This window comes from Pseudoalteromonas sp. (assembly GCF_018402495.1).
Classification (GTDB): Bacteria; Pseudomonadota; Gammaproteobacteria; order Enterobacterales; family Alteromonadaceae; genus Pseudoalteromonas.
Map to the genome: position 1 here is coordinate 519,044 of NZ_JAGYIU010000001.1, position 57,671 is coordinate 576,714.

Consider the following 57,671-nt stretch of genomic DNA (forward strand, 5'->3'; position numbering starts at 1 on the left):
TTCACATTCGGTTTAGTGTGGGAAGTTGCTGACGGTTTATCAACTACATTAGATTACTGGAAGTTTGATATTACTAATGCAATTACGCGCTTAGATGTACAAAACGAAATGCGCAACTGTTTTGCTGGGAATACGCAATCATGTGCAGCAGTAAATATTACAGCGGATGGTGACTTATCTGAATTAAGTTCTGCATTAACTAATGTAGGTGCACAAGATACATCAGGTATTGACTGGAATATCTCTTATACAGCTGATAATTACCGCATTAACCTAGATACCACTTATTTAATTGAATTTGAGCAAGACGAAATTGATTACACTGGCACTATTGATGGTAACATTGGTGGTTACTCTGAAATTAAGTCAAACCTTTCAGTTAATTACGATATTAATGACGACATCAGCGTGCTTTACAACGCGCGTTACATCAAAGGTATGGACGGTGAGTACTATGGTGAATTCTTCAGTACAGGTGATACTGTTTATCATGATATTTCTATGAGCTATAACTTAAACGACGATGTTCGTTTAACCGGTGGTATGAATAATATCTTTGATAAAGAGCCTGAGTCAGTGCTAGGTGGTAACGACATGGGGACTGTTCCTGAGCTTTACGACGTAATTGGTTCTCGTATCTTTGCAAGCGTAAACGTTAAGTTCTAATTTTAACTAATTAGCAATGTTAAAAGGCCTAGTTTTTACTAGGCCTTTTTTGTTGAACAAAATTAAAGAGGCACGTAAACTCAGACAGATAACCAAAGGAGGCATCATTGTTAAAGCAAGACGAAAATTTATCGTTTGTTATTGAACCGCAACTATCACCACGTGCAGAGCAGCGGCTCGATCTTTATTTTTCTATCCCAAACGAAATGGGTATCAATGCACAAACACTCAGCGAAGAGTCTTACTTTAATAACCAATTTAAATCTTTTGTAGCCTATAACGCGAATAACATTCATCTTCCATTGGTACGAAGCCGTTTTGTTAGTAAAAACAAAGGTGAGCAGCAAGATTACCGACAAAATTTAAATTTATATTGCTATCAAGTGCGCCTGGCGATTGATGCTGATATGAAAGATGCATTAAAAATTCAAGAAAGCGATGAGTTTTATCAACGAGCCATGGAGCTTTGCGAGCAAAGCCAAAGCCTACTTAGAAAACTCAGACGTTACACCCCAGATAACGAAAAGTTAATCCCGTTTTATACCAATGCTGATAACTACCTAAGCTGGCAAATTGAACAAACGTTTTTAAAGCTACTTGATGAAGGCCCGCGTAGTAGCGATCACGCTAAAGAGCGAAATGACTTATTAAACTTTTGTAAGTCAGAAAGTGAATACCGAGCAGATAAGCAATATAACTCTGAGTCAACGCTCAAAGACGCCAACAGAATTACCAATAAAATGCGGCTATTACAGCGTTTAATAGAGCATGGAGTGATTTTACAACGTCAAACACGCTATCTTAATAGTTATTTAAAGCGGTTGGTTAAAGGCTCGGTCACGGCCGTTATAATGGCTTTTGTGATGGTGGTTATTTTAAATGCGCGTTCTACCTTTACTGAAGTAACCGCCACGCTTATTTTAATTTTAGGGGTTATTTACGGACTAAGAGAAATATTTAAAGAAGATATTACTCGTATTATTTGGCGTACTATTGTACGGGGGCGGCCAAAATGGCGCTTTATTTTTAAAAATAGTATTACTAAAGATAAAGTAGCGAGCCAGTTTATTTGGTTAGAATACACACGGTTTAAAAAAATCCCCAAAGAAGTAAGAGTAATTTTTTCTAAGCGTCGCCAGCAAAACAAACAAGCGGCACAATGGCTGCATTTTGCTAGTGAAACCCGGGTCAGTGCCAAAGAGTTTTTGCCAGGTTACGATAGTTTGCAGCAAACGCTGCAATTTAATCTTGCACCATTTGCACGTTATTTAAAAAAAGGGGAAGGCAAGCTTTATCATTTAGAAAATAATAAAATCTCTAAGCAGGGAGTAGAAAGGCGCTATCAATTAAACATGGTTTTGGTGCTCACCGAATCGGATAAAACGCTCTATCAGCGTTACAAAATCACCTTAAACCGCAGTAAAATAGTCAACATAGAGCTTATTTACACCAGCGATGCAAAAAAAGAGGAATAACATACGTTATTCCTTTGTTGTTCTTATTTATCCGTTAGCCCTTTTTTGCTGAACAGCGTTACTTTATTTGATACTAAGGTAATTTCGATGTTTTTAGTGTCATCACCCCAGATACAGTTAGTATGTAATGTTTTTTCAACACAATGATCAGCGCCGCCTAAAAGTGCTTCAACCTCGGTTTTGTCCATACCAATTTTAATTTTTTCGTAATTTTCTAGGTTGACTTTAGAGCAAGCTGCAAGACTCAGTACTGCTGCAGCAATTATTAGAAGCTTCTTCATGGTTTTTTCCTTAAATACTGTTAATGGTTAAATTTTCGAATTTGCACTATCATTCCCATACGTGGATGATCAAAATAATGAATATCTTCGCTGAAAACGCGTCTAAATTGTGAAAAGCGCGCAGATTCTAGCTCACCATTATCTTGTTTTTCAGTGATATCAAAGTTTGCATTAATATATAAATAATGACGTAAATGTATTTTCAATAAGCCATCTAACTCCCATTTCATGGTCGGAGACTGGGCTTCATTAAACAGTGGCTCAGGGGTATCAAGTAAGCTAATAAAGTCGGAGTTGGCGTAATTAAAAGCGGTGTTCATATTGTTTTTTAATTGGTTGCCTGCAAATAAGTGCATACTAGGTGAGCGTGATTTACTTGCTCCTTCAAACCGCCAGCCGGTATGTAATAAAGGGGTGAGTCCTTTGCGGTTTAAAGCTTGGCGTTGTTGTTCAAACTGCAGTTGCTCAGGAGCGAGCAGGTAAGTTTGCTCCATCGTCTCTTGTACTGGTGCTTGAGGGGTTACTGGCAGCACATCGTAACTTTTTACATAATCTATGCTGTCGTTACACGCTGCAGACTGCGGGTTTGAATTAACCAAAGTATCAGCAAAAGTGCGTGTTTGAAAGCGTGGATCGCCGTTTATACACGCGTCCATTGCTTGGTTTTTATAAGCAGATGCCAATAAATTTAAGGTGTTTTTATCTTCAATGGCGTCATGCTTTAAGCTAAAGTCTTCTTGTAAGTAAGGAGCAGGGCGCTGTTTAAATATTAACACCTCTACTTCAAACCAGCGCTCTGCAAATGCAGTGCTGCTAAATAAGCAGCATAAAATAACCAGCGATCTTTTCAGCAACATTAATGGCTAACCTTTTTTTCGAAATCTGCAATCATAGCAGTGATCATTTTTAAGCGTTCACGGGCATTCGCCTCGCTAATGGCAAAGCGTAATTTATTTGCGCCATCCATTTTATAAATGTGTGGCGCACTTTGTATCAAACCAATAATGAAGCTAGGGTTAACCTTGGTATTTTGACTAAACTCAAAGTAGCCTCCTTTAGGGTTTGCCTCTATTTTGGTTATGCCCAAATTGCTCGCCTGCATTTTTAGTTGTTGTAAACTAAATAGGTTTTTAGCTGCATCAGGTAATAAACCAAAGCGGTCTATCAACTCTACCTGCAGCTCATCAATATCAGCAAGGTTAGCACAACTTGCTACACGCTTGTACATACCTAAGCGCGCGTTAACATCATGAATATAATCATCAGGTAGCAACGCCGGTAGTTTTAAGTCCACCTCAGTTTGCTTTTGCAATAGGTTTTCAAGGGTTGGCTCTTGACCGTTTTTAAGTGCATTAACGGCTTGCTCAAGCATTTCCATGTATAAATTAAAGCCAATGGTTTGCATTTGCCCAGATTGATCGTCCCCTAAGAGCTCACCGGCACCACGAATTTCTAAATCGTGGGTTGCTAATGCAAAGCCTGCGCCTAAATCTTCTAATGAGGCAATGGCATCCAAACGCTTTTTCGCATCTTTAGAGAGTGCTTTAGGGTTACCTGTGAGTAAATAAGCATAGGCTTGGTGATGGCTTCTACCAACACGTCCGCGTAATTGATGCAGCTGAGCAAGACCGAGTTTATCAGCTCTGTCCATAATAATGGTATTTGCTGTGGGCACATCAATGCCGGTTTCAATAATCGTAGTACATACCAGTACATTGTATTTTTGATGATAAAAATCGGTCATGATCTGCTCAAGCTCTTGCTCTCGCATTTGTCCGTGGGCTGAGGTAACTGTTGCCTCAGGCACCCATTCGCTAATTTCTTGAGCAACACGTTCAATCGTCTCTACATTGTTATGTAAAAAGTACACTTGGCCGCCGCGTTTAATTTCACGTAAAACCGCTTCGCGAATAAGCTCTTCGTCGCGTTGGCGCACAAAAGTTTTAACGGCTAAGCGTTTAGCCGGTGGGGTAGCAATAATAGATAAATCGCGCATACCACTCATGGCCATATTTAAAGTACGGGGGATAGGCGTAGCGGTAAGGGTGAGTATGTCAACATCTGCTCTCAGGGCTTTAATTTTTTCTTTTTGGCGCACCCCAAATCGATGTTCTTCATCAACAATTAACAGGCCTAAGTCTTTAAAGTTGATGTCTTGTTGAATTAGTTTGTGGGTGCCAATAACTACATCAAGCTTGCCATTACTCATTTTTTCAAGGGTTTCTTTTTGTTCTTTAGTTGAGTTAAAACGAGACAATACGCCCACTTCAATCGGAAAATCAGCAAAGCGGTCTTTAAAGTTATCGTAGTGTTGTTGAGCAAGTAAAGTGGTGGGCACTAAAATAGCAACTTGCTTATTATCGTTAACCGCAACAAACGCAGCACGCATTGCTACTTCGGTTTTACCAAAACCTACATCGCCACACACTAAGCGATCCATGGCTTGTTTTGATTGCATATCACCAAGTACCGCTTCTATAGCGTTACGTTGATCATCCGTTTCTTCAAACGGGAAGCTATCACTAAATTGACGATAAGCTTGGCCATCAAGCGTAAATTTATTACCCGGCTTTGCTTGGCGCTGAGCGTAAATATCGAGCAATTCAGCAGCAACATCGCGTACTTTTTCAGCGGCACGTTTTTTTGCCTTATCCCACGCATCAGAGCCGAGCTTATGCAGTGGGGCACTGGCTTCTTCACCGCCAGAGTAACGGCTAAGCATATGCAGCGCAGACACTGGCACATAGAGCTTTGCTTCACCGGCATAAATAATGGTTACAAATTCAGTCACCACACCAGCGGCATCAATTGTTTGCAGCCCTTGATAACGGCCAACACCATGGTCAAGGTGCACAACCGGTTGGCCTTCTTTTAACTCGGCTAAGTTACGAATTAGCGCATCTTGGCTTGCTTCATACTTGTGCTTACGGCGTCTGCGTTGTGATACTTTAATTCCAAGCAATTCTTGCTCAGTAATAATGCTCAGGCTAGGTTTTGTGCTAAGCACAACACTTTGTTCAAGTGGGCTTACAATTAAACCAACGTCACTACTGCTGTTGGTAAATTGCTCAAAAGTATCAAATTCTTTAAATTTTAAGCCGCTGGGTTTTAATATACTCAGTAATGATTCACGTCGACCATCCGACTCAACGCTAATGATAACTCGGCCTTTTTTCTTTTTTTGTTCTGCCACATAGCTAATGAATGCGTTGTAGGGTTCATGTTGTTTATGATCAATGCGGACATTAGGTAATTCATTCACGGCAAGGTTTTTATTGCCCGCTTTAGTACCTAATTTTGCTTGTGATAAACGAATACGGCCATAATTGCCCAGGTTTGAAAATAGCTCATTGATTGGCTGATACAACTCATCCGGCGGTAAAAGTGGGCGTAAGGGATCCACACGGCGGTTTTCATAGCGTACATTAACATCGTGCCAAAAATTATCCGCCGCATGTTCTAAATCGCCTAATTGCATCACGGTCGTTGATTCAGGCAAATAGTCAAAAATAGTCGCCAAGCCATCAAAAAATAATGGCATGTAGTATTCAATACCTCCAGGCCAGTTACCTTTACTAACTTGCATGTAGACAGAGTCTTGCTCTGCGCTTGCGCCAAACTTTTCACGATAGTTTATTCTAAAGCGTTCAATATCCGTGTCGTTAGTGGGGAATTCATGGGCAGGAAGTAACTCAATTTTTTCAACTTTTTCGTCTGAGCGTTGTGTTTCCACATCAAATAAGCGAATGGTATCAAGCTCGTCATCAAAAAAATCGAGCCTAAATGGGTGTTTACTGCCCATCGGGTATAAATCAACAATAGAGCCACGTATTGCGTATTCGCCGTGCTCCATTACTTGTTGTACGTGCATGTAACCCGCTTGCTCTAAGTTTTCACGCAAAGCGTGGGTGTCTAATCTATCGCCCACTTTAAAATTAAGCGTTGAACCGTATATAAACGAAGCAGGGGCTGTGCGCAGCATCAGCGTTGATACAGGCATAATGAGCACGCTTTGTTGCTCGTTTTTCAGGGTATTAAGCGTTGCTAAGCGCGCGGAAATAATATCTTGATGGGGAGAGAAATGATCATAAGGCAATGTCTCCCAATCCGGAAATATCATTACCGGGTTATCCGGAAGCAAATACTCTAATTCGGTTTCAAGGCGCAAAGCACTTGGTGTATCTGGCGTAACTATTAACACTAGGTTATCTTGTTGTTTTACACCTTGTGCAATGGCAATGCTTAAGCCACTGCCTAAAAGCTCGCCCCATTGAATTTTATCTTTCTGAGATTTTACCCAAGGCAAGGCTGCCCATTGCTCAAACGCCATTAATTACTCCATTAAATTAGGCTCTTAGCAGCTAAGAGCCATACTATTATTTAGTCGCGATAGATTTTTGTTAAATCTTGATAATGATCAATTCTGCGGTCGCGTAAATACGGCCAGATACGTCTTACGTTCTCGCTGCGTTTTTGATCAAGTTCAACCATTAAAATTTGTTCATTTTGGTTATCGGCCTCAGCTAACATTTCGCCTTGAGGGCCTGCAATAAACGAGTTGCCCCAAAATTGAATGCCGTCACTTTGTCCACTCGGGTCATGCTCATGGCCCACCCGATTACAGCTAATCACAGGGACGCCATTGGCTACCGCATGGGCACGTTGGCTAATAACCCAAGCATCTTTTTGACGGGTTTGCTCGTCTTTATCATCGCGTGGATCCCAGCCTATGGCCGTTGGGTAAATTAATAGTTCGGCACCTGCCATTGCCATTAAACGCGCCGCTTCAGGAAACCACTGATCCCAACACACCAGTACGCCAAGTTTGCCCACTGAGGTTTGAATAGGCTTAAAGCCTAAGTCGCCAGGAGTAAAGTAAAACTTTTCATAAAAGCCTGGGTCATCCGGTATATGCATTTTACGGTATTTACCGGCAATACTGCCGTCTTTTTCGAGCACCACTGCGGTATTGTGGTAAAGGCCTGTAGCACGCTTTTCAAATAAAGACGCGACAATCACAATACCAAGCTCTTTAGCAAGTTCACCTAATGTGTTGCTACTCGGCCCAGGTATTGTTTCGGCTAAATCAAAGACATCGACATCTTCAGTTTGGCAAAAGTATAAACTACGGTGTAATTCTTGTAACACAACAAGTTGTGCACCTTGACTGGCTGCATCGCGGATGCCAGCAATTGATTTTTCAATATTGTGTTCAGCGTTGTCGCTGTTGCTTTGTTGCACTAAGGCAACTGATAAATGTGCAGGTCTTGTCATTGTGCTGCTCCAGCTAAAAATCCACGAGGTAATTGCATTGTAATGCAGTGAAGACTGCCAAATTGCTCAATAATAGGTAAACAATTTACCCCAATAATTGTGTGATCTGGGTATGCTTTTTGAACCTGTGCCAACGCGCGTTGGTCGTTTACATCGTTATAAGTAGGCACTAATACTGCATTATTAATAATTAAATAATTTGCATAGGTGGCGGGTAAGCGCGTGTTTTCATCATCGTACACGGCTTTTGGCCACGGTAATTCAATTAGCTTATATGGGGTGTGATCGGCAGTTTTAAAGCTTTTTAGTTGTTTTTGCATTGCATCAAGCGCGCTGAAGTGCTCATCATTTTTATCATCGCATTGCACATATACAAGGGTATTATTTGGAGCAAAGCGCACTAAGGTATCAATGTGGCTGTCGGTGTCATCACCCGCTAGATAGCCATGATCAACCCATAAAAAATCTGTTGCGCCCAAGTGCTCTTTTAAAAGCGCTTCTATGTCACTTGGGTTTAAATCTGGGTTACGGTTTTTATTAAGCAAACATTCGCTGGTTGTTAGCAACACACCATGCTCGTTTATTTCAATACCGCCACCTTCAAGTACCATATCGAGCGCTTGATAGTGGTTGTTTTTGCTACTTAACTCTTTTACCAAAGTACGATTAATTTGATTATCTAATGCGCTTTCAAATTTATTGCCCCAACCATTGAAAGTAAAATCATATACTTTTAGTTGCTCGGGTGAGTCAATAGCGCCGCAAGTAAGCGGGCCATGATCGCGCGCCCACGTATCGTTGGTAGGCGTTACTACAAAATGAACACGATTCAAAGAGATGTTAGCGCTATTTAGCAATGCTGTAATATGCCTTTTTAAGGCACTATTATGCGCCACAATAACAAGCTTTTGCTGCGTTGTTATATGCTTAGCAAGCTCAACATATACAGGTTCTACACGGGCTAAATTATCAGCCCAATCTGTGTCTTTGTGAGGCCATGTAAGCATAACAGCGTCTTGCTTGGCCCATTCAGGTAAAAGTCTAAAGTTCATGGATTTTTAATACAAATAAAGATGGGGCTAGTTTAGCAGTTCAATTACTGCTAAGTCACTTCTAAATGAGCGTTTGGCTCACAATTTTAGAGCGATTTGAGAAGTAAATAAACGCTAGCTTTTATCGTTTGTACTCTCTTTGGCTTTTTCAAGTTGTTGGCGCTTTTTAAGCTGGCGAGTTTGCGCATGTAAGCTGGCCCTTACAACTAGCTCTTGGTCGCTGTCTCTTATTGATACAAATAACAGGGTATATTGGTAGTGCTCATTATCTTGTTTTTCAATGGCAACCACTTCGCTATAACAATACACCGCAGAGGCCTCGTGTTGTAAAAAAAGTTTAGTACGAAACGTTTGCCCTAATGTATACAAATGTTCACTGGTAAACTTAATGCCGCCACCGCCGTAACTGTCGCAATAGATAGAGTTATCTTCTGGTTGTTCAGAGGCTAAAATATGACTCATGATCAAATCTATTTTGCGCGACTGAGCTTGTAAAAAAGTAGTTAGTTCTTGGGCAATATCACCTAAATTACGCAAAGGGCCTAAGGCGCTTTGCTCTAAACTGCTTACTTCGTTAGCAAGTTTAAATAAAGGTGGAATATCAGCCTCAAGTTCAGCTAAGCTTTTTGGCACAGCCGAATCATCTACGGCAAACAGATTGACGCGATTACTTTCATCAATTTGAAAATAAAGCTCAAAATCTGCTAATTTTTGATTATTCATATGTAACTCCTAACCACCATCCGTTAATAGTAGCCTTGCGAGTATTAAATTACTACACAACAAGCTAATAAAAGTAAGCTAAATACATGTTTGTTTTGATTATAAAAAGCTAAACCACATAATATTGCGCTCATTTGCAAAACAGGCATAGTGATCAAAAATTTTGAAAGGTATACCCTTTATATTACAGCATGTAGGTTGGCAACCAATAAATAACCAATAATTAACAAAATACCTTGTAATTAACCCTAAAACTCGTAATCTTACGGTAATAATAATAACAAGGGATTACCCACGTGGCTCAAGGACTTAAACTTGCCAGTACATTTTCAGAGATATCTACTCAGCTACGGCGCTTTGTGTCTAAAATCGTGTCCCAAGACGATGTTGATGATATTGTTCAAGAAACCTTTGTTAAAAGTTATGAAGCTGACCTAAAACAAGATATTCAATATACCCGCAGCTACATGTTAAAAACAGCTAAACACTTAGCACTTAATCATGTAGCTAAATGGGATAATAAATTCAGTACCCCTTTAAACCACGAAACCGAACTCCCCAAATTGCTTAAATCGATGCAATTAGAAGACGAATACACCTCTAAAGAGCGCTTCCTATTATTTTGCCGAGCTACTGAGCAATTAAGTCCTGTTGTAAGAAAGTGCTTTATTTTAAAAAAAGTCTATGGAATGAGCCAAAAAGAGATCGCACAGCAAATGCAGTTAAGTCAAAGTACGGTAGAAAAACATATCGCCAAAGGATTGCTAAATACCATGCTATATATGCGCGAACAGGTGCAAGATGAAAGTGAGCATTGCCAACAAAGTGCGCCTAAAGTGAGGGCAGCAAAATGAATAACATCCATCAATTTACCTCAAAAGAATTAATATTAGAAAAAGCATCGCAATGGATCAGTGCTATTGACCGTGGCTTAACAAAAGCAGAGCAAGAGCAATTTAAACTGTGGATGCTACAAAGCACAGCTCATCAAAATGCAGTGTATGAATTAGCTCAGCTTTGGGATGACCTGAGTGTGCTTAATGAACTCAGCGTATTATTTCCAAATAAACAACCGGCTCACAGCAAAACAAAGCCTGCGTATGTATTTGGTATGGCAGCAAGTATTGTTGCTGCATTAATGATGTGCAGCTATTTATTGCTAAATATAGATAGCAATTTCAACAAAAATTTAGCCAAGGTAAATTATACAAAAATTTATAAAACAAAAGTTGGCGAGCAAGCAACCTATGTTTTACCGGATGGCACAATTGTCCAACTTAATACCAATAGTTCATTGGAAGTCGCTTATAGCCAAGGCCGTAGGCAATTGTTACTAAGTCGTGGCGAGGGGCGTTTTAATGTAGCTAAAGATGCATCACGCCCATTCAGTGTGATGGCGGGTGATAAAAGCTTTACCGCTCTCGGTACCGTATTTAATGTGCAGCGCAATAGCTCGTCAGATCTCGAGCTGGTTGTTACTGAGGGTAAAGTGATGATCACCGATCCTAGCGTTGCTGTTAATGCTGACGATTTTAAAGCGTATCAACAAGCTGATAATAACAATCATGAAATTCGTCAAATTAATGCCAATATTGTGATTTCCGGTGAAAAAGCCATTATTGAACAAAGCGTTACCAAACCAATCACACAGTTATCGGTTGATGATGTGCAGCGTGACTTAGCTTGGCAAAATGGCATGTTGATATTTAATGGCGAGCAACTGGCTGATGCCTTAAACGAAGTTAGCCGTTATACCGCCACGCGGTTTGAACTATCATCTGATGAGTTAGCCCGTATAAAAGTGGCCGGTGTTTTTAAAGCGGGTGACGTGGCAGGGCTGTTAGAGAGCTTACAAAATAATTTTTCGATTGAACATGAACGTTTAGGCGAGCATGTTGTTAGCCTAAAATATCAAAAAAAATCATAGGTAATCGTAATGAAAATCACACCATTGTTAATCAATGTTGCTCATAAGGGTGTAAAAAGTAATTTAAAGATTAAAAAAATGATAAAAAACTATAGAGGATTTTTGTTTGCTAACTGTTTATATAAGTTGCGCAGTAACCATACGTGCCATTTAACTCAATTTGGCCTTGTTGCACCGCTGTTTTTAAGTATCAGTGTGTATGCAAGTCAAACCGAGGGGCAAATGATGCAATTTGATATAAAAGCGCAACGAGCAGACAAAGCCTTAATAGAATTTGCTAAGCAAACAGAACAAACTGTGGTTTTTTCGTATGAACTTGCCAAGCAATACGAAGCAAATTCGTTGTATGGATTTTATTCTCAACTTGATGCACTAAAAGCATTACTGGCTGAGACACAGCTCGATGCGGTTGTTGATCAAAATGGTTTACTGAGTATTAAACTCAAACAAATCAATAGGAAAGATAACAACATGATGAAGCTTTCAGGAGTTAGTGCAGCTGTATTACCTGCTTTACTTGCAGTTAGTTCACAAGGAATCAATGCCGCTGAACAAAGCGCAGAACAAAACATCGAAAAAATTGCTATTGTAGGTAGTCGTGTGGCAGGGCGCTCAGTTGAAGACTTACCTGTCCCCGTTGATATTTTAAGTGCAGAAGCACTCGAAAATACCGGCCAAACAGAAGTTGGCCGCATGCTTCAAGCTATCGCACCTTCTTTTAACTTTTCAAGTTCATCTATTAGTGATGGTACTGACGCATTAAGACCAGCAACGCTACGTGGCCTAGGGCCAGATCAAACGTTGGTATTGATCAATGGTAAGCGTCGTCACCAAGCCAGTATTATTCATATTAATACTTCGGTGGGGCGTGGTACGGCGGGTACCGATATGAACGCTATTCCAGCCTCAGCAATTAAACGTATTGAAGTACTGCGTGATGGCGCTGCGGCTCAATATGGTTCTGATGCAATTGCCGGTGTTATAAATATTGTACTCAAAGATGGCAGCGAAGGTGGTAAAGCCGCTATTAACTACGGTAAGTACTCAGAAGGTGATGGCGAAACTGTTAACATCGACTTTAATAAAGGCTTTGCTTTAGGTGACAATGGTTATTTAAATACGACTATAAACTACCGTGACCGCGCACCAACTAACCGTGCAGGGCTTCATGGTTCATGTCAATTTTATGGTTGTACTGAGCTCAGTGACGGCACGTTACTGGCAGGCGACCCGCGTGAACTAACCGCGCCACGCGATACATTTAGAATTGGCGATGCCGACTCTCAACAATTTGGTTTAACCGTTAACACCGGCTACGAATTAGGAGCGGGTGAACTATACGGTTTTATTACCTATTCAACGCGTGATAACGAATCAGCAGCATTTTTCCGTCATAATGCCAATGCAGGTGGTAACCCAGTATTACAAGATGGTGATGCGACAGTTCCGGCTGGCTTTTTACCAAAAATAAACACTACAATTGACGATATTTCATATAACTTTGGTTATAAAACGCAGTTTGATAACGACTCAAGCTTAGACTTATCGTACACCTATGGTGAAAACAGCATTGATTACACCACTAGCGATACGATTAATGCCTCTTATGCCAACTTCTTACGTTACGACCAAGGCTTAAGCGCTGCAGATATTCGCGCCACTATTCCACGTGAAGGTTACGCGTATGGTATGGAGTTATCACTGCAAACGATTAATCTTGATTTTACTCAAAATTTTGATGATTACTCATTAGCAATGGGCGCAGAAATACGCACCGATGAGTACCGTATTTTAGAGGGCAGCGAATACGCATACCGCGATTACGATACCAATAATGGTGTTAATATTTATGATGGACTGAGCGGTGGTATTGGTAGCGAAAATGCATCAGGTGGCACACAAGGCTTTGGTGGTTCATCGCCAGCATCGTCGGTTGATGAGTCGCGCGATGTGATCTCGTTTTATTTAGACGCTGAAGCTTACGTTATTGAGGATGTGATTATCTCAGGGGCGTTACGTTACGATAATTACAAAGGATTTGGCGATACAGTTAACTTTAAACTCGCGGGTAACTGGTCACTAACCGAAGATATTTCACTTCGTGGTGCATTAAGCTCAGGATTTAGAGCGCCTTCAATGCAGCAGTTGTACTTTAACAACATCAGCACGCAGTTTGTTGTTGGCCCTAATGGCAATTTAGTGGCTGAAGAAGTTGGCACGTTTAGAAACGATTCAACCCTGGCGCAAAGTTTAGGTATTCCTAAGTTAACAGAAGAGAAATCGCAAAACCGCAGTTTAGGTATTGTTTATAATGTAAGCGATAATATTAATGTAACGCTTGATTACTACTCAATCGATATTGATGACCGTATTGTAATTAGTAATCGCTTAGGCAAAGGTTTATCAAACAGTCTTGATGCCGCGTTACTAAGCTCGGGTGCCGGTGCAGGACAGTTTTTCTTAAATGGGGCTGACACAGAAACGCAAGGTATCGACTTTGTAGCTACATGGAATACAGAAGGCCTAGGCGGCACGCTTGATTTTACATTAGCAGCCAACTTTACCGAAACTGATGTCGTGTCGTTATTTACACCTGCAGGTTCTGGTCTTGAAACCGTGCCAGTCGATGATGTGTTTTCTGATCAAGAAATTTCTATCATTGAAGAATGGCAACCAGAAGATCGCATTAACTTAAGTGCGCTTTATCGCCGTGACGATTGGACTGTTAATTTATCACTTAATCGCTTTGGTGAGTATACAGTTGAAGATGGCGGCCGCCAGACTTACGGTGCTGAAATTTTAACTGACATTAAAGTTAATTACTTTGTAACTGATAATTTATCGGTAAATATTGGCGCAAATAACTTATTTGATGTTTATCCAGATGAAAACACCATAGGTAATTCACGTTCAGGTACTATTGTAGATGCTCAAGGTAATACCATTGTCAGCAGTGATGGGGTATTTAAGTACTCTCGTCGTTCAGCGCCATTTGGGTTTAACGGTGCTTACTATTACGTAGGTGCAGAATACCGCTTTTAATTAATAACTCTCCTATTGTTATTTAACAACCAAAGGGCCGTAAGGCCCTTTTATAGTTTTTAAACTTAATGTTTTTGCATTTTACTCATTTCAGCATGACAGCTTTGCATGGTAAGCAATACCTTTGACAGCGCCGCTTCACAATCATGTGATTGAGGCTTTTTTAACGCTGTTTTGATTTCTTCTAAGGTTTTATCTTCTACTTCTTCAAGCTCTTTAATGTAGGTTTGGTCGTTATCGCTAGTAAATGTACTAAGTAAAGCGGTAAATGCTCTGCGTGCTTCTACCGCGAACGAAGAGCCATCTTCACGTGCACCTTGTTGATTAATTGCATAGGGTTGTAAGCTTTCAACACTTACTTTGCGGGCGTCGATCATGCGCTGAAATAATGCACTTACGCTAGGATCTTGTACTTTATCTTGTGCTTTTTCGTAAAAGTCGATACCGCTATTCATTACTTGGATAATGTCGGTGATATGATTTATCTCTTGTCCTTGATGGGTGCTCATAATAATGACCTCTGTTAATTTAAAATACATAGATAACTAAGCAAACGGCATTCCAACGCGGTTTTATTTTTTAACTAATTGTTTTTCATGGCTTTATTATTGTGAGGGGTCTAGGCAAGCTTGCTAACATGCTGCTAGCAAGCAAAATTTACATAAAAGCATGTAAGAAGGTTATTTAAGCTCTTCAGCTACTTCGGCTACTTTTTGACGTAACCAAATATGGCTAGCATCTCTGTGTAACAAAGGGCTCCATATCATATCAAGTTCAAATGGTGGAATAGGAAAGGGTGGCTCAAGTATTTTAAGCCCCGGATCGTCTACATAAATATTGGCCGCTTTTGAGGGTAAAGTCGCCACGAGGTTTTTTTCTTTCGCTAAATGAATAGCAACATGGTAGTTACGAGTAAAGGTGGCAATATTTCGATGCTTCCCAAAATGTGCGAGCGCTTCGTCAACCCAACCCAGCTTTTGCACATCTTTTGGATCCATGCCAACCCCAACACCAAAGCCTGTTTTACTTACCCAAATATGACGGGCTTTTAAATAGCTATCTAGGCTAAAGTTTTCAATAATAGGGTTGTCGGATCTTACTAAACAGCAAAAGCTATCTTTCCAAATTCGCTTATGATGAAACGATTGCGGTAAGTTCTCAAAGCGGTTAATTGCCATGTCTACTTTACCGTTTTCTACATCATGAAAGGTTACATCGCTGGGAGTTAAAATATCTAAGGTGGTGTCAGGGGCTTCTTCATGCAACTTACCTAGTAAGCGTGGTGCCATAGTACTAGCTGCATAGTCACTGGCCATAATTCTAAACACCCGTTTACTTTGTTTTGCTTCAAATTCGCGGTTAGGCGCGAGTGTTTCTTCTAGCGTCATTAAAATACCGCGAATTACAGGCTGTAACTCTATAGCGCGCTCAGTTGGTACCATGCCATCGCTGGTGCGCACTAAAATAGGATCGTTAAAAAGGTTACGTAGGCGTTTAAGTCCATTACTCATTGCCGGTTGAGTAATACTAAGCTGGTTTGCGGCACGAGTAACGTTACATTCGCGTAATAACGTATCAAGATAAACCAGTAAATTTAAATCTATTTTACTTATATTCATTGTGTGTCCTTAACGTTTACCAGTAATGGATAAAACGCTGTGCTGTAGGATAAGGATAAATATGACTCACCTTTCCATTTTTTATATTTTGTTGCGCTTGTTTCCAAAAATTTACATCAAGCAACTCAGGATGTGTACTGGTTAAAAATTGTTTATATGTTGGATTAGGCATTACAAAGGTACATAATTGCTCTGGAAATACGTCTTGCGGGGCAACTGAGTAACTTTGTTCGTCCATTAAATAGTCATCATAACTTTTTGCTTTGGGTAGTGCTCTAAAGTTCATGTCGGTTAAATATTGCACTTCATCGTAATCATAAAAAATAATACGTTTGTGCTTACTTACTCCAAAGTTCTTTAACAGCATATCGCCAGGGAAAATATTCACGGCAATCATTTCTTTAAGCGCCTGACCATATTCTTCAATGGCATCAGCGGCACTTTTTTCGTCTGCATGTTCTAAAAACAAATTAAGCGGTGTCATTCGCCGTTCAATGTATAAATGTTTTATGATTAACCAGTCACCCTCAATCACCATTGATGAACCAATGGTTTTATGCAACTGTGCTAACAAGTTACTATCAAATCGTGCTAAAGGAAATACGACGTTTGAATACTCTATGGTATCGGCCATTCGGCCAACACGATCATGACTTTTAACCAGTTGGTAGCGTTTTAATACTGTATCGCGACCAAACGGCTTACTTTCGCCAAATTTGTCTTTGATAACTTTAAATACATAACCAAATGAGGGCAGAGTAAAGACCATCATCACCATACCCGGTGTACCCGGAGCAATGGTAAATTCGTCATTAGAATGGGTTAAATGATTTAAAAACTCGCGATAAAACTCGGTTTTCCCTTGTTTATGAAAGCCAATCGCGTTGTAAAGCTCCGCCAAGGTTTTATTAGGCATAAGTTGATTTAAAAAACGTACTAGTGCAGAGGGTGCATGGGTTTCTACCATAAAGTACGCACGCGCAAAGCCAAAAATAACGCGCATTTGCGACGACTTTGTCAGTAAAGCATCTAAATAGAGACCTTTATCTTCATGATGTAACACAGCGATTATAAAAGGCTGAACGCCACTTTGCGATACCACACGCCCGACAATATAAGCGGCTTTATTACGATAAAACGGGGTATGTAATATATCAAAACGCATTTGCCAATGCTGGTGGTGTGTATCGGGAGCTTGTTTGTAAAATGCTTTAACTAATAAACGAATATCGCGCTCAAGGTTGAAAAAATCGGCTTTAAAATCAAAGTGATTAATAATGCGTTTAATGGTGGGCTTTAAGCCATCTACAACGGGAAAGTAACTACGGTACTGCGCTTCAACAGGCACCGAAGGAGCGTCTTTTAAAGTCGCTTCTACAAAAATAAAGTCATTATGAAAATAGCGGCGATGGTATAGGCGGCAAAAAACTGAATTATAAAATGTCTCAGCAAGCTCAGCTTGTGGATGAAAACATAAAAAATGTTGGTATATTTTTTTAACTTCAAGCCATAAGTTTTCGTTTAGTTCGTCTGTTTGCTGGCGTTCTCGCAAGGTTTTTGTGGTTTCGTTTACGCGGTCATCGTAATAACTGATACGCAGGCGGCTAATATCATTAATTGCTTGCCAGTCTCTTTTAGCAAAAGCATAAGGCGCCTTGGCTGTTGTTCTTTGAAACAGCAAATAGTGCTTTTTAAAGCCCTTTAAAATTAATTCAGCAATTTGGCGTGGTTGCATCAGTACTCCTTAATAGACGCCTTTAGGTGTTTAGGATATTAGTATTAAATCCGAAAAAGGTGGACAAAGGAAATGATCACTAAACACCCAATAGAGCTTATACTCTACAATGTTGTTAAGGGTATGTTATTTTATATTTAAAACCAAGCTAATTAAGATGATATTTATTGAAGTTAGCCTGATTAAGGCTGGTAGGTTTCAATCTCTTTTTGTAATGTTTTAATTCGCTTTTCAATCAATGCTTTATCTTTTTTATATTGTTTATCTAGCTCTTTTTGTGTATTTTTAATGTCTTTATTAATACGCTTTTTATCATCCTCACTTAATATACGGTTTAAGCGTTGTTGTTGTTTAAAATCCGCTCGGTCTTTCTCCCGTGCAAGAATGGCTAACTTTTGCTGATTACTGCGCAGCTCTGCCTCTAAGTTAGAAATAATAGCCTCTCGCTCAAGTGCGTTTAACTGTTTACTGTAATTTATTTTTTTACCCGTTTGCTTAGGCTCAGTGGTTTTTATTATGTGTGCGGTGGCATTATCACTGCAGGGAAACTGAGAAAAAGTAGTACCTTTAGGAGTAACGCACTTGTAGTAGGTTGCTTGCGCTGCAGCATAAGGACTAAAGTTAAAAAGACAGACAGTAACGATCACATTAATAACTTTACACATAGCGATTATCCTTAATTTGCGCTGTTCGGGTTAAAATTTTTGATGATAAAAACTATAACCTAGGCAGGGAGGATAGCAAGTTGAATAAACAATAAGAAATTAATAAACACTGCGTTTTAAAGCGAGCTATTACCGATAGCCCGCTTTAAACTAGCTATTGGCTGAATGTTTTAAGCTTTTTGATTCCATGGACTAAAAATGGAATATCAAGCCCTTGTTCAATTGAAAACCCTTCAGCGGCAGAGATATTTCTAAAATTTCCATCACGATCAATAAGCGTGATTCTATCTTTTTTGTAAGCAATCACCACGCCTTGCGAGTAATTAACCCCAATATTATTACTTTTACTGTACAAGTTTTCGCCCAGCATAGTTTGCTGCGCAAGCGCATTACAGTTTAAGTATTGGCCAAGGCTTGTAGCGATAATATCGCTAGGCTGAATTAAACCGTTCACCTTAGAAATAAATTTATCAGAGCTGTACAATGTTGACGTGGTTACAATTTCATTGCTATTTTGCGAGATACTAAAAGCAAAAAATTCAGTAGCGTCATCACGTACAGTGGCGTTTTCAGCCCCTTTGACAATTCTTATTGCACTGTCTTTGTGTGCTTGCTCGTTAATAAAGCTCAGCTCATCAATACCGGCCACTTCCACACTACGGCGTTGGCTTTGCCAAACGGGTAAAGTTTGCTGATCAATAATGTTCGTTTTGTAAAATGCTGGCAAGCCGTACACAAGCCCAAATAACATATCACTATGATCGGTGGGTTGTAAAAATTGCGTGTTTTTATAAATACTTTGTTGGCTGGCAACAAATTTTGCTAGCTGCTCGTCATTATCAAACACCAATATATCAACTTTTGCTGCGCTGTAATCTTCACATTTTTCTAATGGAGCAGGTGCTTGATAATTAATACCTTGGTTATTAATTTTAACGTTGTGCGCTTGCTCGTAGCTTTCAATATCCAGCAAATCGTTTTTAGCGAGTAAGCTTTTTGCCGTAGTCGGGTACGAAAGTGGTAGTACATTATCTTGTTTAGTGATATCAAATTTTAAATTTGCATCAGCCCAAATATGAATGCTGTGGCTTAGCGCAAAACAAATCACTAAAAATGAACCAGCATAACGGGCAAATTTAAACTGTTTTAAACGCCCTAAATGATGCCAAGTAAAATTACTAACAGTCAATTGAAACGCTAATATTGCTAACACTATGCTGCCTGCTAGCAAGGTAGTAAGTGCGGGTGAGTTTGTTACACGATGCCACAACAGTGAAATAATTTCAGGCAGTGCAGAGGCATTTAAGTGATAACCTAAGTTAAAGTAGACGTAAGCGTCTAAAGTAAGGATAGAGGCCCCGACAGTTGCAATCACTGCTGCCATACCACGTATATGCCGTGGGTAGGGGAATACTAAACTCAAAGGGAAAACCGTCAGCACAAATGCTAAAAATGCAATAAAGCTAGTGTGGCTTAGCCAAGTAACCATCATATAGGTTATACCCATAAATGTGGTAGGTGGCGAATCGGCAAATAAATAGCTTAAGCTAATTAAAAGCGCTAAGCCAATATTGGCAAATGTAAACCAATGACCCCAACTTAATAATTGACTCGCTTTCGATGAAAACTGGTTGTGCTGCGATAAATTCATAGAGTTTACTTAACCGACTGCGCGAGTGCTTTTGCAAAGTTCTCGGTAACGGCTTGTCTTTTCCCTGTTGGTACATGCTCTTTTAAGATATGCGTGATAGAATTTCCTAAACACATAAGACTTAAATCAACCGGCGCATTGTGTTTTGATAAAACATCAATAAGCTGATCGACGATTTGTTCTACTTCTTCATTAGAGTATTTTGATAAGATTGGCATCAGTTGGTTCAATAAAAAGAGTTATATTCCCGTATTTTAACACCAGAGGCGTGAAAAACAAAGATGGCAATAGATGTTAAAAAATTAGTCGTACACTATGTAGACAAAAAAGACGACGACACTCAAATTCACCTTCGTAACGACGAAATGACTATCAACGATAAAGTGGCTGTATTCATTGAGCAATTACACCATGCCTACAATGGCAAGCCAGGTAAAGGGTTTTGTGCTTTTAGTGGCGAAAAAAACAGTATTGTTGCCTCTACCATGCAAAGCTATCGCAATAATGAGCTTGGCTTTTGGCATATGACCGAGCAGGCATCAACGGTGTTAAAAGAAGAGTTAGATAAATACGCCTTTAACGAAACCGGCTATTTAGTATTCTGTCACTATCAGTACGTGGCGACAGATTATATGTTGATTGCCATGATCAATATTAAAGAGCATTACTCAATGACTTCTGAGCTTGATTTAGCCGCATCGCGTCATTTAGATATTTCGCGTATGCAATTGGCTGCTCGTATTGATTTAACCGCATGGGATACCCAGGCAGACGACAATCGTTATATTTCATTTATTAAAGGTCGTGCAGGGCGTAAAGTCGCTGACTTTTTCTTAGACTTTTTAGGTTGTGAAGAGGGCATTGATCCTAAGCAGCAAAGTCAAGTGATGCTCAATGCGGTAGAAGACTACTTATCAGAGCAAGAGTTTGATAAATCTGAAAAAGACGAGTTACGTAAGCAAGTATTCGATTACTGTAACGACTGTGTTACCACGGGTGAAGAAGCTAATGTGAGTGAACTTTCAGCAACGCTTACTAAAGGCGACGACAACCCGTTTGAAAGTTTTTGTAAAGAGCAAAGCTATGACTTAGAAGAGTCATTCCCGGTTGATAAAAAAACGGTAACCAGCATGGTTAAATTTTCAGGCTTAGGCGGTGGAGTCAGTATCAGTTTTGAGCGTAAGCATTTAGGCGAGCGTGTAACTTATAATGAAGCCACCGATACGTTAGTGATCAAGGGCATTCCGCCAAACCTAAAAGATCAGCTACAGCGCTTTATGGAACAACAGCAAGATTAAACTCACAGCGGGCTGCGAGCTACGGGTTTCGGGATCAGGCTCGTAACCCGCACCTCTTAGCCCGCTAACTTTTTTGACTCTAATCTTTGGTTTTTTAATCACAGAGAACACCGAGGCGCTGCGCGCTGCACCGAGAATACAAAACAAAACCAATACCCTGTACTTTTTAATTTCATAACATTTGTATTTAATCATTTCCTCTTTTTTCTTCTATCCTCTGTGGTAAATAAATCACTAAAATCTTATTGTCATGCTTACGGCAATTTGCGGGCTACGGGTTTCGGGATCAGGCTCGTAACCCTAACCCCGCAGCCCGCTAACTTTTCTGCCTCTAGTCTTTGATTTTTTAACCACAGAGAACACCGAGGCGCTGCGCGCTGCACTGAGAATACAAAACAAAAACCAATAATCTGTTATTTTTAATTCTCATAACATTTGTATTTAATCATTTCCTCTGTTTTCTCCTATCCTCTGTGGTAAATAAATCACTAAAGTCTTATTGTCATGCTTACGGCAAATTGCGAGCTACGGGTTTGGGGAACAGGCTCGAAGCCCGATCCCCGCAGCCCGTAAATTTGTGAATGCATTTCTTAAAGATCTTATTGCACTGAGAGAAGAGAATGAGGAGTAAATGAGAAGATAAAACAGGTATTAGCAGATAACTTGTAGACTTAGAGCTTGATCTCGTGTGAAGCGAAGCTTCGAATGTTTTAACCTTTAACCTTTAACCTTTAACCTTTAACCTTTAACATCCAGTCTTTAATCCTTACCCGATCCTCGCAGCCCGAACCCCGTTGCCAGTTACATAAATGCCAGACAATAAAAAACCGCGTTAAAATTAATTAACGCGGCTTTTTTATGCTTTGAGCTAAACTTAGTGCTTAGTCAGCACTCAACGTTTTAGTCATTGCTGAGCTTGCACGACCGGCAGGTTTTACCGAGCCAGGGCGAAGGCCGCTGTCAGGGATTAACTCACGTTTGTCATGTGCCATTGCAACCGATATATGCTTGGTTTCGCTATCGGCTACAGCCGTAGGCTGTGCCATTGGCGCACTTGCATGTCCTGTTGTAATCACAGTTTTAGCGTTTACATTAGCTGAACTCGCTTGCGAAACTGTATTAGGTTGACTTTCAACCACAGGCGCTCCTTCAGCTTCTACAGGTGTTTCAGTAGCGCTAACTGGTGCTGTTTCAGCTTCAACAGGAGCTTCTTCAGCCGGTACTGATTCTTCAGCTTTTACTGGTTCTTTAGCTTTCACTGGTTCTTCAGCTTGCACTGGTTCTTCAGTTTGCACTGGTTCTTCAGTTTTCACTGGCTCTTCAGTTTGCACTGGTTCTTCAGCTTGCACTGGTTCTTCAGCTTTCACTGGTTCTTCAGTTTTTACTGGTTCTTCAGCTTTCACTGGTTCTTCAGCTTTCACTGGTTCTTCAGTTTTTACTGGCTCTTCAGCTTTCACTGGTTCTTCAGCTTTCACTGGTTCTTCAGTTTTTACTGGCTCTTCAGCTTTTACTGGTTCTTCAGCTTTTACTGGTTCTTCAGCTTTTACTGGTTCTTCAGCTTTTACTGGTTTTTCAGCTTTTACAGGCTCTTCAACTTTCGCTAATTCTTCTTCAACAATGTTTTGTTCAACTGCATCAGAGGCATCAACGGCCGTTTTATGTGCTTTTGCTTTTAGCTCTGCTTCGTATTCAGCAGCGGCTTGATCCGCAACTGGAATGAAAGCAGGCGCTTCATCAGACTTCTCTTGCGCGTTTTCACTTTCAGGGCGACGACGACGTTGGCCAGATGCACGAAGATGACGCGGTGAACGACGTGAGCGAGTACGTGTTTGCTCTTGCTCTTCATCTTGTGTTGCCACGTTATCGTTTGCATCAACAACAGCCTCAGCTTGTTCTTTAGCAGGTGCAGGTGCTTTTTCATCAGATACCGGCGCTTGCTTTTCAACAACAGGAGCTTGCTCTTTCACTTGTGGCTTGTCTTCTTTAACCACTGGTTGCTCAACAGTTTGCTCAGTTGTTTGAACTTGCTCTGTGCTTTCGTCTTGTACGCGAACTTTTTTACGTAAATTACGACGTTGACGACGTACCTTAGGCTTTTGCTCTTTTGGCTCAGCATTTGCACTCTTACCCGATTTAGCCGTAGTATCCGCGTTTTGAGTTTCCTCTACTTTTACTTGGGTTTTATCTTCAGTTTTATGCTCAGGACGTTTACGCGTATTTGAATTACGACGGCGCTTATTGCGATTCTCATTCTTGTCTTGCGTATCAGCTGCAGGCGCTGACTCATTTTTAGTTTCAGTGTCTGCAGTACGTTCGTTACGTGGTTTATTACGTGGGTTGTTATTACGACGACGTTGGTTGTTATTACGACGACGATTATCATTGCCACGGTTATTATTTGCGCGCTCTTGCGATTGCTTTTCAGTCTGTTTTTCTGATTCTTGCTCAGTGTCAGACCTAAATAACGATTTAATCCATTTACCTAATGCGGTAAATAAACTGATTTCAGCTTTAGCCTCTACTACCGGTGCAGCTTTTGCTGCTTGTGGCGCAGGCGTTGAAGGCATAACGACGCCTTTAAGCTTCGGCTCTTCACGAACAGGTGCCGCTGGCGATTTAGACATTTCAAATGCTTCAGGCTCAGGCGCAACAACTTGCTCGTAGCTTACAGTTTCAAGTGTTTCGTCTTTACGTAAACGCATTACTTCGTAGTGAGGTGTTTCCATGTGTTGATTAGGAATAATCACTACATCACATTTATGATGCTTTTCAATACGGTGAACGCTACGACGTTGCTCATTCAATAAATAAGCGGCAACAGCAACAGGCACTTGAGCATTAACTTGAGCGGTGTTGTCTTTAATCGCTTCTTCTTCAATTAAACGAAGAATAGACAATGCGATTGATTCGTTAGAACGAATAGTACCTTGACCACTACAACGTGGACAAACACCTTGGCTTGCTTCACCGAGTGAAGGGCGTAGGCGTTGGCGCGACATTTCAAGTAAACCAAAGCGAGAAATTTTACCAATTTGAACGCGCGCACGATCTGGGCGAGCAGCATCTTTTAAGCGGTTTTCTACTTCACGTTGATGACGTGGAGGTGTCATATCAATAAAGTCGATAACAATTAAGCCACCTAAATCACGTAAACGAAGTTGACGTGCAATTTCATCTGCCGCTTCTAGGTTGGTGTTAAGCGCTGTTTCTTCAATATCGCCGCCTTTTGTTGCTTTTGACGAGTTGATATCGATAGAAGTCAGTGCTTCAGTAGGGTCAATTACAATTGAACCACCTGAAGGTAAGCGTACTTCACGTTGGAACGCAGACTCAATTTGGCTTTCAATTTGGTAGTGTGTAAATAAAGGTGTATCACCTTGATAAAGCTTAACGCGGCTCATGAAATCAGGACGAAAACGCTCTATGTGCGCTTTAGCTTCTTCAAAAACACGAGGCTTATCAATTAAAATTTCGCCAATGTCACGACGTAAATAATCGCGAATTGCACGGAAAATCACGTTACTTTCTTGGTGAATTAAAAATGGTGCTTTTGCACTGTCTGCCGCTTGTTGAATGGCTTCCCAGTGGACTAATAATGCTTTTAAATCGTAGTTTAGTTCTTCAAACGACTTACCAACACCTGCGGTACGTACAATTAAGCCCATACCTTTAGGTAGTTCTAAGCGGCTTAGCGACTCTTTAAGTTCAGTACGCTCATCACCCTCAATACGGCGAGAAATACCGCCAGCGCGAGGGTTGTTAGGCATAAGCACTAAATAACTACCTGCCACGCTGATAAAGGTAGTCAGTGCAGCACCTTTTTGGCCGCGCTCTTCTTTATCAACTTGTACAATAACTTCTTGACCTTCTTTGATCACGTCGCGAATATTCGGACGACCATGGAAGGTGTAACCTTGTGGGAAGTAAGTACGAGCAATTTCTTTTAAAGGAAGGAAACCATGACGATCAGCACCGTAATCAACAAATGCTGCTTCTAAAGATGGTTCAATACGTGTGATTTTACCTTTATAAATATTGGCTTTTTTCTGTTCGTGACCTGGGCTTTCTATATCTAAATCATATAGGCGCTGGCCGTCAACCAGTGCTACGCGCATTTCTTCTTGCTGCGTTGCATTGATTAGCATACGTTTCATAATGTTACTCTACTAGTTTGTGTCGCTGACATGACGATGTTTTCTCGCCTGTTCAGGTGTTCCTATTTTTAGAATGTGCAGCCTCACGACTGGGTCTTTAACGGAACGGCTCTGTATTTAGTAAGCAGTATTTTAAATGCCGGCAAACAATAGGGTGTAATCACGCTATTAAATTCTAAGGGGATACAAACGTGTCGGCTGTTTAGCTCAATACTCGTTTTATCCAGAAGTTGGCCTGTCATAACAATCTTATTAAATGCATTCATATTAGGTGCTTAGGGCTCTTTAGCTTCAAACCATAGTTTCGTTTTTAAAACTACCGTTATCGTTTTTATGAGCAAAAATCGCTACCGATGTTAATGAACGCTTATTTATTAGATTTTTTTAGTTCTAAATAAGCTGCTGTACGGTACTACAATATTTGAGCGAATTCTGAACGGCGTTTTTTTACGCCGCCACTATCAGACAAATTATCTGTTCATTGCTTTTACTATCACTTTAAAAATCAATTCATGTTCAAACTTAAGCAGCAATATATTACGCGCATTGCCGTTAGTTGTGCGCACGTGTTAACTGGGTATGTATAAAAGCTTTGGAAAACTTAACTCGGATCTGTATGATCGGTTACCCAGAATGTGCATCACGAATGTTTTAATGTGTTAAAAAGCACCGTTGTTATTTGCAAATACTAAATATTTGCGCTGCTGATTATCCCACTATTATAACTGTGTTAGCAACTAAATTATTTTACTTAAATCAGTGATTAGGCAATGTCAGAAAAAACCGGCTTACAAGTAACTTTTGTCACTATCAACGAAGACCACCTAGGTCAGCGTATTGATAACTTTCTTATTACCCATTTAAAAGGGGTGCCTAAAAGCGCAGTTTACAAAATTCTTCGTAAAGGTGAGGTGCGTGTAAACAAAAAACGCATTAAGCCTGTGTATAAATTGCAGCTAGACGACGTTATTCGTATACCACCAATCAGAGTGTCAGAGCGTGAAGAGTTTGTCCCTTCAAAACTCGATAAAGTAACGCGCCTTGAAGACGATATTCTATTTGAAGACAAATACCTGATGGTTATTAACAAGCCATCGGGTATGGCTGTGCATGGCGGCAGTGGCCTAAGCTATGGCCTTATTGAAGCATTACGTGTTTTACGCCCAGAAGAGCGCAGCCTTGAGCTTGTGCATCGTTTAGACCGTGATACATCAGGTTGTTTACTCATTGCTAAGCGCCGCTCTGTGCTGACTGCCTTGCATGAGCAATTGCGTGAAAAAACCATGGAAAAAAATTATTGGGCACTTGTTGAGGGTCAATGGGACTCTAAAACAAAAAATGTGACTGAAGGCTTGCGCAAAAACACCCTAAAATCGGGTGAGCGCGTAGTACGTGTTGATAACACTGAGGGCAAACCGTCGCATACCCGCTTTAAAGTGCTTGAGCGTTTTAACGATTGCTCATTAGTACAAGCATCTCCTGTAACCGGTCGTACTCACCAAATTCGTGTGCATACTCAGTGTCAAGGTCATGCTATTGCCTGTGATGACAAATATGGCGATCAAGGGTTTGACGAGTCAATGCGTAAACGTGGTTTAAACCGCTTATTTTTACACGCCCATGATTTAAGTTTTTACCACCCTAAAAACGAAACCACTATGCGAGTAGAAGCACCGCTTGATAAAGCACTATCAAGTTGTTTAGTTAAACTTAGAGCAGCAAAAGCGTGATCTCACCCACCATGAAAAACTACAAGCTGGTGATTTTTGATTGGGACGGCACCATTATGGATTCAATTAGCAAAATAGTTAATTGTATCCGCAAAAGTGCGCAGTTACTCAATATTGAACCGCCGAGCGATACTGCCAGTAAAAATATTATTGGCTTGTCGCTTGAAAACGCAATAGCGAGCTTGTTTCCTGATTACAGTGAGCATCACGAAGCGCTTATTGCAGGTTATAAACAGCAGTATGCGCTTGATACCACCCCAACACCGGTGTTTGAGCACGTTGAACAGGTGCTCACTGAGTTAAAAAGTCAAGGCGTAATATTGGCGGTTGCCACAGGTAAAAGTCGGGTAGGGTTGGAGCGTTTACTAGATAAAAGCCAGCTGCGTCACTTTTTTAGTGCTACACGCACCAGTGATGATGCACAATCTAAACCTGCCCCCGATATGCTTTATCAATTGCTTGAAGAGCTAGGGATAAGTGTTGATGAAGCGCTAATGATAGGCGACACGCAAATAGATATGGCAATGGCAAAAACTGCAGGTATGGATAGGCTAGGGGTAACCATGGGCGTGCACAACGCTGCGCAATTAAACGAGTTTACGCCTATTGCAACCGCTGACAACTATCAGCAGTTGCAACAACTTTTACTTAGTTAGTTTGTGCGCTTAATACATCTAAGCCAAACTCAGCCAATAATTGGCTGAGTTTAATGAGTGGTAAACCAATTAAACTATTTGGGTCATCACCACTGAGCTTTTCAAATAAACAAATACCTAAGCCTTCACTTTTAAAACTTCCTGCACAGTTATAAGGTTGCTCTGCGTCGCAATAAGCACCTATTTGCGCTGTTGTTAACGTTTTAAAAGTGACATTAAAGGGCTCAACAATAGTTTTGCTTTGTCCAGTTTGAATATTGTGTACGCACAGCCCCGTTAAAAAAGTAACAGTTTGCCCGCTAAATAAGCTGAGTTGGTTTACAGCATTTTCTTTATTGTGCGGCTTGCCTAAAATTTGGCCATTAAATACAGCAACTTGATCGGAGCCAATTGCTAACCCTTGGTCAAAATGATCGGCGGCAGCTGCGGCTTTTAGTTCGCTTAAACGCTTAACAAGATCGTTAGGTGCTTCGTTGCTGTGAGGCGTTTCGTCAACATCGGGCGAAAAGGTTTCAAAAGGCAGATTAAATTTTTGTAATAAAGACTGCCTAAAAGGCGAGCTTGAGGCTAATATAAGAGAGTGCTTCATGGCATGTTTTCCTAACGTAAATCAGATTGAGTTAGGATAAATCAGATCCGTAAGTAAAACACGTGAAAAACAACGTAAAATTGGTTTTTTACTTTGACTAACCCACTAACTATCTATATGATGCAGCCCCTATGCAAAAGGTGAAAATTCCCATCACTCTTCATCCGGGCAAAGCAGCGCAACACCGTTTAAAGTATGACGGCATTGTACCGCTTGAGAAACTTACTCGTTTACGAGAAGTTATCCAGGAAGAAGTAGGTGAAATAGCGGTAAAAATTCATTGCAAAAACGATGAGCAAGGTTTAGTTGTGATCAGTGGCAATTTGTCCACACACGTAACTGTTACTTGTCAACGTTGTAATGGTGATTTAGGGTTGGATTTGGATCAAGACTTTGTGTATTCGCCAGTCGGTTTGGATGCAGAGTCAGATGATCTTCCACAAAGCTACGACGAAGTAGCACTTGATGAAAATGGTGAAATAGACGTGTTTGAGTTAATCGAAGACGAACTTATCTTAGCCGTGCCATTAGTGCCTACCCACAACGAAGCTTCATGCAGTTATACAGCAGAGCCTGCCAGCTTTGGTGTTTTAAAGGCGGAAGATGATAAACCAAATCCATTTGATATTTTGAAACAACTTAAGAAAGATTCTTAGGAGAAGACTATGGCTGTACAAAAAAGCAAAAAGTCTCGTGCAAGACGCGGCATGCGCCGTTCACACGATGCGATCAGTGGTCCAACTTTAACTGTAGACCAAACATCTGGTGAGACTCATCGTCGTCACCATGTGACTGCAGATGGTTACTACAAAGGCGTTCAAGTAATTTCTAACTAAGAGATTGCTATATGCTGACTAATCTAACCATAGCGTTAGATATGATGGGGGGCGATTATGGCCCCCGTTCATCTATCCCCGCAGCCGTTAACGCGGTAAATGCTAATGCCAACTTAAAACTTATTTTATGTGGCAACGAGCAAGTAATAGCTAAACAATTAGAATCACTCGATTCACTTTCTCACCCCAGATTAATTATTCGCCATTGCAATGACGTGGTCACCAATGCCTGCGAACCCGCTGTTGCTATACGCTCAAAAAAAGATTCCTCAATGCGTGTTGCCCTCGATTTAGTTAAATCGGGTGAAGCGCAAGCCTGTGTTAGCTCAGGCAATACAGGGGCGCTATTTTTTATGGCGCATTACGTATTAAAAATGCTGCCAGGGGTTAAACGTCCCGCACTTATATCAGCCGTTCCCACAGAGCAAAAAAATCCCGTTTACTTACTCGACTTAGGCGCTAATGTGCACTGTGATGCGCAAATGTTGTATCAGTTTGGCATTATGGGCTCTGTAGTGGCAGGCCAAGCACTCGGGTGTGATAACCCAAAAGTGAGTTTATTAAATATTGGCGCCGAAGACATAAAAGGCCATGAAGAAATTAAGCAAGCCGCGCAATTAATGCAACAAAGCGAACTGATTAATTATATTGGTTATAGCGAAGGGAGTGATATTTTTTCTGGCAAGGCCGATGTTATTGTTTGTGAAGGCTTTGTTGGCAATGTAGCACTTAAAACTTGCGAAGGCATTGCCAAACTTATCATGAAAAAGTTTAGCCGTGCGCTTGAAAAACACGTTGTTTATAAATGTATGGCATTTATATTAGCGCCAATTATAAAAAAACTCTACAAAAGGGTGAACCCCGACCAGTATAACGGCGCTTCTCTGGTAGGATTGCGCGGTATTGTTGTTAAAAGCCATGGAAATGCCTCAGCTAAAGCATTTCATGCCGCAATCGACGAAGCAGTGAAAGAAGTAGAGCGTCAACTTCCTGATAAAATTGCTGCTATCTTCGAAAAAACACATTCTAAAGACACGGCGGTTGAATAACGTAGTTAACGTGCCGTGTTATGTATTATTTTATTTTGTTTAATTAAAGAGCAAACTATGGCACAAAAAATTGCACTTCTTTTTCCAGGTCAAGGCTCGCAAACTGTGGGTATGTTAAACGAGCTACTTGAAAGCTCAGACATAGTAAAAGCCACATTTGCAGAAGCATCAACGGCACTTGGCTACGATCTGGTCGATCTTGTACTTAACGGCCCAGAAGAAAAACTAAACCAAACACACCGCACTCAACCTGCATTATTAACCGCAAGCGTAGCTATTTATCGCCATTGGTTAGCTGCAAACCCAGATACAGACGTGATCATGGCAGGCCACAGCCTAGGTGAATACTCAGCTTTAGTATGTAGCAATGTAATTAGCTTAAGTGAAGCCGTAAAACTGGTTGAAAACCGTGGTTTATACATGCAAGAAGCCGTACCTGCGGGTGTGGGCTCTATGGCCGCTATTATTGGTCTAGGTGATGACGAAATTAAAGCAGCATGTGAAGCGTCTGCACAAGGCGAAGTGGTTGCTCCGGTTAATTATAACTCGCCAGGCCAGGTGGTTATTGCGGGTCATAAAGACGCAGTAGATAGAGCATCTGTTGCGTGTAAAGAAGCCGGTGCAAAACGTGCACTTCCTTTATCGGTAAGCGTCCCCTCGCATTGTGAGCTAATGAAACCGGCTGCTGAAAAATTAGCAGCCGATTTAGCGGCTTTAACATTTAATACACCTAAGTGTGATGTAATTAATAATGTTGATGTAAAAGCTGAAGGTTCAGCGGATGCAATTAAAGATGCATTAGTGCGTCAGTTATACAGCCCAGTACGTTGGACCGAAACAGTACAGGCACTGGTTGCACAAGGCGTCACACAAAGTTATGAATTTGGCCCTGGTAAAGTATTAACCGGACTTGCAAAACGTATTGATAAAGCAATGGTATGTGGCTCAGTAAACGACCTTGCTACAATCGACACAGCTAAATAAGAGTATATAAAAATGAGTAATTTATTTTCTTTAGAAGGCAAAGTTGTCCTGATCACAGGCGCAAGCCGAGGCATTGGTAAAGCCATTGCAAACACCTTAGTAGCTCAAGGCGCAAAAGTAGCGGGTACAGCGACGAGCGAGTTGGGCGCTGCAAAAATTAGCGAATACTTAGGCGATAACGGTAAAGGTTATGCGCTTAACGTTACCGATCCTGCGTCAATTGAGGCGACATTAGCGGCAATAAAAGCTGATTTAGGTGATATTGATGTATTAGTAAATAATGCCGGTATTACGCGCGATAATTTATTAATGCGTATGAAAGAGAGCGAGTGGGACGACATTATCGACACTAACCTAAGCTCTATTTTCCGCTTATCTAAAGCGGTACTTCGCCCAATGATGAAGAAAAAGAACGGCCGTATTATCAATATTGGCTCAGTGGTAGGCACTATGGGTAACGCAGGCCAAGCAAACTACGCGGCGGCTAAAGCGGGCGTAATCGGTTTTTCTAAATCGTTAGCGCGTGAAGTAGCATCGCGTGGTATTACTGTAAACGTGGTTGCGCCAGGCTTTATTCAAACAGACATGACAGATGATTTGACAGATGAGCAAAAAGCAGCAACGCTTGCAAACGTTCCTGCGGGTCGTTTAGGTCAACCAGATGAGATCGCTGCAGCCGTGTGTTATTTAGCATCAGACGCCGCTGCGTATGTATCAGGTGAAACCTTGCATGTAAATGGTGCGATGTACATGGTTTAAGTTCGCAATGCGAATTAACGAATATGGCCAGTTTTATAAAAAATAATGAATTTTTAGCAAACTTGCTTTAAACATACTTGAAATCGCTGTGAAAATAAGCGATAAAAGGTAAAATAAACATTCAACAGGTTTGACCAGCAAATTATTTATGGTCAAAAGATTGAATCAGAGATTTATCGGACGTAAACTACGCCGCAATCTGAAAATAACGCATTGGCGTTTTTTAATAAAGGAAAGAAGAATGAGCGATATCCAAGAACGCGTAAAGAAAATTATCATCGAACAGCTAGGTGTTAAAGAAGAAGAAGTTAAAAACGAAGCTTCATTCGTTGATGACCTAGGTGCAGACTCTCTTGATACTGTTGAATTAGTAATGGCTCTTGAAGAAGAGTTTGACACTGAGATCCCAGATGAAGAAGCTGAAAAGATCACAACAGTACAATCTGCAATCGATTACGTTACTGCACACGCTGAGTAATTAATCGTAAATTAAGGGCAGCATTCGCTGCCTTTAATCTTTATATCCAAACCACCTCAAAGTACATGATTCAACACCACACCCATACTCACCATCAGCAACACAATTGCTATGCGTCGGTTTTTGGTTTGAGACTCGCACTTTGAGGTAGCTTGGGTATGATCACCTAACTATAAAAATAATACCTTATTGGAGGCAAACCGTGGCTAAACGTCGTGTCGTCGTAACTGGCTTAGGAATGTTGACGCCGCTGGGCAATGATGTGCAATCAACCTGGCAAGGCTTATTAGATGGTAAAAGTGGTATTCAAAATATCACCCACTTTGATACATCAAAATTTGGTACTCACTTCGCTGGTTTAATCAATGATTTTGATGTATCGGCTTATATGTCACCAAAAGATGCTAAAAAAATGGATTTGTTTATTCAGTACGGCACTGCAGCAGGTGTTCAAGCTTTTCAAGACTCAGGCCTTGAAGTTACTGAGCAAAACGCAACCCGAATTGGTGTAGCGGTAGGATCAGGGATTGGTGGTTTAACCCTAATTGAAGAAAACCACATTAAATTATTAAATAGCGGCCCACGTAAGTTATCGCCGTTTTATGTACCTTCTACCATTATTAATATGATCTCAGGCCATTTATCAATTATGCATGGTTTACGTGGTCCCAATATTTCAATTGTAACCGCATGTACAACCGGTTTGCATAATATTGGCCATGCCGCCCGTATGATTGCTTACGGCGACGCTGATGCTATGGTTGCCGGTGGTGCAGAAAAAGCCTGTACACCTATTGGTATGGGTGGCTTTAACGCCGCACGAGCGCTCTCAACGCGCAATGACGACCCACAAGCGGCGTCTCGTCCGTGGGACAAAGACCGTGACGGCTTTGTACTTTCTGATGGTGCGGGTGTCATCGTATTAGAAGAATACGAACACGCTAAAGCACGTGGCGCTAAAATATATGCTGAGCTTGTTGGTTTTGGTATGAGTGGCGATGCCTACCACATGACCTCACCACCAGAAGACGGTGCAGGTGCAGCACTGGCTATGGAAAACGCATTAAACGATGCGCAAGTAAACGCAGAGCAAGTTGGTTACATTAACGCACATGGCACGTCTACTCATGCGGGTGACAAAGCCGAAACGTCAGCGGTTAAAACTATTTTTGGCGATGCCGCTAAAAATGTTATGGTAAGCTCATCTAAATCTATGATGGGGCACCTACTAGGTGCTGCGGGCTCTGTTGAATCGATAGTATCTATTTTGTCGTTAACCGATCAAAAAGTAACACCCACAATTAACTTAGATAACCCAGATGAAGGCTGTGATTTAGATTACGTACCGCACACTGCGCGTGACGCAAAGTTTGATTACGCACTGTGTAACTCATTTGGTTTTGGTGGTACTAATGGCTCGTTACTATTTAAAAAGGTATAATCTTTTTTAAACAACAAACGACAATAAAAACCCAGTTGTTTAACTGGGTTTTTTTATGTGTAAAAAATTATGCAAACAATAATAACAGCAAGTGAAACCAGCCAAATAAGTACGCGTGATAGAGGCTTAAACTATGGCGATGGCTTTTTTACAACCGCCATTGTAACGCATGGACAGGTGGAGCATTGGGATTATCATAAAGCGCGTTTAATTGAATGTGCTCAGCGTTTAGGGTTTCCTGCGCTTGCGTTTACCCCACTTGAGACCCATATTAGCCAGCAAATAGCTTCTAAAGTTAAAGCGGTACTTAAAATAGTTATAACACGCGGTGAGGGCGGGCGAGGTTATGCGCCACCAAGCGAATGCAACCTAACTATTATAATGAGTGTTTTACCTTACCCAAAGGACTACCACACCTTAACAGACACTGGAGTAAGCTTAGCGATTAGCCCGATTAAATTAGCAATACAACCACATTTGGCAGGGCTTAAAACGCTAAATCGCTTAGAGCAAGTACTAATAAAAAATGCCTTACAAACCCAGCAAAGCGATGACGCTCTAGTACTTGACTACAACAATAATGTAATAGAAACCTCCGCTGCGAATATCTTTGCAATAAAAAATCAAAAAATATTTAGCCCTATGCTTGATGAGTGCGGGATCAAAGGTGTTTTTCTGCAATCTTTATGTGATAAATTAGCAATTGAATTTAAACGCGTTAGCTTAAGTGACCTCACCCAAGCAGACGCGGTATTTATATGTAATAGCTTAATGAAAATTGTGCCCGTAAACAGGATAGGCGAACACCGTTTTGATCATGCTCATAGTCAATTACTATTAAAAGAATTACTAGCCAAGGAGGCTTAGTGTTAAAAGTTATATTATCAGTATTATTTCTGGCTTTATTTAGCTCAGTAATTGGCTATCAGCAACTACAGGCCACAATTAAAACGCCATTAAAGGTAGCTAACAATACCCAGTTTGAAGTTAAAAAAGGCACCGGTTTTAACCAATTATGCCGCCAATGGCAGCAGCAACAGTGGGTAAAAGACTGCTGGCGATTTCAAATATTAGCTAAACTTGACCCAACCTTGACAGATTTAAAAACTGGTTTGTATGAGCTAAGTTCAGATAGCGTCATTAATAACATCAAAAAAATTAATCAAGGTCAGCAAGTTAGTTTTAGTTTTACCATTATAGAAGGCCAATCTCTTAGAGAGGTTTTAAACACACTCAGCACAGCGTCACATTTGCAAAACGATTTAAACCTTGAGCAACTTGGCGAGCAAATAATAGGTAAGCAAACCCATCTAGAAGGTTGGTTATTCCCCGATACCTATCATTATCACAGCAATGATACCGCCAGCAGTTTACTCAAACGAGCAGCGCAAAAAATGCAGCAAACATTGGCAGATACTTGGCAGCAACGAGCAAGCGATTTACCTTACAATACCGCTTATGAGGCACTGATTATGGCCTCTATTATCGAAAAAGAAACAGGCCTTGCCAGTGAGCGACCGTTAATTGCCTCTGTGTTTGCAAACAGATTAAACACCAATATGCGCTTACAAACCGATCCAACTGTTATATATGGGCTAGGCGAAGAGTTTGATGGTGATATTAAACGTAAAGACTTGAGAAATTACACCCCGTATAATACCTATCGAATTAACGGATTGCCGCCCACACCAATTGCCATGCCATCAAAAGAAGCAATTTTAGCGGCAATAAATCCGCCTCAAAGCGAGTATTTTTACTTTGTAGCAAAAGGCGATGGTAGCCATCAGTTTTCAACCACATTAAAGCAACACAATGCGGCGGTTAGAAAATACATTTTAAATAAAAAGAATTAGTGTTTATGAAATCAAAATTTATAGTTATAGAAGGCCTAGAAGGCGCAGGTAAATCAACTGCTATTGCCCTATGCCAAGACTTTTTAAACCATCACCATGTTGACTTTATTAATGTGCGCGAACCCGGCGGTACGCCACTGGCTGAGTCGTTACGTACCTTGGTAAAAGCAGAACATGAAGAAGAAATCGCCTTTGAAACCGAACTGCTCATTATGTATGCAGCGCGATCACAGCTAATGCATAATGTAATAAACCCAGCACTAGAACAAGGCTTGTGGGTATTAGCCGATCGCCACGATTTATCGTCACAGGCGTACCAAGGCGGCGGACGAGGCATTAGTGCAAACACCTTGGCGTCGTTATCATCTATGGTGTTAAAAGGGTTAAAGCCCGATTTAACCATTTACCTTGATATTGACCCTGTTATTGGCCTTGAACGAGCAAAAGGCCGTGGTGAGCTTGACCGAATAGAACAAGAAGCCATTGAGTTTTTTCAGCGCACTCGTATGCGTTACATTGAACTGGCAAACGACGACGACAGTATAAAAACCGTTGATGCTAACCAAAGTATTGATAAAGTACACCGTGATATTACCAATGTACTACGCACGTTTTTTTCAGGGTTAAAATAATATGGCATTGCCATGGCTTAACAATGTAGAGCAACGCTTAGCCCAAAGTTATAAAGCGCAGCGCTTTCATCATGCACAGTTATTTTGTGGCCCGATTGGGGTAGGCAAGTTTGAGCTTAGCGAAAAATTAGCTAACAGTTTGCTATGCCACAACACACAAACACAGTTAAGTGCCCCAAATAGTGTGTTAACACCTTGTGGGCAGTGTAAAAGCTGCTTGCTAAACCTAGCACAGACACACCCAGATAAACGCGTTACCCAAGTAGAAGGACAAAGCATAGGGGTAGACGACATACGTGGCATAAGCGATTTTATGCACCAGTCGGCAGCGCAAAATGGCAACAAAGTAGCGATTATTCAAAACTGCGAAAAAATGACCACCGCAGCCGCTAATGCTTTATTAAAAACGCTTGAAGAGCCAAGTAACAGCCGGTTTTTAATTCTTACAACCAGCCAAACAGCGCAATTACCGGCCACTATTTTAAGCCGCTGCGCCAAAACCGAAGTAAAAGTAACCAATAGCCAGTTAGCACAACAGTGGCTTGAATCATTAGCGATAGAAGCTTACCCATGGTTGCCACTGTTTTACAGCCAACCGCTGCAAGTAAAGCAATGGCAACAGCAAAATCAGCTACAGAGCATAGATACACTCTATAAATTTGCAACTGAGTTTAAACAAAGTCATAATTTTGATGCGCTAGTCGAAATAATAAATAAACAGCCTGAGCTTGTTCGTATTTTTACCTTATTCTTAAGCGAGCAACTAAAGCAGCAACTATTAAACGGTATGAGTTTTGACGCTTACCAAATTGCACAGCAAGCCCTAAATGATTTTTTACAAAACAATATACAAATTTTGGGGCTAAACTTACCGCTTGCGGTATCACGACTAGCGTATATATTACGAAACCAATAAAAAGGATTAGATATGCAAGAGCTATTAGTTGATATAGATGATCTTGACGAGTTATATCGCTGTTATATGCCTTTTTTAAAAAAGGGGGGGCTATTTGTACGCACCAATATGCGCTATGAGCCTGGGCATTCACTCGCTTTACGCGTAACACTACCTGACGCCCTAGAAGACGACGTGGTCACCGGTAAAGTTATTTGGATCACTCCGCAAGGCGCACAAAGCTCAAATCCACCAGGGATCGGTATTAGCTTTTTAGATGATAAAACAAACCTAAACGCGAAGATCGAAAAACTGCTGGGGACTATGTTAAACTCCGGCAATCCAACTTATACCATGTAGTAAAAACAGGCCTTATTTTGATTGTAGATTCTCATTGCCATTTAGACCGTCTTGATTTTGATAAACTCGATTTAAACCTAGACCAAGTACTTGATAACGCCCGCGCAAAAAAAGTAGAACACTTTTTATGTGTGAGCGTCACACTTGATCAGTTCCCCAATATGCTAGAGCAAATTAAGCATTACGACGACGTATCAGCGTCATGTGGTGTACATCCGCTTGATCAAAAAGACGCGCTCAACAAACAGCAATTAATTGATTTAGCCTCGCACCACAAAGTAGTGGCTATTGGCGAAACCGGGCTTGACTACTATTATGCAAAAGACACTCACGCAGTGCAGCAAGCAAGCTTTGTTGGCCATATTGAAGTAGCCAACGAATTACAAAAGCCACTTATTATTCATACCCGCGACGCACGTGCCGACACCATTGATTTAATGCGTGAACACAAAGCACAAAACTGCGGTGGGGTATTACATTGCTTTACCGAAGATTGGGATATGGCCAAAAAAGCCATTGATATGGGTTTTTATATTTCTATTTCAGGTATTGTAACCTTTAAAAATGCGGTAGAACTTAAAGAAGTCGTAAAACAAATCCCACTTGATAGACTGCTTATTGAAACCGACTCGCCGTATTTAGCCCCAGTACCGTACCGTGGTAAAACTAATCAGCCAGCGTATGTGGAAGATGTTGCTTATTACATTAGTGAACTAAAAGGCATTAGCTTTAACGAGTTGGCAAAGGCCACCACCGATAATTTTTATTCTTTATTTAAATTAGCAGCTAAAGGCTAACCTCATGACGACTCTCTCGGTGCATCACCCGCTGTTACTTATGGGACCTATGGTGCGCCGAGCAGAAAAAACCGCAGTTTGTATTCAGTTTGCCACTTCAAAACGGGTTAATTGCCGTATAGAACTCATGGATCATGAATGTTATAGCGAGCAGCACACAGTCGCCCTCGGTGAGCATTTATTTTTACAGTTTGTGGTTATTAAACCGATAAACAGCCAATTCCCACGGGACACCTTATTACATTATCAGCTATTTTTAGACGACAATGCAGCTGACTTATCAGCATTTAGTTTTAATAAGCAGACGACGCCAGCGTTTGTGATCCCCAAAAAGCTAACACAAATTTTGCACGGCTCGTGTCGTAACGCCCATCACCCTGCAAAAGACAGCCTAGTCAGTTCAAGCCAATGGCAAGGTTTTCAACGCAGCCATAATCAGCAAGGAGCGCAGTTATTACTGCTTTCGGGCGACCAGGTGTACGCCGATGACGTAGCAGGGCCCATGCTATTAGCGATTCACCAGTTAATAAAACAGTTAGGTATTTATAAAGAGCAACCACTTGAACTTGATTTACCTCAAGATATAACCGAGCAGCTTTATGGTCGTCATCATTTATTACCCACCACCTCATGGAAAAAGCGCTCTAAATTAGGTATAGGTTATTGGTTAAAAAAAGACGAGCCGCATTTTTCCAGCGTAAAAGCGTATAATCACCTGATTCACTTTGAAGAATTTGTTGCGCTTTATTTACTTAATTTTAGTAGCACCGCGTGGCAATATGTTGATTTAACAAACCTTACTTACTCAAGTAGTAACGAAAAAAACCAAACACTGTTTAATACCGAAAAAACCGTACTCATTGATTATGTGCAAGGTTTAGCTGAAGTAGAGCGATTATTTGCGAATGTGTCGACCTTGATGATGTTTGACGATCACGATGTAACCGATGATTGGAACCTCACCGCCGGATGGGAGCAAGCAATTAACCAAAACCCGAGCAGCAAACGCATTGTTAACAATGGTCTAGCAAGTTATTGGCTGTTTCAGGGAATGGGTAACGACGCACTACAAAAAACCGGCGCCTTATTAACCCCGTTTATAACCAGTTTAGCGGGCAACAAGCACTGGCAATTTAAAGCGTTTGATAAACACCTAAACGATTTTAACCATTGGCATTATGAGTTAACTACCATTCCCAAAGTGGTGGTGCTCGACACCCGAACACATCGCTGGCGTAACGAGCAAAACTTTAACGAACCCTCAGGCTTATTAGATTGGGAGCGCCTTACAGAGCTTGAAGAAAGCCTACTTAGCCATGACCAAGTCATTATTGTATCGCCCGCTCCTGTATTTGGGGTTAAATCAATAGAGGCCATTCAAGCCGTGTTTAACATGTGTGGGCAACCGCTGATGGTTGATGTAGAAAACTGGATGGCGCACGAAGGCTCAGCAAAAAAACTGCTCGACACATTTAGACGCACCGACACCCCAAACGAAACACTGATTTTATCGGGCGATGTACATTATTCGTTTTGTTTTTCAGTACAAAAGCGTTTTGGCGAACACCACAATAGAATTTGGCAACTAACCGCCAGCGGGATCAAAAATGAGTTTCCCCGTAAGCTAATAAATGTGCTTGATAAACTCGACTCTATTTTATATGGACCTAAAAGCCCACTAAACTTTTTTACCAAACGCTGGCACATGGAGGTAGACAAACACCAAACCAATGGCAAAGGGCAAAAGTACCTAGTAAGTGATTCAGCAATAAGTTTAGTTACCCTAAAAGCTGGGAATTTAGCTCGTTATCAACTTATACACGGCGACGGCCACACCACCGAATTTGATTTAAAAGAACAGTAATTTAAATACAAGAATTAGGTCGCTATTATTGCCGACATGTAGCAGCGACTTCATGTCGCGTCATTTTTTAATGTCGTGAGCGACGGGCGACGAGGTGCAGGTTCCACCGAAAAAACCTCGGGGTCAACCTTATCCGTAGGCGAGAGTTTACCTCGCGCTTATTTTAAGGTTAGGCTCGTAACCCGATACCCGTAACTCATTTTAAAGACAAAAAAAGACCCAGAGCTATAAAACTCTGGGTTATAGGGGGCTCATGTGGTGAGCCCTGCGCTAACTAAAAACACTTTCAGATTCTTAGGGAGAAGTTGAAAGTTATTTAAGTATAGTCAAAAGTGCTAAAAACACACATTTTTGTTCGTTTTTTATACTGTCGTAATTACAGCAAGTTACATTTGTTATGCACATCTTTATTAGAGTTTACACCCAGTTTATTAACTGCGTATTTTGTACTAAATCTCGTGGTAAAGAATTTTTAACTTTATTTTTTTGCCATTTTCCTAAGCCAATAGGGCAGCCACATAAAGTTAGGATCACTTCGCCGCTGGATTTGGTTATCTCTTCTAGGCGTATATCTTTACCATTAAAGTAATCGTTAGCCTGTTCATTGGTTAATGCCAGTACATTACTTTTACACTGCTTACCAAATACGGTGGCAAATTCGTGCGTTAGGCGTACCCCATTTTTATGAATAACGCCTACTTGTATGCCTAATCGCGCATATTTAATTTTGTTTTGAATAGCCTCAAACTCATCAGGAAACAGCCAAAGCTCTTTGTCGCGCTGTTTTAACGTACCTGGCAGACTTGTTAAACCAAATTGCTTTTTAAGGAAGCTCATAAACGCAGCACTTTGTTTACTATCAAAGTCACTAAAGGGGAACGCGCCTTTTTTAACTTTTAATGTTTGGTTTTCGCAGCTGCTGTGCTTTTTAAATTTGGCAATAAAAAAACCTTCGCTGTCGAACGTTTGCGGCCAAACATGTAAGTAGCCCTCTGCGGTGGTGGCTTTATCAGCCCCTGGGAATAAGTCGCTTAATGACTCAGAGCTTATATATTCGCCAAACTCATCTAATAATGCGCTACATACTTGCTGGTTTTCGAGTGGGGTTAACGTACAGGTTGAATACACTAATGTGCCACCGGGTTTAAGTGCATAAAACGCACTTTTAATCAGATCTTTTTGTACTTGGGCAATGGTAATATTTGACTCGATAGACCAATTTTTTAGTGCGTCGGGATCTTTACGTACCGTGCCTTCACCCGAGCAGGGGGCATCAAGCAAAATACTATCGAAGCATTCAAACATGTAATTACCAAACACCACGCCATCAAAATGCGATAACGCACAGTTACCAACACCCATGCGCTTTAAGGTGGCGCTAAGTACTTTTAAGCGTGACGACGACAGCTCATTGGCGACCAGCACGCCTTGATTGTTCATTAACGCTGCGAGCTGTGAGGTTTTTGACCCCGGTGCCGAGGCCATATCGAGCACGGTTTGACTGGTTTGTAAGCTTTGTTTAAGTGCCATAGGTGGCAACATTGAGCTTGCCTCTTGTACGTACATGGCGCCGCTTAGGTGTAAATCGGTGTTACCTAGGGCTAGGTTTTGTTCTTCATCACTGGGGCGCTCTAACCAAAAACCCTCGTCGCACCAAGGAATAGCGCTAAGCTGCCAGTTTTTTTTAGCCGCTTGCTGCTTAAATTCCTCAACACTCATTTTTAATGTATTAACGCGAACCGATTTACGCAAAGGGCGACGACATGCATTTATAAAGTCATCTAAGCTTAGGTGCTCAGGAAGATAGGTTTTTACATCGTCAATAAAGTGTTTAGGAATATAAGTGTTTGCGTCCACGTTTTGGCTCATACAATAAAATTAAAGCAGTATAATAGCATTTTTAATGCGATTTTTCAGTTTGAAAGAGCAAATTAGAAATATAACCAAGTGTCGACAGTTTGCTGTTTATGCAGCTATAAAAATGTGTTTTTATGCGACTAAAGTTTAATGATGTCGACAATTTGTTGGTTTTTTATTCGTTTAAAAGGGGTTTAGGGTTGACAGTGTTGAACAACTAGCACATAGTTAAGCCATAAATTGTCGACAATATAAAAATACTTTATGACACAGCCCCTTTTAAATGAAACATCTATAACAACCGCTTCAGATAAAGTGTTTGTAGATATGCGCCGTGAAATTGTAGAAGGCAGCATTGCACAAGGCAGTAAAATATCTGAGCCAGAGCTGGCAAAGCGTTATGGTGTAAGCCGTGCAACGCTTAGAGAAGCACTTAATCGTTTAGAAAGTTGCTATTTAGTTGAGCGTAAAGCCAATATAGGTTGCCGTGTTGTGGCTTTAACTGCCGAGCGATTAATTGAAGTATACCAAGTTCGCAGTGCACTTGAAGGGCTTGCATGTAGGTTAGCTGCCGACAATATGGAACCAGATGAAGTACAAGGCTTGAAACAATTACTTAATCAGCATTTGCAAACTCAGCGTGTTAAAGAAGGTGAATCGTACTATCAAGAAGCAGGCGACTTAGATTTTCATTACAGAATAATCAAAGGCAGTAAAAACGCTCACTTAATTCATTTGTTATGCCACGACCTGTACCAATTAATAAGAATGTACCGTGTACAAATGGGCATGGTAGGGCCACGGGTATCGAAAGCGTTTGACGAACATTTAGCCATTATTAACGCCATTGAAAACCATGATGGTGAGCTGGCCGAAATGCTAATGAAGCGCCATATCAGTGCATCACAAGCAAATATACAAACAAAATTTGATAGATATCAATCAGTACAAGCCGTGCAAAATCACGTGGCTAACTAGTACAGGTGTAACATTTTTAAAAAATACTAAGTTGCCAAAGAGCAGCCCCGTTCAAAGTTAGGAGAAGGTAATGTCAGCAGGATTAAAATTTAAACAGGCAATTGCAAATAACCACCCGTTACAAGTTGTGGGTACTATAAACGCGTATACCGCGATGATGGCTGAAAAAATGGGTCATCAGGCTATTTATTTGTCGGGTGCGGGTGTGGCTAATGCCTCATTTGGTATGCCAGATTTAGGGATGACCAGCCTTGATAACGTACTTGAAGATATTCGCCGTATTACCGGTGCTAGCGATTTACCTTTGTTAGTGGATGCCGATACAGGTTGGGGTGGGGCGTTTAATATTGCCCGTACCGTTAAAGAAATGACTAAAGCAGGTGCAGCCGGTTTTCATATTGAAGACCAAGTGGCGCAAAAGCGGTGTGGCCATCGCCCTAATAAAGAAATAGTTACCCAAGCTGAAATGGTAGATCGTATTAAAGCGGCGGTTGATGCTAAAACCGATAGCGATTTTTATATTATGGCGCGTACCGATGCGTTTCAAAAAGAAGGCTTAAATGCGGCGATAGACCGTGCAGCTGCGTGTGTTGAAGCGGGCGCTGATGCGATTTTTGCAGAAGCGGTTCATGACCTTGCTGATTACCAAGCATTTAGTAAAGCCATTAATGTGCCTATTTTGGCTAACATTACTGAGTTTGGCCAAACCCCAATTTACACCAAAGAGCAACTGAGTGATGTGGGCGTAGAAATGGTGCTTTACCCATTAAGTGCGTTTAGAGCAATGAATAAAGCAGCACTTAATGTGTATTCAGCTATTTTGAATGAAGGTTCTCAACAGAGCCAAATTGAAAATATGCAAACTCGTGCAGAGCTTTACGACTTTTTAGATTACCACTCGTACGAAAACACGCTAGATAACCTTTTTTCAGCAAAATCTGACAAATAATAAAAATTCAATAGGAGAGAATCATGGTAGATAAAGCATTAGGCGGCGCAGGCTTACGCGGACAAGTAGCAGGCCAAACAGCATTGTGTACAGTAGGGCAAACGGGTTCTGGTTTAACGTATTGTGGTTACGATATTAGCGAGCTTGCTGAAAAAGCACAGTTTGAAGAAGTGTCGTTTTTACTTTCTCGTGGTGAGTTACCAACATCAAGCGAACTGGCAGAGTATAAAGCTAAACTTAAAAGCTTGCGCGGCTTACCCGATGCATTAAAAACAGTGCTTGAGAACATTCCTAAAGACGCACACCCAATGGATGTAATGCGTACAGGTTGTTCTATGTTAGGTAACCTTGAAATGGAAAATGATTTTAGCCAAGCAAACGATGCAATTGACCGCATGGTGGCAATTTTCCCAAGTATTATTTGTTATTGGTATCGTTTTACCCATGACGGTGTGCGTATTGAAACGCAAACCGATGACGATTCAGTAGGCGCACACTTTTTAACGTTATTACACGATAAAGCGCCAAGCGAATTATTTGCACAAGTAATGAATGTATCGCTAATTTTGTACGCAGAGCATGAATTTAATGCCTCTACCTTTACCGGTCGTGTGTGTGCATCAACGCTTTCTGATATCCATTCTTGTGTAACTGGCGCAATTGGTACCTTACGTGGTCCACTGCATGGCGGTGCCAACGAAGCCGCCATGGATATGATTGAAGGCTTTACCAGCGCCGATCAAGCTGAAGATGCATTAATGGGTATGCTTGCGCGTAAAGATAAAATTATGGGCTTTGGCCACGCTATTTATCGTGAGTCGGATCCGCGTAATGTGATTATTAAAAAGTGGTCTGAAAAACTAGCGGCGGAAGTGGGTGATGAGGTGCTTTACCCGGTGTCTGTTCGTTGTGAAGAAGTTATGTGGCGTGAGAAGAAGTTATTCTGTAATGCTGATTTTTTCCATGCATCGGCGTACCACTTTATGGGTATTCCTACCAAGTTATTTACGCCTATCTTCGTAATGAGCCGTGTAACTGGTTGGACAGCGCACGTAAAAGAGCAGCGTGCTAACAACCGTATTATTCGCCCAAGTGCCGATTACACAGGGCCAGATGCACGTAGTTATACGCCAATCGAATCAAGATAATTATATAGTCCATACAAAGGTGAGTTACTAACTCACCTTTTACGGCTTTAGCAAATTATGCAAACAATACATCTTCTAATCTAAAGCCTGTCTTGATCAACCACGTCACCAAATTAGCGAATTTATTATGACCATTATTAATAACACCCAATACCGTAAGCCATTACCAGGCTCAAATGTTGATTACTACGATACCCAAGCCGCGGTTGATGCGATTAAGCCAGGCGCATACGCTACATTACCTTACAGCTCGCGTGTATTTGCCGAGAACTTAGTGCGCCGCTGTGAGCCCGATATGTTAACCGATGCGCTTAGCCAAATAATTGAGCGTAAACAAGACTTAGATTTTCCGTGGTACCCAGCACGCGTTGTATGTCATGACATTTTAGGCCAAACCGCACTGGTTGATTTAGCGGGCCTGCGTGATGCTATTGCTGCAAAAGGCGGCGATCCTGCAAAAGTAAATCCGGTTGTACCAACTCAACTAATTGTGGATCATTCATTAGCGGTTGAGCACGCAGGTTTTGATCCCGATGCATTTGAAAAAAACCGCGCCATTGAAGATAGACGCAACGATGACCGTTTTCATTTTATAAACTGGACCAAAACAGCGTTTAAAAATATTGATGTGATCCCACCGGGTAATGGCATCATGCACCAAATTAATCTTGAAAAAATGTCGCCGGTTATTCAAAACCGTGACGGTATTGCCTTCCCAGATACCTTAGTGGGAACAGACAGCCATACCCCGCATGTTGATGCTTTAGGTGTTATTGCTGTAGGCGTAGGTGGCCTTGAAGCCGAAAGCGTAATGCTAGGGCGCGCATCATACATTCGCTTGCCAGATATTGTGGGTGTGGAGCTTACCGGTAAACGCCAACCTGGCATTACTGCAACCGATATTGTACTGGCGATTACCGAATTTTTACGCGAGCAGCGTGTGGTATCGACTTACCTTGAATTTTATGGTGAAGGAGCTGATGCACTTACGCTTGGCGACAGAGCCACGATTTCAAACATGACCCCAGAATTTGGCGCAACGGCCGCTATGTTCTATATAGACGATAAAACCATTGATTATTTGCGTTTAACAGGTCGTGATGAAGAGCAAATTGCCTTGGTAGAAAACTACGCGAAAACAGCAGGTTTATGGAGCGATAGCTTAAAAACCGCTCAATACGATCGCGTACTTAAATTTGACCTATCAAGCGTAGGGCGCAACATTGCAGGGCCTTCAAATCCGCATCGTCGTGTATCTACTAGCGATTTAGCTGCGCAAGGTATTTCGGGTGTTGTTGAGAACGAAGAAGGCTTAATGCCAGATGGCGCCTGTATTATCGCCGCTATTACCAGTTGTACTAATACCAGTAACCCGCGCAATGTCATTGCGGCAGGTTTATTGGCACGAAATGCTAACGCTAAAGGACTCACACGTAAACCATGGGTTAAAACGTCATTGGCACCGGGCTCTAAAGCGGTGCAATCGTACCTTGAAGATGCAAACTTACTTACTGAATTAGAGCAACTCGGTTTTGGTATTGTGGGTTTTGCCTGTACTACCTGCAATGGCATGAGTGGTGCGCTTGATCCTAAAATTCAACAAGAAGTGATTGATCGCGACCTATATGCAACGGCTGTACTTTCGGGTAACCGAAATTTTGATGGCCGAATTCATCCGTATGCAAAGCAAGCGTTTTTAGCGTCACCACCTTTAGTAGTTGCTTATGCAATTGCGGGCACCATTCGCTTTGATATAGAAAAAGATATACTCGGTAAAGATCAACAAGGTAACGATGTAACCTTAAAAGATTTATGGCCATCTGATGAAGAAATAGATGTGGTTATCAAACAAAGCGTAAAACCAGAGCAATTTAGAAAAGTATACGAGCCAATGTTTAACTTAACCGTTGATTACGGCGAAGATAACGACCCTCTATACGATTGGCGCCCAGAGAGTACGTATATTCGCCGCCCACCTTATTGGGAAGGAGCATTGGCAGGTGATCGCAGTATGACAGGTATGCGCGCGTTAGCAGTACTTGGCGATAACATTACAACCGATCACTTATCACCTTCTAATGCGATTATGGCCAGCAGTGCGGCAGGTGAATACCTGACTAAAATGAATGTGCCAGAAGAAGACTTTAACTCATACGCTACGCACCGAGGCGATCACTTAACCGCGCAACGTGCCACCTTTGCTAACCCTAAACTACTTAATGAAATGGTACTTGATGAAAACGGTGACGTTAAGCAAGGATCGTATGCGCGTATAGAGCCAGAAGGTGAAAACACCCGTATGTGGGAAGCTATCGAAACTTACATGCAGCGTAAACAACCACTTATTATTTTGGCAGGCGCTGATTACGGCCAAGGCTCTTCGCGCGATTGGGCAGCAAAAGGCGTAAGACTTGCTGGTGTTGAGGTTATTGCAGCCGAAGGGTTTGAGCGTATACATCGTACTAATTTAATTGGTATGGGCGTATTGCCGCTTGAATTTAAACCAGGTACAACGCGTAAAACACTTAACCTAGATGGTAGTGAAAGCTATGACGTGAAGGGCGAGCCCACACCAGGCGCAACCCTAGAGCTTGTTATTACCCGTAAAAATGGCGAAGTATTAAATGTACCGATGAAATGCCGATTAGATACGCAAGAAGAGCTCTCTATTTATGCCGCGGGCGGTGTATTGCAACGCTTTGCGCAAGACTTTTTAGAAGCCACGCAAGCATCATAAGGACACACGTTTATGTTTAAACCACAAATTAAAGTGCCAGCAACTTACATGCGCGGCGGCACCAGTAAAGGGGTGTTTTTTAATTTAACCGATTTACCTGCACCTGCCCAAGTGGCAGGTGCGGCGCGCGATAGCTTATTATTACGCGTTATTGGTAGCCCAGATGCGTATGGTAAGCAAACAGACGGTATGGGCGGAGCAACTTCAAGCACCAGCAAAACAGTTATTTTAAGTAAAAGTGAACAACCCGATCACGATGTTGATTATTTATTTGGCCAAGTCGCCATTGATAAACCGTTTGTTGATTGGAGTGGTAACTGCGGAAACTTAACCTCTGCCGTGGGCGCGTTTGCCATCAGCAACGGTTTAGTTGATAAATCTCGCGTGCCTGATAATGGCATTGCTGTTGTACGCGTATGGCAGGCAAACATTAAAAAAAGCATTTTAGTGCATGTACCTATGACTCACGGTGAAGTACAAGAAACCGGTGATTTTGAGTTAGATGGTGTGACGTTTCCTTCGGCTGAGGTAAAGCTTGAGTTTATTGACCCAGCTGATGGCGACGGTGCGCTATTTCCTACAGGTAATGTGGTTGATGATTTAGAAGTACCCGGTGTAGGTATACTAAAAGCAACCATGATCAACGCAGGTATTCCCACTATTTTTGTAAATGCCAGCGATATTGGTTATACCGGTACTGAGCTACAAGATGATATAAACGCTGATGAAGCCGCACTCACTAAGCTTGAAACCATTCGTGCCTATGGCGCGGTAAAAATGGGACTAATTAATACGATTGATGAAGCGCAAGCACGCCAACACACACCTAAAGTGGCGTTTGTGGCTGCACCGCTTAATTACAAATCATCAAGTGGTAAGCAGGTTAATGCAAGCGATATAGATTTGTTAGTACGTGCAATGTCAATGGGTAAGTTACACCATGCAATGATGGGCACCGCAGCGGTAGCTATTGGCACAGCAGCCGCAATTGACGGAACATTAGTTAATTTGGCCGCTGGTGGCGGTGCTATTAACGAGGTTAACTTTGGTCACCCATCGGGCACACTTAAAGTAGGTGCAGAGGCGGTTGTTACAAATGGTCAATGGCAAGTGACTAAAGCGAGTATGAGCCGCAGCGCACGTGTATTAATGGAAGGCTGGGTAAGAGCGCCATTTGATTATGACTAACTAGCACCCAAAATACGTACTATAGTAAAATAATAAGCCGCGAACTTAACTTAGTTTGCGGTTTTTTTATTCAGTCATTCAATAGGTTGTAAAATACACTTTGTTGAGGGTTATTCAATAAATAGCAGTATTTTTCTGTTATGTCGGTAAATATTCACTTATATTAAAAACGCTTACCTACATTTATAGCTGTTTATTAGAAGTACGTGTTTACGGAGTTGTTAATGGATTTATCAAGGCTAAATGCAGAAAGGTTGATACAAAATTTACAAACCGGTGTGGTCGTGCATGCACCAGACACAGGAATTTTGTATGCAAACCCTGCGGCTTTAAATATTTTACGTTTAACAAAAGAGCAAGCGTTAGGGCGCGACTCATTTGATAGTAAATGGAAATTACTGGATGAATTTCGTCAACCACTGCAGAGTTCTCATTATCCTGTTAGTGTTGTTATTAAAACCCAAAAACCACTGATGAATGTTGAAATAGGTATATGTGATAGCTCAAGCGACGAAATTACATGGGTGCTATGTAACGCTTATCCAGAGTTTGACGAGCAGAACAACATTGCTGAAATAGTCGTCACTTTTATCGATATTACTCATCAAAAACAAGCTATTCCATTTAAAGAAATTGTTGAATTAGCCAGCGACGTTATTTTAGTAACCGAGGCAACCCCTATTACTGATGATGGCCCTAAAATTGTTTATGCAAACCAATCGTTTACTAAAATAACTGGTTATCATTTAGATGAAGTTAGAGGTAAAACGCCGCGCATTTTACAAGGCGCTAAAACTCAACAAGCGACACGCGATAAAATTAGGCATGCGCTAGAAAATAAACAGCAAGTATCTGAGCAAATACTAAATTATAAAAAATCAGGTGAGCCTTATTGGATTGATATGAATATTTTTCCATTAAAAAATGCGTTAGGTGAGTTGGCTTACTATGCTGCGATTGAGCGCGATATTACTAAAATGAAGCAGTATCAAGCACAGCTAAAAGATTTAACCATTAAAGATCCGCTTACTAATTTACTCAACCGAAGAGGGTTTATGGAAACAGCTAAGCTTGCACTTGATGCGTGTATTAAAGACAGCCAGCACTTAACCCTTACGATGATAGATATAGACCACTTTAAGCGCATTAACGATCGATTTGGCCACGAAGGCGGAGATAGTGTGTTGCAAAGCATAGCTGCTACGTTTAAATCATTTTGTGACAGTGACGATATTATAGCCCGTTTAGGAGGAGAAGAGTTTTGCATTGTTTCGCCTACCAAATGTGTCAGTACCGTTGTTAAAACCTTAGCAAAGTTGCAAGATCATTTAAAAGATAACCCAGTGCAGTTATCAAGTGGCGGGCAGGTGAGTTATACAATAAGCAGTGGTGTATCAAGTTTGACTTCTGAGTCGTGTTCGCTGCAGGGACTATTAAGAAATGCCGATACAGCACTTTATAATGCAAAAACAACCGGACGGGACCAAACGGTGGTATTTAACCAAAGCCTAGATTATGAGTAGATAAAACTGAAACAGGGTCGCTTAACTTTAGCTGCCCAGGGTTTAATCGAGGTTATAACACTGCAGTTTTTTGCTTTTTATAAAGGGTTCTAATTCATTATTTTCACGCATACTTGCTATCTCTGCGTTAATGTCATCTAGGATAAATTGCCAATTAGGCGTGCTTTTGCTGACTTCGTAATACAAGGCTTTGTATTCTATGCTTGGCGTTAATGCAACGAGGGCATTAAGCATCATTTTTTTATTTTTGTTTGATAAAGGCGATTTATAAATACTGGCTTTTAGTACTTCTAAGTCGGCAACAATAAGCTCAACGCGACCATTTAAAAGCAAATGAATAAGCTGATACTCACTGTTAGCAACGATGGTTTTTATTTCGCCTTGTTCAATAAGTTGATCTAATTCTTTACTATTTTTATATGAACGTACCACCCCCATAACCCTGTTTTTTACAGACTCAATACTGCCATTGTAATTAATACTGTGATCTCTAAGTGCCACAAATGATAAGTCGCCACCAGGAATGGGCTCAGATAACGCGAGTAACTGATTACGTGTTTTGGTTAAAATGTTTTCTGACATTACATCGTCACTAATAAAATACTCAGGAAATAAAATATCAGCTTTGCCTAGTTCAGCTTCACGCACTGCACGCGCCCAAGGGTAAAACTCTATATGTACACCATAGCCGCGTTTTACTAACATGCTTACTGTGAGTTGATATAACCAGCCCTTATTGCATAAGTTATCGTCTATGTAGGGGGGCCAATTGAGTGTAACTAAGCGAAGAACTGTATCGGCTTTTAAATTATAGCCATAGCCGCTTTTGTATTTTTCGCCAGGAAGCGTGATGTTTTTATTGTCGACTGTATAGGTCACTGGCGCAGGTTGTGCGTAAGTGAAAAATGATAGTACTAAGGCAGCGATTAAAAAAATTCTCATAAGGATAATGCATTTTTATCTTTAATTTTAAGTGTAGTGCGTTATTTGGAATAAACAACTCAAATAGTGAGGTTCTTTTAGTATACAAACAATTAAATATAGCCTTAAAAAGCGATAGCTATTAACATGTAAAGATGAGTAATTTAACTTTGATACGACATAAAACTAAAGGTCTTTTTACTAGAAGGAATTTTTATGGCTAATAAGCCAATAAGTGAAGACAATCCGTTTGCTAATTTATCTGATGTGCAGTGTGAGCAGATCCAACATTGGTATCAAAAGCATATTTCTAGAACTTTAAATTCTTTACTTAAAGGCAGCCAGTCAGGGAAAGTAATAGAAAGCAAGCTAGAAAATTCTTTAAACCAAGCATTTACTCATAGCAAGCAAATAACAACTTATACTGTTGACGGTCATTCTAATATTAAATTAAAAAATGCCAGTGTAATGGCTGAGCTTAATGATACCCGTGATTTGTTTCATGGTGCGCAACTGAAAATAAATAAGCTAGAACAAAAAATAACAACAAGCGCTGAAGAAATACAATTACTAGAGGCACAAAAAAGCGAGTTACAGTTAGAAGTACGTAGCTTAAAGCAACGTTTAAACCATGTACTATCGCGATTAGAGTCACAAGGTGTCTCATTCCAAAAAAGCCATTATGTAGGGCGTATTTTGGTACACGCACTGCGTGTAAGCTTTCATAGTTGGCAGCAAACTCCCTCAGGAGAGCCGTTCAAAAATCATGACTTTTATAAGCTTTTCCCGCGTGTTTTGTATTCAAGCTTATTAAAAGAAATTGAAAAACTATTAGGTGAGCACGATTATAATCAAATAGAGCGTTCGCTTAGTGACTTTGTATTTAAACAAAAAGGCTCACCTGTAGAGAACTGGCCAGACGAAGACCCGATATACGATACGCGATTAATAAATCAAAAACAGTCTGAGTTGTTAATAAAGCTACATAGCCAAAAACAGCAGCGAAAAAACTTTACTGCCTATCTAGAAAAACGCCTTTCTAATACTGGCTTTACCCATAAACACAGTGATTTATTGATGACTTTAGTTGAATTTGCTACTGGTAATGAAAATAGTCAGTTTTCTAATTACAGCCATTAATTAATCATAAATGATTAGGGGACTTTAAGATAACTTGTATGGTTAGCGTTGTGCTGTTGAAGTCCTAGCTGTTTTAACCTAGCTGATAATTTGTTTTGTGAAAGTGCTTTTATTACCAGCTCATACAGTGTGTTTATATTAAGTTGGTGTGTTGGGCGAATTAACAGCTGGTGCTTGTAGGTTTGCGCAACGCGCTCTGATATAAGCAATAATTTTTTATTTTTTGGATAGTTATTAAGGTATTGATTTAAATAAGAACGAGTGACAATAGCAGTATCGCTACGTTTTTTTAGGACTAATTCAATGCTTTTTTTGTGGTTGCTTAGTAACCTCATCTTATAGTCTTTTTCAAGTATTGAAGGGTTACTTTCAAAGTTTGCTAACTCATAGTGATAACCCAAAATGCCAATAATGGTTTTATTATCTAAGTTATCAAACCAAGTTTGTGATTTTGCAAACTGCTTTAAGGCAATAAAGACTTCACTATCTGTTGCGATGACAGGAGAGTTATTTATTACATGATTGTCTTGCAGCCAACCCCAGTTTGGATCTTCAAAAAAGACCGCATCGAACAAACCTTGCTGATAATCTTTAAAGCGCCGAATAGGTGTGGTGAGCACAAGCTCAAAATGATAGTCAGACTGTATTTTATTAAGCTCTAAAATAAGATCTACAGTAAACCCGGAGGCTTGACCGTTAACAATTTCTACATAAGGAGGAAATTCATAGCCACCCACTTTAACCAGGGTTTTAGCTTGTGCTTGGCTAATCAAACAAATTAGCAGTGCTAATGTACTAAAAAAAGATAACTTCATAGGTATAAAAGCCTTCAATATTTTCTATGACATTTTAGCTTACATACTACTTATTTAGTAACAAAATATAAATTATCAAACAAATATCTGTTGGAGTAATTTTTTCTAGCGTTATAAGTAGGTTTTATGCTTTTGTTTAATGTTTGGTGGTTATTCGATGTCGGGTGTTTACCCAACGTCGGGTAGTGTGGCTTCGCCACTTAACCGACCTACGTTCCCAACAATCAACGTAGGTTGGATAAGCCGGAGGCGCCATCCGACGATGTTGGATAAGCCAAAGGCGTCATGCGGCGATGTTGGATAAGCCAGAGGCGTCATCTGACGATGTTGGATAAGCCAAAGGCGCCATCCGACGGTGTTTGATAAGTCAAAGGCGCCATCCGACGGTGTTTGATAAGTCAAAGGCGTCATCCGACGATGTTGGATAAGCCAGAGGTGCCATCCGACGATGTTGTATAAGCCAGAGGTATTGGTCGTTCATTATAAGGAGATTTTTTATGAGGTATCGTCGAAACTATCAACCAGGAGGAACGTATTTTTTTACGGTTAATTTGCAGGATCGTAAAAAGTCATTATTGGTGGAGCATATTGATTTATTGCGTGGGGCTGTGCGCTGGGTAAAAATGCATAAGCCATTTTATATTGATGCGTGGGTGGTGTTGCCTGATCATATGCATGCAGTGTTAACTTTACCAAAAGGTGATAGCGATTATTCTGGTCGTTGGCGTGAAATTAAAAAACCTTTTTCTAAAGGGTTACCTAAAAACGAATATTTATCACTCGCACGCGTTAATAAAAATGAACGAGGGATTTGGCAGCGCCGTTTTTGGGAGCATACTATTGTTGATGAACGTGATTATTGGCACCATGTAAATTATGTGCATTTTAACCCGCTTAAACATGGCTTGGTTGAGCGGGTGATTGATTGGCCTTATTCAAGCTTTCATAAAGCGGTCGCATCAGGAATATACAGCCGTAATTGGTGCGGGGAATAATTAATACGTTTTATGTAGGCGTTTTTTGATGTTGGGAGTTTATCCAATGTTGGGAGTTTGTCCAATTTTGGGAGTTTAACCAATGTCGGGAGTTTATCCAACGTCGGGTGGCGTGGCTTCGCCACTTAACCGACCTACGTTCCCAACAATCAACGTAGGTTGGATAAGCCGGAGGCGCCATCCGACGATGTTGGATAAGCTCGGTGCGTCATGCGACGATGTTGTATATGTGGGTGCTTTTTGATTTTGGGATATTACCCAACGTCGGGTGTTTATCCAATTTAGGGAGTTTATCCAATTTAGGGAGTTTAACCAATTTAGGGAGTTTAACCAATGTCGGGTGGCGTGGCTTCGCCACTTAACCGACCTACGTTCCCAACAATTAACGTAGGTTGGATAAGTTCGGGGCGCGCCATCCGACGATCTTTGATAAGCCAGAGGTGTCATGCGACGGTGTTGGATATGTGGGTGCTTTTTGATTTTGGGAGATTACCCAACGTCGGGTGTTTATCCAATTTAGGGAGTTTAACCAATGTCGGGAGTTTATCCAACGTCGGGTGGCGTGGCTTCGCCACTTAACCGACCTACGTTCCCACAATCAACGTAGGTTGGATAAGCCAAAGGCGTCATCCGACGATGTTGGATAAGCCAGAGGTGTCATGCGACGGTGTTATATATGTGGGTGCTTTTTGATTTTGGGAGATTACCCAACGTCGGGTGTTTAACCAATTTAGGGAGTTTAACCAATGTCGGGAGTTTATCCAACGTCGGGTGGCGTGGCTTTGCTACTTAATCGACCTACGTTCTTTTTATGAGTTGGTACGACTGAGTGGATTCGAATCATCGACTCTTGGACCGGGTGATTAAGAGTAGGTAGTGCTTTTTCTTGAGGTGTTTTTTGAATTGGTACGACTGAGTGGATTCGAACCAATGACTCTTGGACCGGGTGATTAAGAGTGGGTAGTGCTTTTTCTTGAGGTGTTTTTTTGAATTGGTACGACTGAGTGGATTCGAACCACCGACCTCTGGACCGGGTGATCAAGAGTAGGTAGTGCTTTTTCTTGAGGTATTTTTTTGAATTGGTACGACTGAGTGGATTCGAACCACCGACCCTTGGAGCGGGTGATTAAGAGTAGGTAGTGCTTTTTCTTGAGGTGTTTTTTTGAATTGGTACGACTGAGTGGATTCGAACCACCGACCCCTACCATGTCAAGGTAGTGCTCTAACCAACTGAGCTACAGTCGTACAATATGAAATTCTTAAACTTTGTTTGGTACGACTGAGTGTATTCGAACCACCGACCCCTGGACTGGGTGATCAAGAGTAGGTAGTGCTCTTTCCTTCAACGTACTTTAAATACAGCATTTACTCATTTTGGTACGACTGAGTGGATTCGAACTACTGACCTTTGGACCGGGTGATCAAGAGTAGGTAGTGCTTTTTCCTTCAACGTACTTTAAATACAGCATTTACTCATTTTGGTACGACTGAGTGTATTCGAACCACCGACCCCTGGACTGGGTGCTCAAGAGTAGGTAGTGCTCTTTCCTTCAACGTACTTTAAATACAGCATTTACTCATTTTGGTACGACTGAGTGGATTCGAACCACCGACCCCTACCATGTCAAGGTAGTGCTCTAACCAACTGAGCTACAGTCGTACTGTAAGTTTACATACTATTTAATTCATCCATGAAGCTTCATCCTGTCGGCGTCCTGCCTCCACCTCGTTAGGCTGCGAAGCTTCGCTTCGGTCCAATCTCGCCCAACTGAGCTACAGTCGTACTTCTGTATTTAAGAATTGTTAATTGCTTAACAACGGTCGCTAATATATAGCGTGATGAGTGGTGAATCAAGCATGTTTATGGTTTTTAAGTTTATTTGCCGTTTTTTTATTCATATTGGACTGATTTCGCACGTTTTATAAAATTTTTGCCACCAGATAACATGCTCTTTTGCTGACGCTTTTAGCTGAGAGAGTAAGTTGTTAGAGTTTGGGTCAAGTAGGGCATTTATCGCTTCACTGCTTACTGCTTGATTAAACCATAGTTGCATATACAGCGGCTGCAATGTTTCTAAATAACCGCTCAGCTGTGCTTGATAAGGCTGTATTTGTTTTAAATAATATTTATTAAATATATTACTGACAATTTTAGCCTGCTGCTTGTTTTTCCCTTTAGGGCAAATATCTTCTACTACTAATGAATTTACAAACTGGGTTGCTGTATGATTTAAGCTAATTTGTTCTCGCGCAGCTTGAATAAGCTGTTGGTCAAATTTGTATCTGTTGAGCGGTTCAAGCGCTGACAAAATATCATCGCTGTTTATTGCCATACTCTTTTTCGTTTCTATTTGGTGTTTTATGGTCGTTAGCTTTTTAAGCGCCTCAACTGTGTCGCTAAACCCAGCTGGTTGGGTGCTGAGTTCTTGGCCAGTGAGCTGCCAAGTGCTGCTCAGTTCAGGTTCACTATATAAAACATTATTAAAATAATGAGCGAGCTGAGTTTGTTTCTGGGTTTTTGCCGCTGCAATTTTACTGTGAACGTTGCTTTGTTTATTTAAGGTGTTTAAACAGTTTTGCGCGCTTTGAATAAAATCTATTTGGTACTTCAATTGGCTAGCAGCGGTGGCTGTTTTGCCTAATTGATTATTATGCTCGCTTATCAGAACGTTAAGTTTACATTGGCTAATACCAGCTAGTTCAGTTATGCCAATTTTAATGGCAGGTTGCAACGCTTCAACTGGCTCTACTAAGGCTAATTGTTGCAGTGGCTTTGTGTGTGGCTTAGGCGTTTGTAAGGTATTACTTAAGCGAGACAAATAGGTTTTATTTGCCTCACTGGGCTGCTCTGAGCAGCCCAAAAGCACCATACAACATGCCGCTAATAACCAATTAAGCGGCAGTTTGGTATAGATTGATTGTTTAAGTGAGAATA

Annotated in this window: 49 protein-coding genes and 2 tRNA genes (3 of these 51 only partly in view); 30 read left to right on the forward strand and 21 right to left on the reverse strand. The window is 41.0% G+C overall.

Going from position 1 to position 57,671, the window contains the following annotated elements; translation table 11 throughout:
* Positions 1–666: the end of a TonB-dependent receptor gene (locus KG708_RS02410; protein ID WP_213607949.1), read on the forward strand. It extends 1,782 nt beyond the left edge of the window; 666 of the gene's 2,448 nt are visible here — the last part of the coding sequence; its start codon lies beyond the left edge, outside the window; it ends in the stop codon at positions 664–666.
* 107 nt (positions 667–773) lie between these two features.
* A complete protein-coding gene (locus tag KG708_RS02415; RefSeq protein ID WP_213607950.1) occupies positions 774–2,141 on the forward strand; it encodes a hypothetical protein in 1,368 nt (455 codons plus the stop codon).
* Positions 2,142–2,164: 23 nt separating this feature from the next.
* Here KG708_RS02415 and KG708_RS02420 read toward each other — a convergent pair whose 3' ends face one another.
* The 6 genes from KG708_RS02420 to KG708_RS02445 form a co-directional block, all read right to left on the reverse strand.
* On the reverse strand, positions 2,165–2,422 hold the full coding sequence (locus KG708_RS02420) for a DUF3862 domain-containing protein (RefSeq protein WP_213607952.1): 258 nt from the start codon (positions 2,420–2,422) through the stop codon (positions 2,165–2,167).
* A gap of 20 nt (positions 2,423–2,442) precedes the next feature.
* The gene (locus tag KG708_RS02425) at positions 2,443–3,279 is read right to left on the reverse strand and encodes a peptidoglycan binding protein CsiV (protein ID WP_213607954.1); all 837 of its coding nucleotides are present in this window, start codon (positions 3,277–3,279) and stop codon (positions 2,443–2,445) included.
* On the reverse strand, positions 3,279–6,752 hold the full coding sequence (mfd, locus tag KG708_RS02430) for a transcription-repair coupling factor (RefSeq protein WP_213607955.1): 3,474 nt from the start codon (positions 6,750–6,752) through the stop codon (positions 3,279–3,281). Before mfd ends, KG708_RS02425 begins: the two co-directional genes overlap by 1 nt.
* A gap of 50 nt (positions 6,753–6,802) precedes the next feature.
* A complete protein-coding gene (locus KG708_RS02435) occupies positions 6,803–7,696 on the reverse strand; it encodes a carbon-nitrogen hydrolase (protein WP_213607957.1) in 894 nt (297 codons plus the stop codon).
* Positions 7,693–8,748, reverse strand: coding sequence for an agmatine/peptidylarginine deiminase (locus KG708_RS02440; protein WP_213607958.1), 1,056 nt, complete (start codon positions 8,746–8,748; stop codon positions 7,693–7,695). The genes KG708_RS02435 and KG708_RS02440 overlap by 4 nt, the downstream gene beginning before the upstream one ends.
* Before the next feature lie 114 nt (positions 8,749–8,862).
* Positions 8,863–9,471, reverse strand: coding sequence for a PilZ domain-containing protein (locus KG708_RS02445; protein WP_213607960.1), 609 nt, complete (start codon positions 9,469–9,471; stop codon positions 8,863–8,865).
* Positions 9,472–9,767: 296 nt separating this feature from the next.
* Here KG708_RS02445 and KG708_RS02450 point away from each other — a divergent pair, with 296 nt between their 5' ends.
* The 3 genes from KG708_RS02450 to KG708_RS02460 are packed head-to-tail and all read left to right on the forward strand — an operon-like array spanning position 9,768 to position 14,440.
* A complete protein-coding gene (locus KG708_RS02450) occupies positions 9,768–10,325 on the forward strand; it encodes a sigma-70 family RNA polymerase sigma factor (RefSeq protein ID WP_213607962.1) in 558 nt (185 codons plus the stop codon).
* Positions 10,322–11,398 carry a FecR domain-containing protein gene (locus tag KG708_RS02455; RefSeq protein ID WP_213607964.1) on the forward strand — a complete coding sequence of 359 codons (1,077 nt, stop codon included), beginning with the start codon at positions 10,322–10,324 and terminating at the stop codon, positions 11,396–11,398. The genes KG708_RS02450 and KG708_RS02455 overlap by 4 nt, the downstream gene beginning before the upstream one ends.
* A gap of 9 nt (positions 11,399–11,407) precedes the next feature.
* Positions 11,408–14,440 carry a TonB-dependent receptor gene (locus KG708_RS02460; protein WP_213607965.1) on the forward strand — a complete coding sequence of 1,011 codons (3,033 nt, stop codon included), beginning with the start codon at positions 11,408–11,410 and terminating at the stop codon, positions 14,438–14,440.
* A gap of 65 nt (positions 14,441–14,505) precedes the next feature.
* Here KG708_RS02460 and KG708_RS02465 read toward each other — a convergent pair whose 3' ends face one another.
* The 6 genes from KG708_RS02465 to KG708_RS02490 all read right to left on the reverse strand — a co-directional run bounded on the left by KG708_RS02465 (position 14,506) and on the right by KG708_RS02490 (position 20,328).
* Complete coding sequence (locus KG708_RS02465) at positions 14,506–14,949, reverse strand: PA2169 family four-helix-bundle protein (RefSeq protein ID WP_024601388.1); 444 nt, start codon at positions 14,947–14,949, stop codon at positions 14,506–14,508.
* Positions 14,950–15,120: 171 nt separating this feature from the next.
* A complete protein-coding gene (locus KG708_RS02470) occupies positions 15,121–16,059 on the reverse strand; it encodes a LysR family transcriptional regulator (RefSeq protein ID WP_028835763.1) in 939 nt (312 codons plus the stop codon).
* A gap of 16 nt (positions 16,060–16,075) precedes the next feature.
* The gene (gene aceK / locus KG708_RS02475; RefSeq protein ID WP_213607967.1) at positions 16,076–17,794 is read right to left on the reverse strand and encodes a bifunctional isocitrate dehydrogenase kinase/phosphatase; all 1,719 of its coding nucleotides are present in this window, start codon (positions 17,792–17,794) and stop codon (positions 16,076–16,078) included.
* 182 nt (positions 17,795–17,976) lie between these two features.
* Positions 17,977–18,459: a DUF4124 domain-containing protein gene (locus KG708_RS02480; protein WP_213607969.1), complete on the reverse strand. Its 483-nt coding sequence runs from the start codon at positions 18,457–18,459 to the stop codon at positions 17,977–17,979.
* A 154-nt stretch (positions 18,460–18,613) separates the two neighbouring features.
* Positions 18,614–20,110 (reverse strand): DUF3413 domain-containing protein, encoded by a 1,497-nt coding sequence (locus tag KG708_RS02485; protein WP_213607970.1) that lies wholly within the window; start codon positions 20,108–20,110, stop codon positions 18,614–18,616.
* Positions 20,111–20,115: 5 nt separating this feature from the next.
* The gene (locus KG708_RS02490) at positions 20,116–20,328 is read right to left on the reverse strand and encodes a DUF1414 domain-containing protein (protein ID WP_008109847.1); all 213 of its coding nucleotides are present in this window, start codon (positions 20,326–20,328) and stop codon (positions 20,116–20,118) included.
* 63 nt (positions 20,329–20,391) lie between these two features.
* Here KG708_RS02490 and yejK point away from each other — a divergent pair, with 63 nt between their 5' ends.
* Positions 20,392–21,408, forward strand: a complete 1,017-nt coding sequence (gene yejK / locus KG708_RS02495; RefSeq protein ID WP_058154455.1) for a nucleoid-associated protein YejK — start codon at positions 20,392–20,394, stop codon at positions 21,406–21,408.
* Positions 21,409–22,289: 881 nt separating this feature from the next.
* Here the strand turns inward: yejK and rne are convergent.
* Entirely contained in the window at positions 22,290–25,562 is a 3,273-nt protein-coding gene (gene rne, locus KG708_RS02500; protein ID WP_213607972.1) for a ribonuclease E, read from the reverse strand.
* A gap of 770 nt (positions 25,563–26,332) precedes the next feature.
* Here rne and rluC point away from each other — a divergent pair.
* Positions 26,333–27,292, forward strand: a complete 960-nt coding sequence (gene rluC, locus KG708_RS02505; RefSeq protein ID WP_036982979.1) for a 23S rRNA pseudouridine(955/2504/2580) synthase RluC — start codon at positions 26,333–26,335, stop codon at positions 27,290–27,292.
* 11 nt (positions 27,293–27,303) lie between these two features.
* Positions 27,304–27,948: an HAD-IA family hydrolase gene (locus tag KG708_RS02510; protein WP_213608467.1), complete on the forward strand. Its 645-nt coding sequence runs from the start codon at positions 27,304–27,306 to the stop codon at positions 27,946–27,948.
* Here the strand turns inward: KG708_RS02510 and KG708_RS02515 are convergent.
* On the reverse strand, positions 27,941–28,537 hold the full coding sequence (locus tag KG708_RS02515; protein ID WP_213607974.1) for a nucleoside triphosphate pyrophosphatase: 597 nt from the start codon (positions 28,535–28,537) through the stop codon (positions 27,941–27,943). The genes KG708_RS02510 and KG708_RS02515 overlap by 8 nt on opposite strands.
* Before the next feature lie 131 nt (positions 28,538–28,668).
* Here KG708_RS02515 and yceD point away from each other — a divergent pair, with 131 nt between their 5' ends.
* From yceD to KG708_RS02585, 14 genes are all read left to right on the forward strand, one after another.
* Positions 28,669–29,193 (forward strand): 23S rRNA accumulation protein YceD, encoded by a 525-nt coding sequence (yceD, locus tag KG708_RS02520; RefSeq protein ID WP_213607975.1) that lies wholly within the window; start codon positions 28,669–28,671, stop codon positions 29,191–29,193.
* 9 nt (positions 29,194–29,202) lie between these two features.
* Complete coding sequence (gene rpmF / locus KG708_RS02525; protein ID WP_008109865.1) at positions 29,203–29,373, forward strand: 50S ribosomal protein L32; 171 nt, start codon at positions 29,203–29,205, stop codon at positions 29,371–29,373.
* An 11-nt stretch (positions 29,374–29,384) separates the two neighbouring features.
* Complete coding sequence (gene plsX / locus KG708_RS02530; protein WP_213607977.1) at positions 29,385–30,422, forward strand: phosphate acyltransferase PlsX; 1,038 nt, start codon at positions 29,385–29,387, stop codon at positions 30,420–30,422.
* Positions 30,423–30,479: 57 nt separating this feature from the next.
* A complete protein-coding gene (gene fabD / locus KG708_RS02535; RefSeq protein ID WP_213607979.1) occupies positions 30,480–31,406 on the forward strand; it encodes an ACP S-malonyltransferase in 927 nt (308 codons plus the stop codon).
* A 12-nt stretch (positions 31,407–31,418) separates the two neighbouring features.
* A complete protein-coding gene (gene fabG / locus KG708_RS02540) occupies positions 31,419–32,165 on the forward strand; it encodes a 3-oxoacyl-ACP reductase FabG (protein ID WP_213607980.1) in 747 nt (248 codons plus the stop codon).
* Between the two features lie 241 nt (positions 32,166–32,406).
* A complete protein-coding gene (acpP, locus tag KG708_RS02545) occupies positions 32,407–32,643 on the forward strand; it encodes an acyl carrier protein (RefSeq protein WP_008109873.1) in 237 nt (78 codons plus the stop codon).
* Positions 32,644–32,845: 202 nt separating this feature from the next.
* Positions 32,846–34,084, forward strand: a complete 1,239-nt coding sequence (gene fabF, locus KG708_RS02550) for a beta-ketoacyl-ACP synthase II (protein WP_213607982.1) — start codon at positions 32,846–32,848, stop codon at positions 34,082–34,084.
* 69 nt (positions 34,085–34,153) lie between these two features.
* Positions 34,154–34,951, forward strand: coding sequence for an aminodeoxychorismate lyase (pabC, locus tag KG708_RS02555; protein WP_213607984.1), 798 nt, complete (start codon positions 34,154–34,156; stop codon positions 34,949–34,951).
* Positions 34,951–35,937 (forward strand): endolytic transglycosylase MltG, encoded by a 987-nt coding sequence (gene mltG, locus KG708_RS02560; protein ID WP_213607985.1) that lies wholly within the window; start codon positions 34,951–34,953, stop codon positions 35,935–35,937. The genes pabC and mltG overlap by 1 nt, the downstream gene beginning before the upstream one ends.
* Positions 35,938–35,942: 5 nt before the next feature.
* Positions 35,943–36,569, forward strand: coding sequence for a dTMP kinase (tmk, locus tag KG708_RS02565; RefSeq protein WP_213607987.1), 627 nt, complete (start codon positions 35,943–35,945; stop codon positions 36,567–36,569).
* Between the two features lies 1 nt (position 36,570).
* Positions 36,571–37,485, forward strand: coding sequence for a DNA polymerase III subunit (locus KG708_RS02570; protein WP_213607988.1), 915 nt, complete (start codon positions 36,571–36,573; stop codon positions 37,483–37,485).
* Positions 37,486–37,497: 12 nt separating this feature from the next.
* A complete protein-coding gene (locus KG708_RS02575; protein WP_213607989.1) occupies positions 37,498–37,824 on the forward strand; it encodes a PilZ domain-containing protein in 327 nt (108 codons plus the stop codon).
* Positions 37,825–37,841: 17 nt separating this feature from the next.
* Complete coding sequence (locus KG708_RS02580) at positions 37,842–38,621, forward strand: YchF/TatD family DNA exonuclease (protein WP_213607991.1); 780 nt, start codon at positions 37,842–37,844, stop codon at positions 38,619–38,621.
* Positions 38,622–38,625: 4 nt separating this feature from the next.
* Entirely contained in the window at positions 38,626–40,485 is a 1,860-nt protein-coding gene (locus KG708_RS02585; RefSeq protein WP_213607993.1) for an alkaline phosphatase D family protein, read from the forward strand.
* 417 nt (positions 40,486–40,902) lie between these two features.
* Here the strand turns inward: KG708_RS02585 and rsmF are convergent, their stop codons facing one another.
* Positions 40,903–42,342 (reverse strand): 16S rRNA (cytosine(1407)-C(5))-methyltransferase RsmF, encoded by a 1,440-nt coding sequence (gene rsmF / locus KG708_RS02590; protein WP_213607994.1) that lies wholly within the window; start codon positions 42,340–42,342, stop codon positions 40,903–40,905.
* A gap of 264 nt (positions 42,343–42,606) precedes the next feature.
* Between rsmF and KG708_RS02595 the strand changes: the two genes are divergently transcribed.
* From KG708_RS02595 to KG708_RS02620, 6 genes are all read left to right on the forward strand, one after another.
* Positions 42,607–43,320 (forward strand): GntR family transcriptional regulator, encoded by a 714-nt coding sequence (locus tag KG708_RS02595; RefSeq protein ID WP_213607995.1) that lies wholly within the window; start codon positions 42,607–42,609, stop codon positions 43,318–43,320.
* A gap of 70 nt (positions 43,321–43,390) precedes the next feature.
* Entirely contained in the window at positions 43,391–44,269 is an 879-nt protein-coding gene (gene prpB / locus KG708_RS02600; protein ID WP_008109898.1) for a methylisocitrate lyase, read from the forward strand.
* A 23-nt stretch (positions 44,270–44,292) separates the two neighbouring features.
* Positions 44,293–45,417, forward strand: coding sequence for a 2-methylcitrate synthase (gene prpC / locus KG708_RS02605; protein ID WP_213607996.1), 1,125 nt, complete (start codon positions 44,293–44,295; stop codon positions 45,415–45,417).
* Between the two features lie 127 nt (positions 45,418–45,544).
* Positions 45,545–48,154: a Fe/S-dependent 2-methylisocitrate dehydratase AcnD gene (gene acnD / locus KG708_RS02610; protein WP_213607997.1), complete on the forward strand. Its 2,610-nt coding sequence runs from the start codon at positions 45,545–45,547 to the stop codon at positions 48,152–48,154.
* Positions 48,155–48,166: 12 nt separating this feature from the next.
* Positions 48,167–49,342: a 2-methylaconitate cis-trans isomerase PrpF gene (gene prpF / locus KG708_RS02615; RefSeq protein WP_213607998.1), complete on the forward strand. Its 1,176-nt coding sequence runs from the start codon at positions 48,167–48,169 to the stop codon at positions 49,340–49,342.
* A 224-nt stretch (positions 49,343–49,566) separates the two neighbouring features.
* On the forward strand, positions 49,567–50,865 hold the full coding sequence (locus KG708_RS02620) for a diguanylate cyclase (RefSeq protein WP_213607999.1): 1,299 nt from the start codon (positions 49,567–49,569) through the stop codon (positions 50,863–50,865).
* A 42-nt stretch (positions 50,866–50,907) separates the two neighbouring features.
* Here KG708_RS02620 and KG708_RS02625 read toward each other — a convergent pair whose 3' ends face one another.
* A complete protein-coding gene (locus tag KG708_RS02625) occupies positions 50,908–51,807 on the reverse strand; it encodes a transporter substrate-binding domain-containing protein (protein WP_213608000.1) in 900 nt (299 codons plus the stop codon).
* 195 nt (positions 51,808–52,002) lie between these two features.
* Between KG708_RS02625 and KG708_RS02630 the strand changes: the two genes are divergently transcribed.
* Positions 52,003–52,926 (forward strand): hypothetical protein, encoded by a 924-nt coding sequence (locus KG708_RS02630; protein ID WP_213608001.1) that lies wholly within the window; start codon positions 52,003–52,005, stop codon positions 52,924–52,926.
* Between the two features lie 14 nt (positions 52,927–52,940).
* Here the strand turns inward: KG708_RS02630 and KG708_RS02635 are convergent, their stop codons facing one another.
* Positions 52,941–53,741 (reverse strand): transporter substrate-binding domain-containing protein, encoded by an 801-nt coding sequence (locus KG708_RS02635; RefSeq protein ID WP_213608002.1) that lies wholly within the window; start codon positions 53,739–53,741, stop codon positions 52,941–52,943.
* A 497-nt stretch (positions 53,742–54,238) separates the two neighbouring features.
* Here KG708_RS02635 and KG708_RS02640 point away from each other — a divergent pair, with 497 nt between their 5' ends.
* The gene (locus tag KG708_RS02640; RefSeq protein ID WP_213608003.1) at positions 54,239–54,736 is read left to right on the forward strand and encodes a transposase; all 498 of its coding nucleotides are present in this window, start codon (positions 54,239–54,241) and stop codon (positions 54,734–54,736) included.
* Positions 54,737–55,904: 1,168 nt separating this feature from the next.
* Here KG708_RS02640 and KG708_RS02645 read toward each other — a convergent pair.
* A tRNA-Val gene (locus KG708_RS02645) sits at positions 55,905–55,981 on the reverse strand.
* A gap of 338 nt (positions 55,982–56,319) precedes the next feature.
* Positions 56,320–56,396, reverse strand: a tRNA-Val gene (locus KG708_RS02650).
* Between the two features lie 235 nt (positions 56,397–56,631).
* Positions 56,632–57,671: the 3' portion of a DUF3080 family protein gene (locus tag KG708_RS02655; protein WP_213608004.1), read on the reverse strand. 10 nt of this gene lie beyond the right edge of the window; the window shows 1,040 of its 1,050 coding nt (coding positions 11–1,050); its start codon lies off the right edge, out of view; the stop codon is at positions 56,632–56,634.
* Positions 57,659–57,671, reverse strand: the 3' end of a protein-coding gene (locus KG708_RS02660; RefSeq protein ID WP_213608005.1) for an MATE family efflux transporter. The gene runs 1,343 nt beyond the window's last position; the window shows 13 of its 1,356 coding nt (coding positions 1,344–1,356); the start codon falls outside the window, past its right edge; the stop codon is at positions 57,659–57,661. Before KG708_RS02660 ends, KG708_RS02655 begins: the two co-directional genes overlap by 23 nt.

Excerpts from the sequence above, each read along its gene's own strand:
- KG708_RS02575 (WP_213607989.1), top strand. The coding sequence starts at position 37,498 with ATGCAAGAGCTATTAGTTGATATAGATGATCTTGACGAGTTATATCGC.
- KG708_RS02490 (WP_008109847.1), bottom strand. The coding sequence starts at position 20,328 with ATGCCAATCTTATCAAAATACTCTAATGAAGAAGTAGAACAAATCGTC.
- mfd (WP_213607955.1), bottom strand. The coding sequence starts at position 6,752 with ATGGCGTTTGAGCAATGGGCAGCCTTGCCTTGGGTAAAATCTCAGAAA.
- KG708_RS02445 (WP_213607960.1), bottom strand. The coding sequence starts at position 9,471 with ATGAATAATCAAAAATTAGCAGATTTTGAGCTTTATTTTCAAATTGAT.
- aceK (WP_213607967.1), bottom strand. The coding sequence starts at position 17,794 with ATGCAACCACGCCAAATTGCTGAATTAATTTTAAAGGGCTTTAAAAAG.
- KG708_RS02435 (WP_213607957.1), bottom strand. The coding sequence starts at position 7,696 with ATGACAAGACCTGCACATTTATCAGTTGCCTTAGTGCAACAAAGCAAC.
- KG708_RS02515 (WP_213607974.1), bottom strand. The coding sequence starts at position 28,537 with ATGAAGCACTCTCTTATATTAGCCTCAAGCTCGCCTTTTAGGCAGTCT.
- acpP (WP_008109873.1), top strand. The coding sequence starts at position 32,407 with ATGAGCGATATCCAAGAACGCGTAAAGAAAATTATCATCGAACAGCTA.
- rne (WP_213607972.1), bottom strand. The coding sequence starts at position 25,562 with ATGAAACGTATGCTAATCAATGCAACGCAGCAAGAAGAAATGCGCGTA.
- prpF (WP_213607998.1), top strand. The coding sequence starts at position 48,167 with ATGTTTAAACCACAAATTAAAGTGCCAGCAACTTACATGCGCGGCGGC.
- KG708_RS02420 (WP_213607952.1), bottom strand. The coding sequence starts at position 2,422 with ATGAAGAAGCTTCTAATAATTGCTGCAGCAGTACTGAGTCTTGCAGCT.
- yejK (WP_058154455.1), top strand. The coding sequence starts at position 20,392 with ATGGCAATAGATGTTAAAAAATTAGTCGTACACTATGTAGACAAAAAA.
- KG708_RS02630 (WP_213608001.1), top strand. The coding sequence starts at position 52,003 with ATGGCTAATAAGCCAATAAGTGAAGACAATCCGTTTGCTAATTTATCT.
- KG708_RS02455 (WP_213607964.1), top strand. The coding sequence starts at position 10,322 with ATGAATAACATCCATCAATTTACCTCAAAAGAATTAATATTAGAAAAA.
- prpC (WP_213607996.1), top strand. The coding sequence starts at position 44,293 with ATGGTAGATAAAGCATTAGGCGGCGCAGGCTTACGCGGACAAGTAGCA.
- KG708_RS02485 (WP_213607970.1), bottom strand. The coding sequence starts at position 20,110 with ATGAATTTATCGCAGCACAACCAGTTTTCATCGAAAGCGAGTCAATTA.
- KG708_RS02595 (WP_213607995.1), top strand. The coding sequence starts at position 42,607 with ATGACACAGCCCCTTTTAAATGAAACATCTATAACAACCGCTTCAGAT.
- tmk (WP_213607987.1), top strand. The coding sequence starts at position 35,943 with ATGAAATCAAAATTTATAGTTATAGAAGGCCTAGAAGGCGCAGGTAAA.
- acnD (WP_213607997.1), top strand. The coding sequence starts at position 45,545 with ATGACCATTATTAATAACACCCAATACCGTAAGCCATTACCAGGCTCA.
- KG708_RS02570 (WP_213607988.1), top strand. The coding sequence starts at position 36,571 with ATGGCATTGCCATGGCTTAACAATGTAGAGCAACGCTTAGCCCAAAGT.
- KG708_RS02425 (WP_213607954.1), bottom strand. The coding sequence starts at position 3,279 with ATGTTGCTGAAAAGATCGCTGGTTATTTTATGCTGCTTATTTAGCAGC.
- yceD (WP_213607975.1), top strand. The coding sequence starts at position 28,669 with ATGCAAAAGGTGAAAATTCCCATCACTCTTCATCCGGGCAAAGCAGCG.
- KG708_RS02470 (WP_028835763.1), bottom strand. The coding sequence starts at position 16,059 with ATGAATATAAGTAAAATAGATTTAAATTTACTGGTTTATCTTGATACG.
- KG708_RS02510 (WP_213608467.1), top strand. The coding sequence starts at position 27,304 with ATGAAAAACTACAAGCTGGTGATTTTTGATTGGGACGGCACCATTATG.
- plsX (WP_213607977.1), top strand. The coding sequence starts at position 29,385 with ATGCTGACTAATCTAACCATAGCGTTAGATATGATGGGGGGCGATTAT.
- prpB (WP_008109898.1), top strand. The coding sequence starts at position 43,391 with ATGTCAGCAGGATTAAAATTTAAACAGGCAATTGCAAATAACCACCCG.
- fabD (WP_213607979.1), top strand. The coding sequence starts at position 30,480 with ATGGCACAAAAAATTGCACTTCTTTTTCCAGGTCAAGGCTCGCAAACT.
- KG708_RS02635 (WP_213608002.1), bottom strand. The coding sequence starts at position 53,741 with ATGAAGTTATCTTTTTTTAGTACATTAGCACTGCTAATTTGTTTGATT.
- KG708_RS02440 (WP_213607958.1), bottom strand. The coding sequence starts at position 8,748 with ATGAACTTTAGACTTTTACCTGAATGGGCCAAGCAAGACGCTGTTATG.
- fabG (WP_213607980.1), top strand. The coding sequence starts at position 31,419 with ATGAGTAATTTATTTTCTTTAGAAGGCAAAGTTGTCCTGATCACAGGC.
- KG708_RS02460 (WP_213607965.1), top strand. The coding sequence starts at position 11,408 with ATGAAAATCACACCATTGTTAATCAATGTTGCTCATAAGGGTGTAAAA.
- KG708_RS02465 (WP_024601388.1), bottom strand. The coding sequence starts at position 14,949 with ATGAGCACCCATCAAGGACAAGAGATAAATCATATCACCGACATTATC.
- rluC (WP_036982979.1), top strand. The coding sequence starts at position 26,333 with ATGTCAGAAAAAACCGGCTTACAAGTAACTTTTGTCACTATCAACGAA.
- pabC (WP_213607984.1), top strand. The coding sequence starts at position 34,154 with ATGCAAACAATAATAACAGCAAGTGAAACCAGCCAAATAAGTACGCGT.
- KG708_RS02585 (WP_213607993.1), top strand. The coding sequence starts at position 38,626 with ATGACGACTCTCTCGGTGCATCACCCGCTGTTACTTATGGGACCTATG.
- KG708_RS02620 (WP_213607999.1), top strand. The coding sequence starts at position 49,567 with ATGGATTTATCAAGGCTAAATGCAGAAAGGTTGATACAAAATTTACAA.
- KG708_RS02625 (WP_213608000.1), bottom strand. The coding sequence starts at position 51,807 with ATGAGAATTTTTTTAATCGCTGCCTTAGTACTATCATTTTTCACTTAC.
- KG708_RS02640 (WP_213608003.1), top strand. The coding sequence starts at position 54,239 with ATGAGGTATCGTCGAAACTATCAACCAGGAGGAACGTATTTTTTTACG.
- KG708_RS02480 (WP_213607969.1), bottom strand. The coding sequence starts at position 18,459 with ATGTGTAAAGTTATTAATGTGATCGTTACTGTCTGTCTTTTTAACTTT.
- rpmF (WP_008109865.1), top strand. The coding sequence starts at position 29,203 with ATGGCTGTACAAAAAAGCAAAAAGTCTCGTGCAAGACGCGGCATGCGC.